Source organism: Rhodococcus sp. NPDC056960 (assembly GCF_042674125.1).
Classification (GTDB): Bacteria; Actinomycetota; Actinomycetes; order Mycobacteriales; family Mycobacteriaceae; genus Rhodococcus_F.
The window spans coordinates 170,719-215,182 of record NZ_JBHURF010000017.1 but is presented as its reverse complement, the minus strand read 5'-3'; the positions used below and the strand labels follow the sequence as shown (position 1 = coordinate 215,182).

Below are 44,464 nucleotides of genomic sequence, written 5' to 3'. Positions count from 1 at the left end.
CCGACGCCGTCCTGCGCGAACGTCGAGCTCGCGTAGATCGGCACGTTGACGGCGCCCGTCTGCGGGTCCGGGTCGAATCCTGCGTGCACGGCCTTGGTGGAGAAACCCTGCCAGCTGATGTTGTCCGCTTTGCTGCGCTGCTCACTCATGGCCCCCAGCCTAGTGGGGACCTACTTCTCCAGATACTTCGCGATGGCGAAGGCGACGTCGAGCTTGGTCGCGGTGCCGACGGAGGGGTCCAGCGCGTTGACGATGATGCTGTGTTCCGGCGTGAGCAGCGCCATGGCCACGACGTCGAGGACCACCCCGCCGAACTCGGCGGAACGGGGGTCGGCGACGACGTTCGTCCCGTTCCGCATCTCGACGATGACGGCAGGATCGGTGACCTGCGGCCTGACCGACGCGGTGATGGTGCTCATGACGTTCGTCGGCCCCTTGGACCACGAACAGGTGGGGTCGATCGACCCGGGGAGGACGGCCTCGGTAAGATGCGGGCGATCCGACACGAGCCGCCCGAGCGCCTTCGTCAGCGCAGCGCAGTCGGTGGACACGCGAGACCCCGGCGACGACACCGAGCCGGACCCCGGCGACGACACCGACCCGACATCCGCCGCTCCCGACTGCGCGACGGCGGCGCCCTCGATGCTGCTCCCGCAGCCGGCCGCGGCGAACCCGAGCACGGCGACCGGAACCACCAGGCCACGGCGTAGACGAGCACTCACTGCAGTTTCCCCCTCACGACCGACCGGACCGGCACCCTGCTGTGCACCGTACGTTCCGTGCGCAGCAGGGACCAGACCGAGGTGTCGGCTAGGAGCCCGCGCTGAGGAAACCGAGCAGGTCGTGACGGGTGATGACGCCGGCGGGCTTGCCGTCGTCGACGACCATCAGCGCGTCGGTGTCGCCGAGCGCCTTGGTGGCGGCCGACACGGGCTCACCGGAACCGATGAGCGGGAACGGCTTGCTCATGTGCTTTTCGACCGGATCGGCGAGGTGGGCGCGTCCCTCGAACACGGCACTCAGCAGGTCGCGCTCGGTGACGCTGCCGGCCACCTCACCTGCCATGACGGGCGGCTCGGCGCCGACGACCGGCATCTGGGACACCCCGTACTCGCGGAGGATCTCGATGGCGTCGCGCAGCGTCTCGGACGGGTGGGTGTGGACGAGGTCCGGGAGTTCGCCGGACTTGCCGCGGAGCACGTCGCCGACGGTCTTCTCGTCGGGCTTGCCGTCGAGCGGGGTGCGGAGGAAGCCGTAGGACGCCATCCACTTGTCGTTGAAGATCTTCGACAGGTAGCCGCGACCGCCGTCGGGCAGCAGGACGACGATGACGGCGTCGGGGCCCTCACGCTTGGCGACCTCGAGTGCGGCGACGACGGCCATGCCGCACGAGCCGCCGACCAGCAGGCCCTCCTCGCGGGCGAGGCGGCGCGTCATCTCGAAGGAGTCGGCGTCCGACACGGCGATGATCTCGTCCGGGACGGACGGATCGTATGCGGTGGGCCAGAAATCCTCGCCGACGCCCTCGACCAGGTACGGGCGCCCGGTGCCGCCCGAGTACACGGAACCCTCGGGGTCGGCGCCGATGACCTTGACCTTGCCGCCGGACATCTCCTTCAGGTACCGGCCGGTGCCGGTGATGGTGCCGCCGGTGCCGACGCCCGCGACAAAGTGCGTGATCTTGCCGTCGGTGTCGGCCCAGATCTCGGGGCCGGTGGTCTCGTAATGGCTCTGCGGGCCGCCCGGGTTGGAGTACTGGTTGGGCTTCCAGCCGCCGGGGAGTTCGCGGGCGAGCCGGTCGGAGACGCTGTAGTAGCTGTCCGGATGCTCGGGCGCGACCGCGGTGGGGCACACCACGACCTCGGCGCCGTAGGCCTTGAGGACGTTCCGCTTGTCTTCGCTGACCTTGTCGGGGCAGACGAAGACGCATTTGTATCCGCGCTTCTGCGCAACCAGGGCGAGGCCGATGCCGGTGTTGCCGGACGTGGGCTCGACGATGGTCCCGCCCGGCTTCAGCTCGCCCGACGCCTCCGCGGCGTCGATCATCTTGACCGCGATGCGGTCCTTCGAGCTTCCACCCGGGTTGAGGTATTCGATCTTGGCTGCAACGGTCCCGTGGTTCTCACCGATGACAGAGGAGAGCTTGACGAGAGGGGTGTTGCCGATCAGGTCGACGACGTGTTCCGCGATGCGCATGCCTCCATGCTCCCAGATGCCCGGATCCGATGCTCACGGACGTCCGGCACGGGGGACCCGATCCGACTAGATTGGTACGGACGCAGTCCGCTGGAACCCGTGAGATGAGCACCAGGTAGCGGAAAGGTGAGACCAGTGCCCAAGAGCACCTGGCAGACCGGTGTGAAGGCCGGCGCCACGGCTGTCGTGGCGGGTTCGAGCGCAGGCACGTTGTCGTGGGTGGCGTACTCGTATCTGATGTCCCAGGCAACGGCGGCGCGGGGTGTGATCGGGCGCAACGTCGCCAAGCCGCCGGAGGCCGACGGCGTCTACTCCCCCGGCGCATCGGTGCCCGAACGCTGGCTGCGGACCACCCCGTACGACGTGCACCTAATGATCTTCGGTGACTCGACGGCCGCGGGTGTGGGATGCGTGGCGGCGGAAGAAGTGCCCGGCGTACAGATCGCGATGCGCCTCGCCGACGAGACCGGGAAGCGGATCCGGTTGAGCACCAAGGCGATCGGCGGCGCCACCTCCCGCGGACTCAGCGGTCAGGTGGATGCGATGTTCGTGGCCGGGGCGCCGCCGGACGCCGCGGTGATCCTGGTCGGAGCCAACGATGTGACGTCCAAGAACTCGATTCGCGCGTCGGCACGCAGGCTGGGCGACGCCGTCGAACGGCTACGGAAACACGATTGCGCCGTCGTCGTCGGAACCTGCCCGGACCTCGGGGTGGTCACCGCGATCCCGCAACCGTTGCGCACCGTCGTCCGCACGTGGGGGTTGCGGCTGGCCCGGGCGCAGGCGGCCGCGACCAGTGCGGCGGGTGGCCATCCGGTGGCGCTGGCCGACCTGCTGGCGCCCGAGTTCCTGGCGGCCCCCGACCGGATGTTCTCCGCCGACCACTTCCACCCGTCGGCGGCGGGATACGAACTGGCGGCGATCCAGATCGTGCCCGTGCTCGCGACCGCGCTGGGCATGTGGCACGGTGGCCCGCTCCCCGACCTGCCCGAGGTGTCGGAGGCCGCGGAATCCCGCAAGCTGTCGACCCGAATGACCGCGTCGCTCAATCGTTTTCTGTGGCGACGCGACGATCGCCGACGCGCACCCGGCCGCCTCGACGAACTCCTCGCGATCGAGGAGGCGTCCGCGCCCGGGACGCGACGGGTCGCTGAGTGAGATAGCGATGCCCGCGCGCTCCCCCGGCGACGTAGGTTGTCGGGAAGGCCACAGAACGGGTGGTCTGAAACAAAGTCCAGGCACCCGCAGTTGACAAAGGAGTTTCCATGCCCGAGGCAGTCATCGTCTCCGCAGTACGCTCACCGATCGGCCGAGCCATGAAGGGCTCGCTCAAGACCATCCGACCGGATGATCTGACGACGCAGATGGTGGCCGCGGCGCTGGCGAAGGTCCCGGAACTCGATCCCAGGGAGATCGACGACCTGCTTCTCGGGTGCGGTCAGCCCGCCGGCCAGTCAGGCTTCAATATCGCCCGCGTCGTCGCGGTGGAACTGGGCTACGACTTCCTGCCGGGTGTCACCGTGAACCGCTACTGTTCGTCGTCGCTGCAGACCACCCGGATGGCGCTGCACGCGATCAGGGCCGGCGAGGGCGACGTCTTCATCTCCGCCGGGGTCGAGTCGGTGTCGAGCTTCGTCACCGGCAACGCCGACGGCCTGCCGAACACCAAGAACGCGCGGTTCGCCGACGCCGAGGCGCGCACCGCGAAGCTCGCCGAGGGCGGTGTCGCGTGGACCGACCCGCGTGAGAACGACCAGATCCCCGACGTTTACATCGCCATGGGACAGACCGCGGAGAACGTCGCCTCGGCCACCGGCATCACCCGTGAGGAGCAGGACCGCTGGGGCGTCCGGTCCCAGAACCGGGCGGAGGAAGCGATCAAGAACGGCTTCTTCGAGCGGGAGATCACTCCGGTCACGCTTCCCGACGGCACCGTCGTCAGCACCGACGACGGCCCCCGCGCCGGGACCACCTACGAGGGCATCAGCCAGCTGAAGCCGGTGTTCCGGCCCGACGGCACCGTGACCGCCGGCAACGCGTGCCCCCTCAACGACGGCGCCGCCGCCCTGGTCATCATGTCCGACACCAAGGCCAAGGAGCTGGGGCTGACCCCGCTGGCCCGGATCGTGTCGACCGGGGTGTCCGGTCTGTCGCCGGAGATCATGGGCCTCGGTCCGATCGAGGCCGTCAAGAAGGCCCTCGCGATCGCGGGCAAGTCCATCTCCGACATCGACCTGTTCGAGATCAACGAGGCGTTCGCGGTCCAGGTGATCGGCTCGGCCCGCGAGCTGAAGATCGACGAGGACAAGCTGAACATCTCCGGCGGCGCCATCGCCCTCGGCCACCCGTTCGGCATGACCGGCGCCCGTATCACCAACACCCTGCTCAACAACCTCCGCGAGCAGGACAAGACGTTCGGCGTCGAGACCATGTGCGTCGGCGGCGGGCAGGGCATGGCGATGGTCCTCGAGCGCCTGAGCTAGGCCCTCCGGGCTCGTGCGCCTTTCTGGTAGTGGGAGCGACCAGGAAGGCGCACGGGCGCGAAGCGCGACAAGGCCCCCGAAAGCATGCACTCGGGGGCCTTGTCGGGACTTGCTAGTCGCTGTTGAAGTAGCTCAGCAGTCGCAGGATCTCGACGTACAGCCACACGAGGGTGACGGTGAGTCCGAATGCGACGCCCCACGCTGCCTTCTCCGGCGCCTGGGCGCGGATCAGCTGGTCGGCGGCGTCGAAGTCCAGCAGGAAGCTGAACGCGGCGATGCCGATGCAGACGAGGCTGAAGATGATCGCCATCGTGCCGCCGTCGCGGAGGCCGAGGCCGCCGGGGGTGAAGAAGCTGGCGATCACGTTGCCGAGGGCGAGGACGACGACACCGATGAGGGCGCCGATGATCATCCGCGTCAGGCGGGGTGTGACCCGGATGGCGCCGGTCTTGTAGACGACGAGCATGCCGAAGAACACGCCGAACGTGCCGAGCACGGCCTGGGCGATGAGCGTCGCTCCGCCGACGCCGCCGAACGTGACGTCGGTGAACATGAACGACAGGGCACCGAGGAACAGACCCTCCGCAACGGCGTAGGCGAGGACGATGCCGGGGTTGTCCATCTTGCGGCCGAACGTGGCCACGAGGACCAGCACCAGACCGACGAGTCCGCCACCGATGACCAGCGGCCCCGCGAGGTTCGCGTTGTTGCTCACCAGGAAGTAGGAGATGATCGCCGACACCGTGAGCACGCCGAGCGTGACTCCGGTCTTGGTGACCACGTCGTCGATGGTCATCGAACGGTGGTCGGGGCCGGTCCGGTAGGGCTCGGCCTGGGTGTACTGCGGCTGACCGAACTGCTGCGTGACCTGCGCGGCGCCGGCCGTCGTAGATCCGAACGAGGCGTATCCGCCGCTGCCCTCTTGTTTGGGCAGGTTGCGGAACACCGGGTTACTGGTGGTGCGCACCGTGCACATCCCTTCTCGTGGCTCGCCGGGTGGATCCGGTTCTCTTGTACGTTGAACGTCCCGCACCCGGCGCAAGTTCCCGTTCGTCGCTTTCGGGTCGGACAATTCGGACTCTACCGGTGCCGCGGGGACCCCCGCCAGACGAGGCCGGTCCGGCGTGGCGGTCAGACCACGGACCGCGTGACGGTGAACTTGGGATTGCGCCCGACGACGTCGGTGGTGCCGACGAGTCGCTGCAACCGTCCCCGGTACCCGAGATGGGAGTTGTAGACGGTCCACAGCTCGCCGCCGGGCCGGAGCACGCGGCCGGCTTCGGCGAACATCTTCGACGCACCCCCTGTGTGGACGGCCGCGCCGACGTGGAACGGCGGGTTGCACAGGACGACGTCCGCACTGTCCGTGCCGAGCGTGGACATGGCGTCGTCGCGCAGCGTGCTCACCCGGTCGCCGAAACCGTTGGCGCGCGCGGTGGCCGCCGCCGATGCCACCGCCGCCGACGACTGGTCGGTGGCGATGACCGTCACGTCCGGCAGCAGCCGGGCGAGGCTGACCGCGAGAATGCCCGTTCCACATCCGAGGTCGACGGCGGTGCGGGCGCGGGGGTTCACGCGGGGCAGGAAGTCGAGGAGGTACCGGGTCCCGATGTCCAGTTTGGCGCCGGCGAACGCGGCCCCGTACGACACGACGTCCAGCCCGATGTCGGCGAGGTGATCGGTGACGGGGTACGTCGGCTCCGCCGGCGCCGCCGGACCGCTCGCGGTCAGCACCCGCGACTTCTGCCTGCCGAGGCTCGCGCGGACGGCGGAGAACGAGCGGCCGAGGACGTCGTTCATGGCGGTGGAGATGTGTTTGTCGCGTCCACCGGCGTAGACGACGACGGACGGATCGGCGTGGCGGGCGATGTTCTCGGCGATCTCGGTGAGCTCGCTCAGGCTGCGCGGCAGTTGCATCAGCACGACCGTCGCGCCGCCCAGCAGTTCCTCGCCGAGCGTGCACGACCGGTAGCGGTCGGACAGACCGGTCGTCTCGGCGTTGGCGGCCAGCGCCAGCTCACCGGTCAGCGGGTCCTGATGCACGCGAATTCCGGTGGCACCGTGCGCCGCCGCGGCGCCGAGGGTGAGGGCACCGTAGTGGTCGCCGATCACGGCGACCGTGCCGGGGCGGGCCGCGGACAGGTCCGCCGCGGCCTCGTCGAGGATCAGCCGGTCGGCGGCGTCGACGGCCACCAGGTTGGGGGCCTCGACGTCGGGGCGGCGACGCAGCCGGGCGAACAGCGCGTCCCGGTCGGACAGTTCGGAGCCGTGCACGCTACTCGGACACCCACTGCGCGACGTCGGCGACGGATTCGCGGCGGGTGCGGAAACCGTTGACGGGGTTCTCCGCGTCGGGGTAGCCGAAGGAGATGGCGCAGACGACGCGGCGGTCCTCCGCGAGCCCGAAGAATTCGTGGATGAACCGCGAACTGCCGGCGAGCGCGGCCTGGGGAATGGTCGCGACACCGAGGCTCTGCGCGGCGAGGAGGAACGTGTCGACGTACAGCCCGCAGTCCACGGCGCCGTACGTGCCGAGCGCTTCGTGGGTGGTGACGATCGCGACGTGCGGAGCCCCGAACAGGTCGAAGTTCTTCATCGTCTGCTCGGCCGACGCGGCGCGGTCGCCGGTGGCGATGCCCACGCTGGAGTACAGCTGCATGGCGCATTCCCGGCGGCGCAGCTTGTGCTCGCCCGTGTATTCGCGAGGGAAGTCGAAGTCGGATTCCTGAGGGTGGGTGCGCACGTACTGCGCCAGCCCGGTGCGGAACCGCTCGGTGCCCTCCGCCTCGGTGATCGCGACCTGCCACGGCTGCGTGTTGCACCACGACGGCGTCTGCTGCGAGAGCGCGAGGATCCTCTCGATCACGTCGCGGGGCACCTGCGTCGGCAGGTAGGCCCTGCAACTGATGCGCGCGTCGAGGAGCTGGGCCAGGGTCTGCTCGGCCGCGCACGTGTCCGCAGTCGCCATGCCGGTATCCGTCACCGTCGAATTCTCCTCGGGTCTACTCGTTCTCGAACACGCTCTCGGTGTCGTGCGGTCGCGATATGCTGGCGTCAGTGCACCGAGAAGGTGATTGGATTGAGTGTGCCACGACCCCCGGAGAGCAGTTCCGGGCCGACCGACTCGGATCCGCAGGCAACAAGGCGGATCGTCGTGACCGACATCGTCGCGGAGCTGTCGGAGGAAGGGTTCGACGACGCGCGCGAGATCGGCCGGGGAGGGTTCGGGGTCGTCTACCGCTGCCTCCAGTCGGCCCTCGACCGCACCGTCGCGATCAAGGTGTTGTCTTCCGATCTGGAGGGCGAGGACCGCGAACGTTTCCTGCGGGAACAGCGCGCGATGGGAAAATTGTCGGGTCATCCGCACGTGGTGGACATCCTGCAGTCCGGGGTGACGCGCAGCGGCAGGCCCTACATCGTGATGCCGTACCACCCGCGCAATTCGCTCGACGCCTGGATCCGCCGTGAGGGTCCGCTGCCGTGGACCGAGACGCTGCGCGTCGGGGTGAAGCTCTCGGGCGCCCTCGAGACCGCGCACCGGCTCGGCACCCTGCACCGGGATGTGAAGCCGGCGAACATCCTGCTCACCGGTTACGGCGAACCGCAGCTGACGGATTTCGGCATCGCCCGCGTCTCCGGTGGGTTCGAGACGACGTCCAGCATGATCACCGGTTCGCCGGCGTTCACCGCCCCGGAGGTGCTGCGCGGCGACCCACCGTCGCCGTCGTCCGACGTCTACGGCCTGGGCGCCGCCCTCTTCTGCCTGCTCACCGGTCATGCCGCGTTCGAGCGGCGCAGCGGGGAGCGGCTCGTCGCGCAGTTCCTCCGGATCGCCACCCAGCCCGTGCCGGACCTGCGCGGTGAGGACATTCCCGACGACGTGTGCGCCGCCATCGAGCGCGCCATGTCCGAGGATCCGACCGACCGACCGGTCTCGGCGGCCGAGTTCGGTCAGGAACTGCGCGACATCGAACGCAGGCACGGGCTCGACGTGGACGAGATGGCGCTGCCCGCCGCGGCCGACGAGTTTCCGCGCACCGAGCACACTTCGACTCCGACCACGCAGTCGTCGACGTCCGGGCACAGTCGCAGCTACCGGAGGCGGTCGGGCGCCACCCCGCCGAGCGCCGCCGCCCGATTCCGGCCGCCGACCCCGATGCGTTCCCTGGTGGAGCGCACCCGCCTCCTGGATCTGCTCCGGCTGGGTCAGCGCAGGCGGCTGACCCTCATCCACGCACCCGCCGGCTTCGGGAAGAGCACCGTCGCCGCCCAGTGGCGCGACGTCCTCATCGAGGACGGCGCCGCCGTCGCGTGGCTGACGGTGGACAACGACGACAACAACGTCGTGTGGTTCCTGTCCCACCTGGTCGAGGCGATCCGCCGAGCAGAACCGACCCTCGCGGACGAACTGGGTCAGGCGCTCGAGGAGAACGGGGCCGAAGCGGAACGGTACGTCCTGACGTCGCTGGTGAACCAGGTCCACGACAGCAGGCGCCACGTGGTGGTGATGATCGACGACTGGCATCGCGTCACGTCTCCGGACACGATCGCCGCGATGAACTTCATCCTGGAGAACGGCTGCCACCACCTGCAGATGGTGGTGAGCAGTCGAACCCAGTCGGGGCTCCCGCTCGCCAAGATGCGGGTGCGCGACGAACTCGTCGAAATCGACTCCGTAGCTTTGCGTTTCGACCTCACCGAGTCGCAGCGGTTTCTGGTCGACCTCGGCGGACTCCACTTGGAGGACTCCGACGTGGAAGCGCTGGAGGAGACCACCGACGGCTGGGTGGCGGCGCTGCAGCTGGCGTCGCTGTCGCTGCGGGATCGCGCCGACCCGGGCGATCTCATCCGGCACATGTCGGGGCGCCATCATGCGATCGGCGAGTATCTGGCGGAGAACGTGCTCAGCACGCTCGAGCCCGCGCTGCTCGACTTCATGCTGGCCACGTCCGTCACCGAACGAATCTGCGGCGACCTCGCCTGCGTCCTGGCGAACGTGACCCGTGGTCAGGCCCTGCTCGAACAAGTCGAATCCCGCGACCTGTTCCTGCGCAGTCTCGACGAGGACAGGGAGTGGTTCGAGTACCACCACCTGTTCGCCGAGTATCTCCGCCGGCGCCTCGAACGTGATCATCCGTCCCGCGTGGCGGACCTGCACCGGGCGGCGGCGCATTGGTTCGCCGACCGCCACTACGTCAGCGACGCAGTGGATCACGCGCTGGCGGCCGGCGACCGCGACATGGCCGTCGCGGTGGTCGAGGAGCAGGGCATGTACCTGGTAGAGCATTCGCGGATGGTCGCGCTCCTCGGTCTGGTCGACAAGTTGCCGCGGCCGTTGGTCGAGTCCAGTCCCCGCATCCAGATCGCGGTCGCGTGGGCGGACATCCTGCTGCAGCGGGTGGCGCCGGCGCTGCGGGCGCTGTCGCTCGTCGCGTCGAGCCTCGAGTCCTCGGCACTGAGCGAATCCGAGCAGGCGGACATCCGTGTCGAGGGCGACATCGTGCGCGCCGTGATCGCGGTGTCGTCCGACCGTATCGCCGGAGTACCCGACCTCATCGCGGAATGTCTGGCCCGGCCGGAAACCCTACGCGCCTGGGTGGTCTCGGCGGGGGCCAATCTCGCGTCGGCCGTCGCGATCGCCCGATTCGATTTCGTGGAGGCGCGCCGCCTGCAGGAGTGGGCCACCGGCTACCACCAGCGGACCGTCGGACCGTTCAGCACGATGTACGGCTACTGTTTCGCCGGCATCGCCGCGTTGGAGCAACTCGACATCGTCGCCGCCGAGGACAACTTCCGGCTGGCCGTGCAGACCGCGACGAAATCGATCGGTCCCCACTCGCACGCCGCACGTCTCGCGGGGGCACTCCTGGGCGAGCTGATGTACGAGCTGGGTCACCTCGACGAGGCCGAGCGGCTTCTCGACGAGAGCTACGAACTCGGACCGGAGGCAGGCATAGTCGATTTCATGATCGCCCGGTTCGTCACGGGCGCCCGGTTGAAGGCGGCACGCGGCGACGTCGTGTCCGCTGCCCGGCACCTCGACGCGGGCGCGTCCGCGGCGGCGTCCCTCGGGCTCCCCCGGCTGCGGGCCCGGGTGGAGAACGAGCGGGTCCGGCTCGGCCTCCCCGCGTCGCCGCAGCCCCCACCTACGGACGGAAAATCCACCCGGGTACCCGATTTCGGTTTTGCCGAGATCGTCGCGCAACTGGACGACGCCACCGAGATCCGGAAGCAGTCGGCCACCGAACCCGACGTCGCGTGCCGCCGCGCGCAGGAGTGGGTGCGCCGGGTGGAGCAGGAGCGCAGGCCGAGGGCGGCCATGCAGGCCAACCGCCTGCTCGTCGCGTGCCTGGTGGCAGCCGGCCGGATCGACGAGGCGAAACCGGTGCTCGCCACGATCGCCGCGACGTGCGCGCGAATAGGCTTCGTGCGCTATCTGATCGACGGCGGCCCGCGGATGGTGCCCGCGCTGACGGCACTCCTCGAGGATCTGCATGCCGGCCGCCGGCAGTCCGGGTGGCCGGACGTCCCGGCGGACTTCCTGGCCGCGGCGCTCGAGACCGCGACGCCGATCGAGAGTTAGCACGACCTTTCTGCCACGAAGAGCACCCGCCGCGACCTATCGTGGACTGATGACCGATCCATCGCCCCAGGACGAGCCGCGGTTCAGTGGTCTGCGCGCCATGTTCGTCAACTGCACCCTCAAGCGGTCCCCCGACGTGAGCAACACCCAGGGGCTGATCGACCGCAGCGTCGGCCTGATGGAGAAGGAGGGCGTAACCGTCGACCAGATCCGGGCGGTGGACCACGACATCGCGACCGGCGTGTACCCCGACATGACCGAGCACGGATGGCCGAGCGACGAATGGCCGCAGCTGTTTCAGCGAGTGCTGGACGCCGACATCCTCGTCCTCGCCGGCCCGATCTGGCTGGGCGACAACGGTTCCGTCACCAAGCAGGTGATCGAGCGGCTGTACGGGTGCTCGTCGCTGCTCAACGACCACGGCCAGTACGCCTATTACGGGCGCGCGGGCGGCTGCCTGATCACCGGGAACGAGGACGGGGTGAAGCATTGCGCGATGAACATCCTCTACAGCCTGCAGCATCTCGGCTATGTGATCCCGCCGCAGGCGGATGCCGGGTGGATCGGTGAGGCCGGCCCGGGCCCGTCGTACCTCGACGAGGGGTCGGGTGGGCCGGAGAACGATTTCACCAATCGCAACACCACATTCATGACGTACAACCTGATGCACACGGCGGCGCTGCTGAAAGCGGCCGGCGGATTCCCGGTGTACGGGAATCAGCGTTCGGAGTGGGACGCGGGATGCAGGCCCGACTTCGCCAACCCCGACTACCGCTGAGTCGTCCGGCCGGAAGGGAACGTCATGTGCCGGTTGTTCGGGTTGTCCGCCGCCCCGCATCGTGTCCGCGCCTCGTTCTGGCTACTGGACGCACCCGACAGTCTCGCGCAGCAGAGCCGCAGGGAACCCGACGGCACCGGTCTCGGAACGTTCGCGGAGGACGGAACTCCAGTGGTGGAGAAGCAGCCTCTCGCGGCGTACGAGGACGCGGAGTTCGCGCAGGAGGCGAAGCATCGGTACTCGGCCACGTTCGTCGCGCACATCCGTTTCGCGACCACCGGTGAACTGCTTCCGCAGAACACGCATCCGTTCACGCAGGCGGGCCGCGTGTTCGCCCACAACGGCGTGGTCGAGGACCTGCCGAAACTCGAGGCCGAACTGGGCACCGATCTGAGCCTCGTCCGCGGCGACACCGACTCCGAACGCGTTTTCGCCCTGGTGACCCGCGAGATCGGCCGCAACGACGGCGACGTCACCGCCGGCATCACCGCGGCCGCGCGATGGCTGGCCGACAACGTGCCGATCTACGCGCTCAACATTCTGCTGAGCACGCCCGGCGAAGTGTGGGCGCTGCGGTACCCGGACACCCACGACCTCCTCCTCCTGGAGCGGCGCGCCGGTGGTCCGAGCGGTGGCCGCCACCTCCAGCACGCGAGTACGCCCGGCAGGATCCGCGCCAGGTCCGAGCATCTCGTCGACTACCCCGCGGTGGTGGTCGCCAGCGAGCAGATGGACGAAGATCCGGGCTGGACGCCGCTGCAACCGGGCGAACTGCTGCACGTCGACCGCGACCTCGGCGTCACCCGGAAGGTGATCGTCGATCACCCGCCGCAGTACCCGATCCGACTCGAAGACCTCAACGCCCGCGCGGCGGCGGCGCAGACGGAGAAGTAGCGCAGCCGGATCAGAACTCGACCCGCACGTGTCCGCTGACGGGACGTGCCTGGCAGGCGAGGATGTACCCGCTCGCGATGTCCTCGGGATCGAGGATCGACGCGTTGTCCATGTCCACTTCGCCCTCCACCACCGTGCATGCGCAGGAGCCGCATTCGCCCTCGCGGCAGGAGTAGGGGACGTCGAGTCCTTTCGAGAGCATGACGTCGACGAGGGTCGCGGTGCGGGGCCAGCTCAGGTTGTGCGCCTCGCCGTCGAGTTCCACCTCGACCGTCGACGCGTCTCCCGTGCCCGGCAGTTCCTCGACGACGACGTCCGCGAAGGGATCGCCGGACAGCGACGTGAACACCTCGGCGTGCACCCGGTCTCGCGGCATCCCCGCGAGGGCGAGCGCCTCGTGGATCGCGTCCATGAACGGCCGCGGTCCGCACAGGTAGGCCCGGTGGTGCCGGAACCGGTCCGACAGCGTGGCCAGCTGCCGCGGCGTCGGCAGACCCTGCACGCTCTCGAGCCAGTGCACGACGGTCAGCCGATCCTCGTGGCGGGCCGCGAGGTCCCGCAACTCGTCGGCGAAGATGATCGACGTCTCGTCCCGATTGGCGTAGACGAGAACGACTTTCCCGCCGCCTTCGCTGAGCGCCGACTTGAGGATCGACATCACCGGGGTGATTCCGCTGCCCGCGGCGAACAGGATCAGGTCCTCGTCCAGACTGGCCGGTGTGAACACTCCCGCGGGCGGCAGCACCTCGATGCGGTCGCCGACACCGACGTTGTCGCACAGCCAGTGCGAGCCGTAGCCGCCGGCGGTGCGCTTGATCGTCACCTTCGGCAGGGCGTCGGTGAACGGCGAGCTGGCGAGGGAGTAGCACCGGGCGACGGAACCCGTCCGGTCACTCGGGATCCGCAGGGTCAGGAACTGCCCGGGCTTGTACGCGAATTCGTGCCGCCGGTCGTCCGGGACGTCGAAGACCAGCGACCGGGCGTCGGACGTCTCCTCCACGACAGCGGCCACGGTGACCACTACTGATCGCGAACTGCGTGGTGTTTCAACGGTCGTCATCGCGACGGTGCCCTCTCGGTACGGTAATTCGATCCTGCCGAAACTAGTGCAGATCGGCGGTGCCGGCCGCAGCCCTTCCCGCTGGGCGGGACCTCGACCGTCGCCGTCATCCCCAGCGGGACTGCCCGCCGTCCAGCGGGATGGTCGCGCCGGTGAGGTAGCCGGCGTCCTCGCCGACGAGGAAGACGACGGCGCGGCCGATGTCGGATTCGGGGTCGCCGACGCGGCCCAGCGGGATGCCCGCCACGAATTCCGCCGCCTCGTCCGGATTGGTGTCCATCCACCGCGCGAGCGCCGGGCTCTTCGCGTGCGGGGCGACGGACAGCACCCTGATGCCGTCCCGCCCCCATTCGCAGGCCGCCGACCTGGTCAGCGAGCGCATCCCCTCCTTGACCGAACCGTAGGCGCCGTAGTTGCTCGCGTCCCAGCGCACGGCCGCCGACGTGACGAGGTTGACGATCACGCCACCCCCGCGTGCCTTCATGTGCGGATGGCACGACTGCATCATGCGCAGCGTCGCGAGCGGTCCCGTCGCGAACGACCGCTCGTACTCCTCGTCGATCACCGACAGGATCGGTCCCGGCCTGCTGTCGTTGGCGTTGTTGACCAGGATGTCGACACCGCCGAACACGTCCACCGTCCTCGCGACCGCGGCCTCGATGTCCTCGCGCCTGCTGACGTCGCACGCGACCGGCTGACTGCGCGCACCGAAGTCCGCGAGCATCCGGCACGTGGTGTGCAGTTTCGACTCGGTCCGCCCCGCGACGGCGATCGCCGCGCCCTCCTTCGCGAGCGCCAGGGCGATGCCCTGCCCGATTCCCTGCCCCGCACCCGTGATCAAAGCAACCTTGCCGTCGAGCTTGCCCATGTCCGCTCCCGTTCCCTTACTATCGCACCAAGCATTTGCTTGTTTTCCGGCATTCGTGCCGCTTATCTGATCTCACTCGAGCGCCCGAAATGCTCGCGCTCCCTTATCCCGAAGGCATCTCCCGTGACACTCCCGCATCCCGATTTCAGTGGCCGTACCGTCGTCGTGACCGGCGGCACCAAAGGCATCGGCTTCGTCGTCGCCGAATCGTTTCTCGCCGCCGGCGCGAACGTGCTCGTCTGTGGCCGATCCGAGCCGGACACCCTGCCCGCGCACGGCGACCGCACCGCCGCGTTCCGCGCCACCGACGTCCGCGACCACGCCGACGCCGCCGCACTGATCGACGAGGCCGTCGCCCGCTACGGCCGCCTCGACGTCCTCGTCAACAACGCGGGTGGTTCGCCCGACGCCGACGCGGCCACCGTCTCGCCGCGATTCGTCGAGAAAATCGTCGCGCTGAATCTGCTCGCGCCGTTCACCGTCGCCCAGGCCGCCAACACGGTGATGCAGGGGCAATCCGACGGTGGCGCGATCGTGAACATCGGCAGCGTCTCCGCGCACGACCCGCAACCCGGCACCGCCGCGTACAGCGCCGCGAAGGCGGGCCTGCTGGTGCTGACGAAAGCGCTTGCGCTCGAGTGGGCTCCGAAGGTGCGGATCAACCACGTCACCACCGGCCTCATCCGCACCGAGAGCGCGGCGTCCGTCTACGGCGAGGACGGCGGCGCCGCCGTCACCCGGACCCTGCCGATGGGCCGGATGGCGGTGCCGTCCGATATCGCGGACGCCTGCCTGTTCCTCGCGAGCGCCCAGGCGTCGTACGTGAACGGTGCCGATCTCGCCGTCCACGGCGGCGGCGAATACCCGGCGCGGTACCTCGCGACCCATTCCTGACCCCGCCTCCCGCGCCGAATGTCACATCGGTTCAGTTCGACTGCACCGGTGTGACATTCGGCGACGGAAGCCGTGCGTGCGCTCAGCCGAACGAGGCGCGGGCGCCGGCGATCACTGCACGGTTCCCGGTGACGAGTTCGAACGCCGCATCGCCCCTGTCGCCCCACGCCCGCAGGGACGGCGCGTCGCCCGGGTACACCGGTGCCGCGAACCGCCCCTCCAGCCGAACGAGGTCCGCCGGGTGGACGTCCAACTCCCGCGCGAGCGCCACCGTGCTCGCGGCGAGCGTGCACAGGCCGTGCATGATCGGCCGGGGCTGCCCGATTCGCTCGGCCGCGGCCGGGTCGATGTGGATGTGGTGCCGGTCCCCGGTCAGCCGGTACAGCGCCGCCTGGTTCTCCGCGGTCCGCATCACTGTCTGCACGCCCGGTTCGCCCTCGGGCCGAGCCGGTTTCGCAGGCCCGCGGTCGCCGCCGAAACCGCCGGCGCCCGGCGCGAACAGCGACCAGGTGGCGACGAAGAACTCGGATTCGACGCGCACCTCGAACACGGCCGCCGAGCCCTTGTCCCACACGTCGCCGACCGACGCCGACAGCGCGATCTCGCCGCGCCGCGGCAGCGGTGCCAGCACCGTCAGCTCTTGCGATCCGTGCAACGCCGTCTTCGTGTCGAACGCGCCCCGCGACCCCAGTTCGTCCGGCGCCCACTGGGCGAGGGTGAGAGCGAACGTGGGCAGCACCCGCAGACGCTCCTCGAAGACGAGGTCCAATTCGGTGGCCCGCGCACCCACCGACAGTGCGTACAGGATGGCGTCGCGCTCGTCATAACCCACGGTGCGGGTTCCGAGATCCGCGCCCCGCCACGCTCCGGCCGTCGTGCGTTCCGTCGTCGTCATGATCAGTCCTCTCTGCCCAGGATCAGGCCGCTGGTGGGCACCGCCGTGCCCGCGGTCACCAGCACGTTGCCGATGCCGTCCGGTTGTGTCGTCGATGTTCCGCGGATCAGGCGAACCGCCTCCGCGATGCCGTTCACGCCGTGCAGATAGGCCTCGCCGATCTGGCCGCCGTGCGTGTTGGCCGGGAGCCGGCCGCCGACCTCGAGGTTGCCGTCCCGGATGAAGTCCTTCGCCTCACCCGGGCCGCAGAATCCGAGTTCCTCGAGCTGCGGCAGGACGAGCGGGGTGAAGTGGTCGTAGAGGATCGCCGCCGAGATGTCGTCCGGTGCGAGACCACTCTGCCCGTACAGTTGCCTGCCCACGAGACCCATCTCCGGTATCCCGGTGATGTCGGGCCGGTAATAGCTGGCCATCATGTGCTGGTCCTTCCCGGAGCCCTGCGCGGCGGCCTTGACGATCGCCGGGGTGGTGCGAAGGTCCTTGGCGCGCTCCGCGGAGACGACGACGAGGGCCTGCCCGCCGTCGGTTTCCTGGCAGCAGTCCAGCAGGTGCAGCGGTTCCGCGATCCACCTCGACTGCTGGTGGTCGTCGAGGGTGATGGGCCGCCCGTGAAACCAGGCGGCGGGGTTGACGGCGGCGTGCTTGCGCGCGACCACCGCAACCCGGCCGAAGTCCTCGCTCGTGGCGCCGTATCGATGCATGTACCGGCGGGCGAACATCGCCACCCACTGGGCGGGTGTCGACAGTCCCTGCGGGGTCAGCCAGGCGTATGCGGCACGGTCGGCGGTGCTGTCCATCGGGCGGTCGTGCTGCCCGAGTCCGTACCGCACCCCGGACCGTTCGTTGAACGCGCGGTAGCAGACGACGACGTCCGCGACACCCGTGGCGACGGCCATGGCCGCCTGCTGGACGGTTGCGCACGCGGCGCCGCCGCCGTAGCCGATGCGGGAGAAGAACTTCAGCTCCCCGATGCCCGTGTTGCGGGCGACGAGCACCTCCCCGTTCGTCTCCGCGGTGTACGTGGACAGTCCGTCGACCTCCGACGGGTCGATCCCGGCGTCGGCGAGCGCGGCGACGATCGCCTCGCACGCCAGTTGCAGTTCGCTTCGCCCGGAGTTCTTGGAGAATTCGGTGGCGCCGATGCCGACGATGGCGGCGGCGCCGGACAGGGGGCTGGTCACCGGTTCCCTCCCGCGGTCCACGTGACGACGACGGTGCCGGTGACGTGATCACCGAGGCTGTTCGCGCCCCGGATCTGCACGGTCACCAGGCCGTCGTCCTTCGCGATCACCTCACCGGTCAGAGACATCTCGTCGCCGGGGTAGTTGGGGGCACCCAGCCGCACCGCGATGCGGCGCAGCGACGCCCGCGGACCGGCCCAGTCGGTGACGAACCGCCCCACCAGCCCGTTGGTGGTGAGGATGTTCATGAACACGTCCTTCGATCCCCTCGCCTTCGCGAGCTCCGGGTCGTGGTGGACGTCCTGGAAGTCGCGGCTGGCGAAGGCGGTCGCGACGATCAGCGTGCGGGTCAGCGGAATCTGCAGCTCCGGCAGCCGGTCGCCGATCTGCACGGCCTCGTAGGCCGGGGCGCCGACGGTCGCGGTCATGCGACCACCTCGACACCGGACGCGAGCTGCGCACCCAGCCGTGCCAGGTCGGCACTCGCGCCGCCGAGGGTGGCCGCGAGTTGTTTGCCCCACAGCAGGTGCCGGTGCACGGGGTAGTCGGTGTCGACTCCGATTCCGCCGTGCACGTGCTGCGTGCGGTGCACCACTCGCTGACCGCCGTCGGTCGCCCACCACTTGGCCACCAGCACAGCGGTTCCCGGATCTTCCCCGTTGGCGAGGAGCCAGACGGCCTGCCACAGGGTCACGCGCATGGCCTCGAGGTCGATGTAGCAGTCCGCGAGCTGATGCGTCACGGCCTGGAAGGTCGCGAGCGGGCGGCCGAACTGGGTGCGTCCGTTGAGATAGGTGACGGCCTGGCGCACCGCGCCTTCGCCGACGCCCAGTTGCAGGGCGGCGACCGCAAGTTCCGCCCGGTCGAGCAGCCACCGCACGGCGGTGCCGTCCGCCGGACCGACCGGGACCGCGGGAGCGGCGTCGAACGTGACATTCGCGCAGATCTCGTGGGTGGTCGACTCCGCCTGCTGCGCAGTCACTCCCGCGGCGCCGCGGTCCACCAGGAACAGCGCCGGACCGGTGTCGGTGGTCGCGGTGACGAGGAGGTGTTCGGCGACGTGCGCCGCCGGGACCGCGGCCTTGGCGCCGTGCACCTGCCAGCCGCCGTCCACCGGACGTGCCGTCGTCGACGGCTCGCCCGGGTCGACCGGTCCGAACTCCTCGAGTCCGACGGTGAGGATCCGGTTGCCGTCGGCCGCCGACGGCACGAAAGCGTCCCGCTGCTGCCGTGTCCCGAACTCGCTGATCGCGAGCGCGCCGAGGACGTGCGGCCACACCGGAACCGGCGCGACGCGCCTGCCCTGCTCCTCGAGCAACACGTACAGTTCCGCGAGTCCGGTGCCGCCGCCCCCGAGGTTCTCGGGAAGGGCGATGCCGAGCAGCCCGGTGGTGGCCAGTTCACGCCACAGTTCCCGGTCGATCCGGTCGGCGCTCGCCTCGACGTCCTTGATCCGCTCGGGTCGCGACCTGGCAGCGAACACGTCGGCGGCCAGTCCGCGCACCGCCTCCTGCTCCTCGCTGAATGTGAAGTCCATCAGTTCTCCTCCCGTGCTGCGGGCCGGAACGCCGGAAGTGTGAGTTCCGGGTCGGCGTCGATCCAGTCCAGTTCCACCGGCATCCCGATGTGCACGTGCTCGGGTTCGACGCCGGTCATGTTGGCGATCAGCCGGGTGCCCTCCTCGAGTTCGATCACGGCGACGATCAGTGGGTAGTCGAAGGCGTCGATCTTCGGGTGATGATTGACGACGAACGTGTAGACGGTGCCGCGCCCCGACGCGTCGACGGTGTCCCAGTCGGTGGACCGGCACTCCCCGCACATCGGTCCGGTCGGATGCCGCAGCACACCGCAGTTCGCGCACCGCTGGATGACGAGGCGGTGCTCGCGCGCCGCCGCGAACCAGAAGGCGTTGTCGTCGTTGAGGGCTGGCCTCGGGCGCAGGGCGCGCGGTGCCTCGTGCTGGGCGGGCCGGAAGCGGAGTGTCCGCCACCGCTGGGTGCCGACGATCTCACCGTCGCCGTTGCGGTACGTCTTCAGCGTGGTGACGAAATGCCCGGCGCCGAGCCCGGTCTGCTTCTCCGCCGACACGGACTCGACGACCTCGGTCATGCACACCCGGTCGCCGGGACGGAGTTCGGCGAAGAATTCCTGGTCGGAATCGGTGGCGACGACAGACGTGAATCCGGCCTCGTCGAGCGTGTCGATCAGCTCCGTCCACACGGCCGACGGGTCGGCGCCCGACATCTTGTCGGCGAACGTGCGCATCGTCCACACCTGCAGCATCGGGGCCGGTGCCACCGCACCGTCGCGGCCGGTGGCGCGCGCGGCGACGTCGTCGAGGTAGACGGGGCTGGTGTCGCCCATCGCCTCGGCCCAGTGTCGGATCATGGGGGTGTTCACGGGGTCGGGGCCCCAGGTGGCCGGGACGATCGTCCGCCCCTCGAAGGCGCGCAGCCGGGTGAGGAGGTCGCTCATTTCATTCTCTTCTCGCGGACGAGTCCGAGGCCGAGGGTGCCGACCATGTCGCGGAGCACCTCGTTGACTCCGCCGCCGAACGTGTTGACCACGCTCTGCCGGGAGATCTGTTCGATCTGGCCGGCGAGGATCGCGCCCGGCGACCCGGGACGCAGCCGTCCGGCGGCACCGAGGATCCCGAGCAGCGTGCGGTAGACGTCGACGTGGGTTTCGGTGCCGCACGTCTTGGTGGCGCCGGCATCGGCGCCCGACAACGCATCCCGCGCGACCGCCGCCGTCATCTTCCAGTTCAGCAGTCGCATCGCCTCGAGCTTGGCGTGGGTGCGCGCGAAATCCGTCTGCACCCACGGGATGTCGAGGGCGCCGTTCTGCCGGGCCCAGTCGAGGACCTGATGCCACAGTCCGAGTGCGCGTCCGCCGAGCGCCGCGAGCCCGATCCGTTCGTGATTGAGTTGCGCGGTGATCAGCTGCCAGCCGCCGTGCACGTCCCCGACGACGTCCTCGTCGCCGACCCGGATCCCGCTGTAATACGTCGACGTGACCGTCAGCCCTCCCACCGTGGAAATCGGCGACCAGCTGAAGCCGGGGTCGTCCGTGGGAACGATGAGGATCGAGATGCCCCTGTGCTTCGGGGCGTCCGCGTCGGTGCGGCACGCGAGCCACACGTAGTCGGCGGTGTTGGCGCCGCTGGTGAAGATCTTGTTGCCGTCCACCACCCACGAGTCGCCGTCACGGACGGCCCGGGTCTGCAGGGACGCCAGGTCGGTGCCGGCCTCCGGTTCGGTGTAGCCGATGGCGAAGACGATGTCGCCGGCGAGGATGCCGGGAAGGAACCGCGCCTTCTGCTCCGCGGTGCCGTACTTCATCAGCGTCGGACCGACCGTGTTGACGGTGACGAACGGGAACGGCAGCCCGGCCCGCTGCACCTCGTCGAAGAACACGAACTGGTCCTCGATCGACCGTCCCTGGCCGCCGTACTCCACCGGCCAGCCGACGCCCAGCCAGCCGTCCTTGCCCAGCAACCGCACGATGTCGCGGAAATGCTCGCCGCCCACGCCTTCCTCACCGGCGATGCGCCTCGTCTCCTCCGGCAGCAGCGCCGCGAAGTAGGCGCGCAACTCCCGCCGGAGTTCCCGCTGCGCGGGCGATTCCCTCAGATTCATCGGCGTCCTCCTCGAGCCTGTGCGTGGCTGTCGCCACCTGTGTTCTGGACGCTAACCAGCGCTCCCCCGCCTCACCGCCGATGTCTCGGTGAGCGGGAGGTGGTTGTCGCCGGTGCCGAACGTCCGCTGGAATGGTCCGATGGCCACCGGATTCGCTCTCACCGAACTCACCGCCCGTTACGCGCGAGCCGTCGACCGGCGCGAGGCGGCAACGCTCGCGGCGCTGTTCGACACCGACGCGACGTTCGTCCTCCCCCCGGCGCTGACGGGCACCGGCGCGTCGAGCGAACTCCGCGGCAACGCGGTGCTCGCGGGCGCCGTCGTGGACGCGGTCTCGCATCTGCACTCCACCCGGCACGTCGTCCACCAGCAGGTGATCGACGTGGACGAGTCGACGGCGTCCGGCGAGACGTACTGCACGGCGCACCACGTCTATTCGGGCCGGAACGGTTACCGCGACAACCGGATCGCATTGCGCTACCGCGACCGCTACGTACTCGGCGACGCCGGCTGGCGCTTCGTCCGGCGCGAACTGATCGTCGACTTCAGCGAGGACGTGCCGGTCACCGTGCCGGACTGAGCCCCAACCGCGCCGAGCAGGCGGCCATCTCGTCGACCACCTGGCCCAGGGACTGCGCGTGCCGGGACGCCGAGAGCACGAGCCGGCCTGCGCCCAGTTCCCGGGACCGGTCGAGCCTGGCCTCGTCCAGTCGCGGCAGGGTGGCACCCAGCACGAGGTCGACGTCGGCGGGGTCGCGTCCGGCGTCCGCTGCCGCCGCCCGCATCCGGGTGATCGCCCCGTCCAGGTCGTCGCCGGCGAGACCGAGCGGCTGGAACCCGTCCCCGAGGCGTCCCGCCCGCCGCGCGGCCGCCGGGCTGTGTCCGCCGATGTACAGCGGCACACCCGCATCCCGATGCGGTTTGGGCCAGCTGTGGGCGCCGCGGAAGGAGAAGTGCTCGCCCGAGAAGTCGACGGCGCCCGTGCCCGACCACAGCGCCCGCATCACCGCGATCGCTTCGTCGGCCACGGCACCGCGCCGGTCGAAGTCGCCGCCGCACGCCTCGATCTCCTCGCGCATCCAGCCGAGCCCGAGGCAGATGCGCAGACGTCCCCCGGACAGCCGGTCCAGGGTGGCGAGGCGTTTCGCCAGCACCACCGGGTGGTGATTGGGCAGGACCAGCACTCCCGTCGCCAGACCCAGGGTCGTCGTGGCACCGGCGACGAACGACAGCAGTTCCAGGGGGTCCGGGAGACTGCAGTCGTCGGGTAGGTGCGACTTCCCGGTTGGCGAGTACGGGTAGTCGCTCGTCGTGTCGGCGATGACGACCGAGTGCTCGACGGCCGAGATCTCGTCGAATCCGAGTGATTCGGCCGCCCGGGCGAATTCGAGTATCCACTCGGGCTCGCCCGCCCGTCCCAGTTCGACGGGAATCACCACACCCAGTTTCATGCCACCCTCACCGTCACACGTGCAGGAATCGTTGCCGGCCGTGCGTGTGGAACTCCTGCTCCAGCGCGGCCTTCTCACTGTCGGTCATCTCGTGGTACTCGGGAACACCGCGTCCCGCCCACCGGAAGACCGGATCGCCGCACCGCCAGCCCTGCTCCTGCAGCGTTCGTTTCAGCACCTTGTTCGAGCCGGTCACCGGCAGGTCCGTCGACACCCGGACGAACCGCGGGGCGGCCTTCGTGCCCAGGTCGTCCTGATCGGCGAGGAACGCAGCGAACTCCGCCGGATCGAAATCCGTGAGGTCCGACATCTCCACTGCCGCCATCACCTGATCGCCCGACCGCGGGTCGGGGACGCCGTACACGCCGGTGGCGATCACCTTCGGGTGGCGACGCAGAATCCGCTCCACCATCAACGCCGACGTATTCTCCCCGTCCACGCGGATCCAGTCGCCCTTGCGGCCGGCGAAGTAGAGGAATCCGGCCTCGTCCACGTACCCGAGGTCGCCGGTCCAGTACCAGCCGTGCCGGATGCGGTCCGCGACCGCGTCCTCGTTCTTGTAGTAGCCCTCGAACCGCGCCGCGCCGGCCTTGTCGACCATCTCGCCGATCGCCTCGTCCGGGTTGAGCACGCGCCCGTGCTCGTCGAGCCGCGCCCGGGACTTCTCTTCCCGGGTGTCCGGGTCCACGATGACGATGTTCTCGCTCGCGGGCCTGCCGAGTGCACCCTCGGGGGCGTTCGGGTCGAGCGTCACCGAACCGGCGCCTTCGCTCGATCCGTACCCCTCGTACAGTTCGGCGCCGAACCGTCGGACGAATTCGGTCTTGTCCTCGGGGGAGGCCTCGGTCCCGAAACCGCGGACGAGCGTGTTGTCCCGGTCGTCGGGCTGCTCGGGGGTGGCCATCAGATACGCCAGCGCCTTGCCGACGTACGTGAAGAACGTGGCGCCGAAGAACCGGACGTCGGGCAGGAATCCGGACGCGGTGAACTTGCGGGGCAGGCAGACGGTGGCGCCGTTGGCGAGAGCGGGCGCCCACAGGGCCATCAGCGCGTTGCCGTGGAACAGCGGCATGCAGCAGTAGTCGACGTCCTCGCGCACGTGCCCGTATTTGGCGGTGTTCGCGTAGGCCAGCCGGGCGAGGCGGCCCTGGCTGCACCGCACCGCCTTCGACGTGCCGGTGGTACCGGACGTGAACAGCAGCAGGAACAGGGTCGACGCGTCGATAGCGGGATCCTCGACCGGATCCGCGACCGCATGCGCCGCGACGAGCGCGGTGTACGCCGGGTCGTCGACGAGCAGGAACCGGTCCTCCGGCAGTCCGAGGTCGAGACCGGCGAGCTGCGCCTTCCCTGCGGTGTCCGTCACGATCAGCTGGCAGTCGACGTACCGGATCTCGGCCTCGAGTTCTGCCCCGCGGCGGGTCGGGTTGATCCCGACGACGGTGGCTCCGGCGAGGGCCGCGCCGCCGAGCCAGAACAGGAACTCGGGGGTGTTCTCGAGCAGGACACCGATGTGGAACGGACCGTCGCGCCGCAGCGTGGACGCGACGGCCCCGCGGGCCGCACTCTCGTGCACGACCTCGTTCCACGTCCAATCCTGTTCGCGGGTGCGGACTCCCAGCCGGTCGTCGCCCAGCCGGTCGAGCAGCATCCGGGCGATCGTGGTGCGTTCCAACGCCATCTCTCCTGTCGACACGGTGCCCGCGCTCACGGCACGCGGAGCACGCAGTGGGTGCCACCGTAGATCGCCGTCATGCATTTGTTGCAGTGAATGCACAGACCGGGGTTGTGCGTCTCCTCCGTGATCCGGTTGACGAGGTCGGGTTCCCGCAGCAGTGCCCGTGCGACGGCCACGAACTGGAAGCCTTCCGCCATCGCCAGGTCCATGGTCGCCTTCCCGGTGATGCCGCCGAGCAGGACCAGTGGCATTCTCACGGCGGCCCTGATCTGGCGGGCGTCCTCGAGAAGGTAGGCGTCGCGGTAGGGGTATTCCTTCAGGAAGTGCTTACCCACCAGCCGGATTCCCAGTTTCGTCGGCTGCGGCATCACGGCGGCGAACTCACGGAGCGGCGCGTCGCCCTTGAACAGATACATCGGATTCAGAAGGGAACTGCCCGCGGTGAGCTCGAGCGCGTCCAGCGATCCGTCCCGTTCGAGCCACTGCGCCACCTGGATGGCCTCGTCCACCCAGAAGCCGCCGGGCACACCGTCGTCCATGCTCAGCTTCGCGAGGATCGCGATCCGGTCTCCCACCGCATCGCGGACGGCGCGGGCGGTCTCGAGTGCGAACCGGGCCCGGTTCGCCAGGGATCCGCCGTACTCGTCCGTGCGCTTGTTGACCTTCGGGCTGAGAAACGAGCTGATCAGGTAATTGTGGCCGAAATGGATCTCGACGGCGTCGAACCCGGCCTCCACCGCGCGGCGGGCCGCGTTCGCGTGTGCCTCGACGATCCTCGTGATATCCGCCGCGGTGGCCGGCGTGGAGAAGTTCTGCGTGGTCATCCGGAACGCGCGGGACGGCCCCAGCGCCGGGTACCCGATGTACTTCGAGGCCGCGACCGGTCCCGCGTGGCCGATCTGCGCCGACACCGCTGCGCCCTCGGCGTGGATGGCGTCGGTCAGCTTCCGCAGGCCCGGCATCGTCTCGTCGGTCCATTGAATCTGGCCGGGCGCCGTCCGTCCGTCGGGAGCAACCGCGCAGTACGCGACGGTCGTCATGCCCACGCCTCCGGCGGCGGGCTGCCGATGGAAGTCGATGAGCTCGTCGGTGACCAGACCCTTCGGGGTCAGACCCTCGAACGTCGCGGCCTTGATCACGCGGTTGCGTAGAGTGATCGGCCCCAGCCTGGCCGGGGCGAGCGGATCGACCTTCACTGTGGGCGGGTCGAGATCTATCGTCATATGTGTTCCTCCAGCTGCGATTCGCTGTCGAACGTAACGGCGCCGGGACGTCGCGGATCGCGGCAGTCTCGCTGAGTGGTAACCACGTCCGGGCGCCCGTCACGGCGTGCCATCTTGTGTCGGTACGAGTGCCCGAGGACGAAAGGTCGCCCCGATGACTGCCCCCACAGATCCACAGTTGCACCTGGATCAGGTGATGTCCCGTCTCACCGGCCCCGGTGGCCGGTTCGAACTCGTCGAGGAGCCGGTGCTCGGCACCCGGATGCCGGTGATGAAGCACCGCGGACGCTCGGTCGGCGAACTCCTCACCACCTCGCTCCGGTGGGGCGACCGCGACTACCTCGTCACCGCCGACCGCCGGCTGTCGTACACCGAGCATGCCGCCGCGGTCGCTGCCCTGGCGACGGCGCTGCGCGAGGACCACGGCGTCGGCAAGGGTGATCGCGTCGCGATCCTGGCTGCGAACACCCCCGAGTGGGTGATCGCGTTCTGGGCCACGCAGGTGCTCGGCGCCATCAGCGTCGGATTGAACGGCTGGTGGGTTCCGCGGGAGGTCGAGTACGGGCTCGCCCACAGCCGTCCGACCGTGGTGATCGCCGACGCGAAACGCGCCGAGACGCTCGCCGCCGTCGGCACCGATCTCCCCGTCCTCACGATGGAACAGGATCTGCCCGCGATCTTCGCGCGGTACGCCGGTTCCCCGATGCCGCACACCGACGTCGACGAGGACGATCCGGCCGCCATCCTCTACACCAGCGGCACGAGCGGCAGGCCCAAGGGCGCGTTGCACTCGCAGCGCAACATTCTGGCCGTCGTCGACTACCACCGGTTCAGCGACGCGGTGGTCGGCGAATTCAGTGGGCGGCCCGTCGATCCGGCGGTGCCGAGTCCGCAGCGCTACCTCCTGACCTCTCCCCTGTTCCACATCGCGAGCCTGCACAATCTGGTGATTCCGCGGCTGGCGACCGGCGGTGCCGTCGTCATGCACCAGGGTGGATTCGACGTCGACGCCGTGCTCCGTCTCGTCGAGCGCGAACGCGTCACCAACTGGGGTGCGGTGCCCACCATGGCGTCCCGCCTGGTCGAGCACGACAACCTCGACCGGTACGACCTGTCGTCGCTCACGTCGTTCTCGCTGGCGTCCGCACCGTCGTCGGTCGCATTCAAGGAACGGCTGCGCGAGAAGGTGCCGTTCGCCCGCAACGCGCTCGTGGACAGTTACGGACTCACCGAGTGCAGTACCGCGATCGCCGTCGCCACCGCCCCCGAACTCGAGCAGTTCCCGGGCACTCTGGGGCGGCCGATCATCACGGTGAGCATGGAGATCCGCGACCCGTACGGGGAGTGGCTGCCCGACGGCGTCGAGGGTGAGGTGTGCGTCCGCAGTCCGTTCGTGATGCTCGGCTACTGGGAGGACGAGGCCGCCACCGCCGCCGCGATCGCCCCCGGCCGCTGGCTCCGGACCGGCGACTACGGACTCGTCGAGAACGGTCGCCTGCGTCTCACCGGGCGGCGCTCGGATCTGATCCTGCGGGGCGGCGAGAACGTGTACCCCACCGAGATCGAGCAGTGCCTCGACGAACACCCCGACGTGCTCGAATGCGCGGTGATCGGGACGCCGCACCAGGACCTGGGGCAGGAGGTGTCGGCCGTCGTGGTCCTGCGACCGGGCGCCGCGACCACTGAGGCGGAACTGCGCGCGTACGCGTCCGAGAGACTGTCGTATTTCAAGGTCCCGACGCGGTGGAAGATCACCTCGGACCTGTTGCCCCGCAACGCGACCGGCAAGATGATCCGCCGCGGCATCGCCGTCTGACCATCAGACCCTGACGCCGAATGTCACCGTGGTGCAGTCGAACTGCACCACGGTGACATTCGGCGAGCGAGAGGTATCCGATCAACGCGGGCGGGGCACGGTCCTGTCGACGAACAGTCCTTCCACCGAGACGCACACCTGCCCGTCCGCGGTGCGGATGTCGCCGGCGGTGGTGATCTTGCGGCCGTCCACCGACATCAGCTTCCCGCTGAGGGTGAGCGGTTCGAACAGCGGGGTCGGACGGTGGTAGCGGGTGCTCAATTGTGCTGTCATACCCGCCTTTCCGGCCCACGCGTTGGCGACGCCGAGGACGTGGTCGAGCAGCAGTGCGGACACACCGCCGTGCACGTGTCCGGGCGGGCCCTGGTACGGAATGGTCAGTGTGACGGTGCCCCGGACCGATCCGTCGGACAGTCCCTCGAGGACGAGCGGCGGCGCGATCGCGTTCTCGGGCCCGGTCACGGGATCGTGCCGGGTGACGCCCTCGCCGTTCCACATGTCGATGAGCCGCTCGGCGACCGCGGGGGCGTGCTCCTCGAGGTGCCCGGCGATGCTGTTCAATTCCTCGGCGACGCGGTCGAGGTTGGCGTTGTCCCGGTCGGTGCGCAGCAGCGCGTCGACCACCCGCCGGGCCGCCTCGGTCGCCCGGTCCACGGCGGATCCGTCGGGCGGCGACGTCAGCACCGTCCCCGACGGGCTGGTCTCGCAGGTGGGGTGCGTGCCGACGCTCACTCGCTCACCTCCATCGTCGCGTGGGTCAGTACCGACTGTCCGTCGCGGTCGGGGCAGGTGGCACGCAACGTGAGTCGGTCGCCGTTCCGCCAGACCGCGGTCTCCACCGTCTCACCCGGGTACACCGACCCGGCGAACCGCACCGCATAGTGGCGCAGGCGGGTGGGATCGCCGTCCAGCACCCCGTCGACGACGGACTTGCACACCACACCGTACGACGCGAGCCCGTGCAGGATCGGCCGGTCGAACCCGGCGGCGGCCGCGAAATCGGGGTCGGCATGCAACGGGTTGAGGTCGCCGCTGAGCCGGTAGAGCAGCGCCTGCGCCGGCCCGGTGCGCGACACGAGCACCTTGTCCGGTTCCCGGTCCGGCACCGTGGCCACCGACTCGGGCCCCGGGGAGCCGCCGAACCCGCCCTCATCGCGGGCCCAGATCTGCATCCCCGAGGTCCACAACGGGTTCCCGTCCGAGTCGGTGGCCGTCTGTTCGAGCACGACGACGGCGGCCCTGCCCTTGTCCCACACGTCGGCGACCCGCGAGGACAGCCGGGCCGTGCCCGACGCCGGAATCGGCGCATGCACGGTGAGCGACTGCCCGCCGTGCAGGATCTTGCGCAGGTCGATGTCGATGCCGGGCAGCGCCATGCCGGCCGGGGGTATCGCGCGCGCCGAGATTCCCTGCCCCGCCACCACCGCGAAGGTCGGCAGAACCTGCAGGTTCTTCTCGTACACCCAGCGCAGTTCGGCGGGGTCCAGCGCATTCTCGCCGGCGCCGAGCCCGAGGTGGTAGAGGATCACGTCGCGTTCGGTCCACGACACCTCCCGCACCGTCGGGTCGCTGTTCAGAGCCACGTCCCTGTCGATCGCCATGTCGGTCCTCACTCACTTTCCGGGTTCGGGGTCGCGGGGCAGACCCAGCAGGCGTTCGCCGATGATGTTGAGCTGGACGTTGGTGGTGCCGCCCGCGATCGACATGCACTGCGCGTTCAGGAACATCTGCGTGTCCGACGTGCGGGGCTGATCACCGAGCAGGGCTCGCGGTCCCGCCCAGTCCATCGCCACCTCCCACACCTGCTGGATGTGTTCGACACCGAGGAGTTTCGCGACCGACGACTCGGCGCCCGGTTGGCCCCCCGCGAGGGACCGCAGTGTGGTGCGCAGACCCATCAGCCCACCGGCCTGCGCGTCGCAGAGGACCTTGCCGAGCACGGTCAGCTGCTCGTCGTCGATGCCGCCGGGCAGCTCCCCGGCCAGGGTCAGCAGCGCCTCACCGCCGGAACCCAGCGAGGAGTCGTGCGACAGCGACACCCGTTCGTTGGCGAGGGTGGTACGGGCCAGCTTCCAGCCGTCACCCGCTTCGCCCACCACGAGGTCGTCGGGCACGAACACGTCGTCGAAGAACACCTCGTTGAAGAGTGCCTCGCCGGTGATCTCCCGCAGCGGCCGGATGTCGAGGCCGTTGCTGCCTCTCATGTCGATCAGGAAGTACGACAGGCCCTTGTGTTTGGGCGCCGACGCGTCGGTGCGGGCGAGGCAGATGCCCCAGTCCGCGTCGCGGGCCATCGACGTCCACACCTTCTGCCCCTGCAGCACCCAGCCGCCGTCCACCTTCGTGGCCCGGGTACTCAGGCCCGCGAGGTCCGATCCGGCCCCGGGTTCGGAGAACAGCTGGCACCACACGAGGTCGCCGCGCAGCGACGGGGGCACGAAGCGATGCACCTGTTCTTCGCTGCCGTGCGCGATGAGTGTGGGCACCACCCAGTTCCCGATGATCATGTCGTGGGGCCTCAGCGTGGCCGCGCGCAGTTCCTCCGCGATCACGAGTTGTTCCACGGCGCCCGCTCCCCTACCCCACGGCGCGGGCAGATGCGGTGCGGTGTAGCCCTTCTCGGCCAGGTACGTCACTCGCTCGCTCTCGCTCAGCGCGGCAGCGGGCACCAGGTCCGTGCGCACGTCGGCGCGGATACCTTCCGCTTCCGGGGGCAGGTCGACGCCGAGCACCCGGCGTGTGCCACCGAGGGTCGCCCGGGCCACCCGCCGCCGCCACGACGCGGTGGACCCGAGCAGGATCCGCAGCGACTGCGCCCGGCGCAGGTACAGGTGGGCGTCGTGTTCCCACGTGTAGCCGATGCCGCCGAGTACCTGGATGCAGTCCCTGGTGACGGTGAACGCCGCGTCGAGGGCGGTGGCCCCCGCGACCGCGACCGCGAGCGACGCCTCGGCCGCGCCCGTGCCGGGCGACGTCGCGCGGGCCGCGTCCCAGGCGCACACCCTGGCCTGCTCGGCACGGCACAGCATCCGGGCCACCGTGTGTTTCACACCCTGGAACTGGCCGATGGGGCGACCGAACTGCTGACGCACCTTCGCGTAGTCGGCGGCGGTGGTCACGGCCCAATCGGCGACACCCGACGCCTCGGCGGCGAACAGGGTAGCGGCCAGATCGAGAACACGCTGCGAATCGATTTGCAGGACTTCGGATTCGACGAGTTCGACTGCGTTCACCGCGGCGATCGCGTTGCGGCGCACCAGGTCGTGGCTGGGCAGGTCGGTGACGTCGAGCCGGTCGCGGGTGAGCGCCACGAACACGGTGTCGTCACCGTCCCGGGCCGCGAGCAGGAACAGGTCGCCGACCTGCCCACCGAGTACGTACCCGGACTCGCCGTCCAACGTCAGTGCTCCGCCGTTCCGGACGAGACGCAGTGTGCCCGGCTGCAGGGCGACCGCCCCGAGGGTCGAACCGTCGGCGAGGCCGGAGAGCGCAGCGGTGTCGCCTGCCTCGTGCAGGACGGCGCCGAGCAGCACGGTCGGGAGATAGGGACCGGGCAGCAGCACCCGGCCGAGTTCCTCGGTGGCCACCGCCAGTTCCACGAGCCCGCATCCCGCGCCGCCGACCTCCTCCGGCAGGTGCAGTCCGAGTACGCCCAGGTCCGCCAGCGACGCCCAGAACTGCGGTCGCTGCTCGGTCTTGGCCTCGACGGCCTCGCGGAGGACGGCGGGTGTCACGGTGCGTGCGGCCCACCCTCGCACCGAGTCGCGCATATCGCGCTCTTCTTCGGTCAATCCCATTGTCATGTCGGCCTCGTCGGTGCTCGTCGATTGGTCGGGGGTCAGATGCGTTCGATGACGGTCGCGGTGGACAGTGCACCGCCCGCACACATCGTGATCAGCGCGGTGGAGGTGTCGGACCGCTCCAATTCGTGCAGGGCGGTGGTGATCAGCCGGGCGCCCGTGGAGCCCACCGGGTGGCCGAGCGCGATGGCACCGCCGTTGACGTTCACCTTCGACATGTCGGCGCCGTGGACCTGCGCCCAGGACAGCACGACGGACGCGAACGCCTCGTTGATCTCGACGAGATCGATGTCGCCCAGCGACATTCCGGCGCGGGCGAGGACCATCCGCGTCGACTCGATCGGCCCGTCGAGGTGGTAGTAGGGGTCGGAGCCGACCATGCCGGACGCGACGATCCTCGCGCGCGGCCGCAATCCGAGTGCGCGGGCACGGTCCTCGTCCATGAGCAGGACGGCGGCGGCGCCGTCGCTGATCTGGGAGGAGTTGCCCGCGGTGTGGATGTGGCCGTCGATCACCGGTTTCAGGGCCGACAGGGCCTCCGCCGTCGTCTCCCGCAGTCCCCCGTCCCGGGTGACCACCGCGACGTCACCGGTCGGTGCGCCGGCCTTGTCCACGACGGGCGCGGTGACGGGGACGATCTCGCGGTCGAACCGCCCTTCCGCCCACGCTTGGGCGGCGCGTCGTTGCGACTCGAGGCCGAGAGCGTCGACGTCACCACGCTTGATCCCGCGCACATCGGCGATCCGCTGCGCTGAGGTGAATTGATCGCCCATGTCGATCGACCAGCCGTCGGGGTACGGATTGCCCGTCTCCGGTGTGGCGGCCTGACCGAGGAACACCCGGCTCATCGCCTCGACACCGCACCCGATTCCGGCGGAGATCTGGCCGGACGCGATGAGACCCGCCACGACGTGGACGGCCTGCTGGGACGACCCGCAGGCGCAGTCGAGCGACGTGGCCGCCGTCGTGTACGGCAGTCCGGCGTGCAGCCACGCCTGCCGGGTCACGTTGTTGGACTGTTCGCCCGCCTGCGTCACACATCCGCCGACGACCTGACCGATGTCCTCCGGGGCGACGCCCGCCCGCTCGAGGACGCCTCGCTGGGCGGCGCCGAGCAGTTCGGCCGGGTGCAGCCCGGACAGAGCGCCGCGGCGGCGGCCGATCGGTGTCCGTGCCGCGTCGACGATGACGGCGTTACCCATGTTCTGCTCCTCGGGTTCTTCTGGCTCGCGGACTCGTCCGCGGCTCATTATTGGAATTTATTCTATTTCTGAGAACGCAGCAATACCCTTTTCCATACGAAGAAAGCTCTACCGCAGGTCAGGGCAAGAGAATGAATTTCAGCTCGGAGGCGCCGGCGCCACAGCCTCCGGCGTACGAGCGGTCAGCGGTGCGACAAGTTGACCAGCAGGAGGTCGCAGGCCTTGCGAATGTCGGACTCGGCGTCGGGAATCGAGACGCGGCCGTTGAGGCACGACTGGATCACGCCGAACCACAACTGCACCAGCAGGCGCAGTGCCGTCAGATCTTCCTCGGTCGGGTGTTCGATCCCCGCGGCATCCAGCATGATCTGCCGGAATGCCCGGTCGACCTTCCCGGCGTCCGGCACGGACGCGACGTTGGCGGTGCTCGTCGACTGGATCATCGCCGTGGACAGGGCGGGGCGCCGCAGCAGACCCCGGGTGGCCCGGACCAGCACGTTGTACACCGCGTCCTGCGGTGACTCCCCCGGAGGCGCGGTCTTCCTGAACCCGACGCCCATCCGATCGATCTGATCGACCATCACCGCGACGAACAGGTGCGTCTTGGACGGGAAGTACCGGTAGAGCGTGCCGATGGCGACACCCGCGCGTTTGGCCACCTCATGCATCTGGACGCGAGCGAGTTCCTTCTCCGTGGCCAGTTCGACGGCGGCCTCGAGCATGCGGACGTGACGGGCCCGCTGTTCTTCCGAACTCGGTTCGGCAGCATCCCGCGCTTCGGCGATTCTCGGCACCCTCGATCCCCCTTCACTCCGCGCACAGCCCCGGATCCGGTGTCGATTCTCGCATTGGATCGGGAAAGCATCGAATTACGTCCGGTGAGTGGGACCGCCCGTGCCGCGCAACGCCCGGATGCGATTGCGTGATACCCCACGACTGGGCCTCCAGTCTCCACTGACCATCAACGGAGGAAACGACGATGCAGGACTGGACAACCGAGTGCGACGTGCTGGTGGTCGGTTCGGGCGGCGGCGCCCTGACCGGCGCTTACACGGCCGCTTCGCAGGGTTTGCGCACCCTCGTCCTCGAGAAGACCCCACTGTTCGGCGGGACGTCCGCGTATTCCGGCGCCGCGGTGTGGCTGCCGGGCACCGCGGTACAGGAACGCGCCGGGATCGGTGACTCCACGGACAAGGCCCGCACCTACCTGCGCGCGGTGGTCGGCGACGTGGAGATCGACCGTCAAGAGGCGTACGTGTCGACCGCACCCGACGTCGTGGCACTTCTCGAATCCGATCCCCACATCGAATTCGAGTGGCGCCCGTTCCCCGACTACTACAAGGCGCCCGGTCGCATGGACTACGGCCGCGCGATCAATCCGCTCGACCTGCCGGGCGACGAGATCGGGGATCTGCGCGAGGTCATCCGCCCCGAAGCCGACGTCGACCGTGCCGGCGACCCGCACCCCGAGGGAACGCTGAACGGCGGCCGCGCCCTGATCGGCCGTCTCCTCATGGCCCTGTACGGCACCGGGCACGCGGAACTGCGCACCGAGACCGCAGCCCGTTCGCTGATCGTCGAGAACGGCCGGGTCGTCGGCGCCGTGGCGACAGATGCGGCCGGTGAGACGATCCGTATCCGGGCGACGCGCGGCGTGCTCCTCGCGGCCGGCGGCATCGAGGGCAGCTCCACCCTCCGCACCGACAACGGCACCCCGGGCAAGGCGGAATGGAGCATGGGCCCGCGCGGCGCGAACACCGGCGACCTCCTGCAGGCGGCGGTGGAGGTCGGCGCGGACACCGCTCTCCTCGAGGAGGCGTGGTGGTGCCCCGGCGTCGAACTTCCGGACGGCTCGGGCGCTTTCATGGTGGGGGTGCGGGGCGGAATTCTGGTCGACACGTCCGGCGAGCGGTACCTCAACGAATCACTGCCGTACGACCAGTTCGGTCGCGCGATGATCGAGCACGACAGCAGCAGTTCGTATCTCGTGTTCGACTCGAAGGAGGGCGGGCCCGTGTTGCCGGCCATCTCCATTCCGAACATCTCCGCCGAGAAGCATCTCGCGGCGGGCACCTGGGACTCGGCGGACACGATCGAGGAACTCGCGGAGAAGATCGACGTCCCCGCGGACGCGTTGCGCCGCACCGTCGAACAGTTCAACGATTTCGCCAAGCATGGCGTCGACGAGGCGTTCCACCGGGGTGAGGATCCGTACGACAACTTCTTCTGCCCTCCGGGCGCGGGCGCGGACGCCCCGCCGAACCCGGCACTGAGCCCGGTGTCGCAGGGCCCGTTCCACGCGGCCCGCATCGTCCTCAGCGACCTCGGCACCAAGGGCGGTGTCCGGACCGACGCCGACGCCCGGGTCCTGCGCGCCGACGGCACGGCCATCGACGGACTGTATGCGGCCGGGAACACGAGCGCCTCCCTCAGCGGCCGGTTCTATCCGGGCCCGGGCGTGCCGCTCGGCACCGCAATGGTGTTCTCCTACCGGGCAGTTCAGCACATGCGGAGCTGACTAGACGAGGTTGTCCTCCACCGGGAGCCCGAACGCGCCCCTGCCGAACAGGGCGAGGGCGCGTTCGGGCTCGTTCGCCACGTGCACGCTGCCCGCGTGGGCGTCGCGCCACGACCGTTCGATGGCGTTGCCGCGCGACAGCGAACTCCCACCGGCCGTCTTGAACAGCAGGTCGATCGCGTCGAGGGCACGCTCGGTGGCCCGCACCTGGTCGCGGCGCACCCGCAGCCGCAGACTCACGGGGAGTTCCGCGCCGTCCTCCGCCAGTTCCCACAGGTCCCGCACGTTGCGATCCATCTGCAGTATGGCGGCGTCGATCTCCGACGACGCCCGGGCCACCGCCACCTGCGCGAACTGGTCGTCGACGAATCTGCCACCACCGAGGCTGAGCCGCACCCGTTCCCGCATGAACGTCAGATAGCGTTCGTAGCACCCCGCGACCACGCCGACCCCGGGCGCCGCGACGGCAGTGGTGAACAGGGTGGCGAACGGCATCCGGTACAGCGGCCCGCGATTCACCTTCTGCCCGGGTCCGCGCAGTTGCGCCGTCTCGTAATTCCGCTTGATCCGGTGTTCGGGAACGAACACGCCCTCGGCGCTGATCTCGTTGCTGGCGGTGCCGCGCATCCCCACCACGTCCCACACGTCGTGGATCCGGTAGTCCGAGCGCGGCACCAGCGCCGTCAGGAAATCGACCGGGCGACCCTCGGCCCCGACCAGCATCGCGCCGAGCAGCGCCCACGACGCGTGTTCGCAGCCGGAGGAGAAGTGCCAGTCCCCGGTCAGGAGATATCCGCCGTCCACCGGGACGAGCCGCCCGACGGGCGCGTAGGCGGACGACACGAGAACCGAATCGTCGTGGCCCCACACGTCGTGCTGTGCGCGGTCGTCGAACAGGGCCAGGTGCCACGGGTGCACACCGAGCACGGACGCCAGCCACCCCGTCGAACCGCACACACCGGACACGGCGCGCACCACCTCGTAGAAGTGCACCGGATTGCTCTCCGTGCCGCCGTACCGCCGGGGCTGCAGCATCTTGAACACTCCGGCGTCGCCGAGCTCGCGGATCACCTGTTCGGACACCCGCCGGGACTCGTCGACCTTGTCCGCGCACTCCGCGATCATCGGCAGCAGACCACGGACCGATCGGAGGACCTCGTTCGTCATCTGTCGGAGGGTAGGGCCATCGCTCCCGCACATGGATATGCGTCTCGCTCAACGGGAAACGCGCCCCGCCGGACGGTCCCGTCCAGTGGGACCACAGGATTCGGGCCGTCTCCGCTCACTTAGCGTGCAGGGCACCGCACAAGCCCAGGAGAGGACGGGACGCATCGTGACCACCCAACAGTCCGACACAGTCGAGGTACGCGAAATCGACACCGGCGCAGCGCCCACCCGATTCGCCCGTGGATGGCACTGCCTCGGGTTGTCCGAGGATTTCAAGGACGGCAAGCCCCACTCCGTCGACGCATTCGGCACCAAGCTCGTCGTCTTCGCCGACAGCGCCGGCGATCTCGCCGTCCTCGACGGGTACTGCCGGCACATGGGCGGCGACCTCAGCCAGGGCACGGTCAAGGGCGACGAGGTGGCGTGCCCGTTCCACGACTGGCGCTGGGGAAGCAACGGCCGCTGCAAGAAGATTCCGTACGCGCGCCGGGTGCCACCGCTCGCCCGGACCCGGTCGTGGCACGCGCTCGACCAGGACGGGATGCTGTTCGTATGGAACGACCCGGAGGGCAACCCTCCGCCCGCGGACGTCACGATTCCCCGCATCGACGGGGCGCTCGACGACGAGTGGACGGACTGGGTGTGGTACCGGACCACGGTCGACACCAACTGCCGGGAGGTGGTCGACAACATCGTCGACATGGCGCACTTCTTCTACGTGCACTTCTCGTTTCCCACCTACTTCAAGAACGTCTTCGAGGGCCACGTGGCCAGCCAGTTCATGCGCGGGCAGGCCCGTGAGGACATGCGCCCGCAGGCGTCGGGCCAGCCCAAGATGGTCGGGAGCCGCTCGGATGCCACCTATTTCGGTCCGTCGTTCATGGTCGACGACCTGACGTACGAGTACGAGACCCACGACGTCGACTCCGTGCTGATCAACTGCCACTACCCCGTCAGCGCCGACAAGTTCGTGCTGCAGTACGGCATCATCGTCAAGAAATCGACGGAACTGGGTGGCGACGCGGCGGCCGAGATGGCGAAGAACTTCGGCACGTTCATCGCGAAGGGCTTCGAACAGGACATCGAGATCTGGAAGAACAAGACCCGCATCGAGAACCCGCTGCTGTGCGAGGAGGACGGCCCGGTCTACCAGCTGCGACGCTGGTACGAGCAGTTCTACGTCGACGCCGCCGCGGTGACCCCGCAGATGACCGAGCGGTTCGAGTTCGAACTCGACACCACCCGCCCCGTGGAGTCGTGGAAGCGCGAAGTCGACGAGAATCTCGCGCGAAAGGTGCGCGAAGCCGATGCAGCCGCTGCAGTGCACTGAGTGCGGCGCGCGCGTCCTGGTCCAGAAGAACAGCTGGGAACACACGTCCATTCAGTGGGACGACGCCGCCCGCGCGACCTGCCGCGAGATCGACAGCGCCGGGCCGGGGCGCCCCGGCGCTCCCCGCACGGGGTGCGCGGCGCTGACCGCGACGATCACCCAGGCCGCGGAAGCAGGGGCCGTCCCGGTGCGCGACCACGACCCGGTGCCGACTCCTGTCGTCGTCCCCTGAACGAATTCGAAGGAGAACACATCATGATCGACTTCGATCACTACGGCCCGTGGGCCGTCATCGCAGGCGGCTCCGAGGGCGTCGGCGCGAGTTTCGCCGAAGAACTGGGTAGGGCGGGGATCAATCTCGTCCTCGTCGCGCGCAAGCCTCGACCGCTCGAGGAGACCGCGGACAAGGTCCGCGCTCACGGGATCGAGGTCCGCACCCTCGCCCTCGATCTCCTCGACCCGGACGCACTCGACCGGATCCGCGCCGCGACCGACGACGTCGAGGTGGGCCTGCTGATCTTCAACGCCGGTGCCAACAGTTACGGGCACGAGTTCGTCAGCGGAGACCTCACCGGCTTCCAGCGTGTCATCGACCTGAACATCACCTCTCAGCTGCACGTTTCGCAGCACTTCGGCGCGAGGATGAAGGACCGCGGCCGGGGCGGCATCATGCTGGTCGGCTCGCTGGCCGGGTATCTGGGTTCGGAGGACCAGAGCATCTACGCCGCATCCAAGGCGTTCGGCCGGATCTTCGCGGAGAGCCTCTGGCTGGAACTCGCACCGTTCGGCGTGCACGTGGTCGAACTGGTCCTCGGTGTCACCCGCACGCCGGCGATGGTCCGGGCGGGCCTGAATTTCGATCTTCCCGGGATGAATGTCGCCGAGCCCGAAGACGTTGCCCGGGAGGGGCTCGCGCACCTCGCCGACGGCCCGGTGTGGGTGGCGGGCGGCAACTACGATGCGGCCCGGAAGCGCAGCGGCTTCCCCCGCGACGCACTCGTGCGCGGGGCGGCCGAGGGCATGCGAAAGCTCCTGGGCCGCCGCTAGCGCGCGTCAGAGAGTGGTGACCAGTCCGCCGTCGATCACGAAATCGGACCCCGTCACGTTGCCCGCCCGGCCGCTCGCGAGGAACACGACGAGGTCCGCCACCTCGTCGGGGCGGGTGAACCGGCCCGTGACGGCCTGTTTCGCGACACCCTCCGCCACGGCCGACGGATCGCCGCCCGCGGCCCGCGCCACCGTGGCGGCCACCCCGTCGTCCCCGAGCCACAATGCGGTCGACACCGGTCCGGGACTGACGGTGTTCACCCGAATGCCGAGCGGTCCCACCTCTTTCGACAGCGCCTTCGAGAAGTTGGTGAGCGCTGCCTTGGACGCGCAGTAGTCGATGACGGTGGGATCGGGCAGGAAACTGTTGACCGAACTGGTGGTCACGATGCTGCCCCGGCCCGCGGCGATCATCGGGGGCAGAGCGGCCCGGATCGTCCGCACCGCCGACATCAGGTTGAGATTCATCGTCGTGATCCAGTCCTCGTCGGTCACGTCGAGGAAGCCGGAGAGTCTCGGATGGGCGGCTCCGACGTTGTTGACGACGACGCCGAGACTGCCGCGTGCGGTGGCGGCGGCGACGAGTTCGCCCGGACCGGCGGGCGTCGACAGGTCGACGCTCACCGCCTCCACGGTTCCGCCGCGGACGAGTTCGTCCAGTTCGGGGCTGGGCGACCGTGCGCCCGCCACCACGAAGGCGCCTTCCGCGGCCAGCGCGCGGGTGATGGCGAGCCCGATACCCTTGCTGGCTCCGGTGACCACGGCGACGGTGTCGTGCAGCGCGAGATCCACGGGTTCCTCCTGACGTCGGCGGAGCACCCCCTCCGGTCACGCTAGCCGAAATGGTGCCGACCGCGCTGCGGGCGAGTAATCTCAGCCCCGAAGGGCCAGGCCACGGCGTCGCTCGTCGTACGACAGTGCCTGTCGTCGTGCGAGTGTTCTTAGCGCGCAGGTCCCTTCACCCCTGACCGCTGGGTTCCGTCCTGACTCGGGAGACGAGCGATGCGACTTCTTCGACTTCGAACCGCCCTGGCCGCGTGCGCGATCGCCGTCGCAGGCACGGTGACCGTGGGGGCCGGACCGGCTCTCGCCCAGGATCGGCCGACGGTGGTGCTGGTGCACGGCGCGTTCGCCGACACGACAAGTTGGGATGCGGTGGCGGCGAACCTCCGCGGTCGAGGGTATGAAGTCGTGGTCCCGGACAACCCGTTGCGCGGACCGGCGTACGACTCCGCCGCCATCGAGAAGGTGCTCGCGGACATCCCGGGGCCGGTGGTGCTCGTCGGCCACTCGTACGGCGGCGCCGTCATCACCAACGTGCATTCCCCGAACGTCGAGGCTCTCGTGTATGTGGCGGCGTTCGCCCCGGCGCAGGGCGAGCCGGTCATGCTGAACCTCGACCCGATCCGGTTCCCCGGCAGCCAATTGCTTCCGCCGGTGCTGCAGGTGAAGGTCGTCGAGAACGATCCCACCGGAATCGCGGGCAGAAACCTCGACGGCTACATCAACCCGGCCGACTTCCATCGAGTGTTCGCCCCCGACGTGTCGGACGCGACGGCCGCCGATATGCTGGCGCACCAGCGGTCGGCAGCGCTGGTGGCGAACCTCGAACCGAGCGGGCCGCCCTCGTGGGCGTCGACTCCCAGCTGGGCCATGGTCGCTCAGAACGATCAGGTGATTCCGGCGGCGTCCGAGCGGTTCATGGCTACCCGGGCGGGGGCGCAGATCACGGAGATTCCCGCGTCGCACGCCGTCCTCGTGTCTCAGCCTGCCGCCGTCGCCGACCTCGTGGTGCAGGCAGACCAGGCGACCCCGTAACTCCCCCGCCGTGAACGCGCCCGAACGATCGGCACCGGACGACGGGAGCCTCGCCCACCGCGTCCAGAAGATGGTCGGACGTGATCCGCACGAGGAGCACCGTGCGGCAACACCGTTGGAGTTGCTGTTCGATCTGACGTTCGTCGTCGCGTTCGGTGTCGCGGGCAATCAGTTCGCGCACCTCCTCGCCGAAGGACACGTCGCCGCCGGGCTGGCGGGATTCTCGTTCGCGATGTTCTCGATCATCTGGGCGTGGATCAACTTCTCCTGGTTCGCCTCCGCCTACGACACCGACGACTGGATCTACCGGGTCACCACCATGATCCAGATGATCGGCGTCGTCATCCTGGCGCTCGGCATGCCGCCGATGTTCGCGTCCATCGACCGCGGAGTCGAACTCGACAATTCGGTGATGGTGTCCGGGTACATCGTCATGCGCGTGGCGATGGTGTTCCAGTGGTTGCGCGCCGCCCGGCACGACCCCGACCACCGCTCCGCGTCGCTGACCTATGTCACGACACTCGTTCTCGCGCAGATCGGCTGGGTCGCCTTGGTGGTCGCACCGCTCACCGTCGAGTACGCGTTCGGCCTCGGCGTGATACTCATCCTCTTCGAGATGAGCGGCCCCGTCATCGCCGAACGGTACAAGGGCGGAACACCCTGGCACGCACACCACATCGTCGAGCGTCACGGCCTGCTCGTGATCATCACGCTCGGCGAGGGGGTGATCGGCACCGTGACCTCGCTGTCCGCCGTCGTCGATCACCAGGGCTGGACGCTGGACGCGATACTCGTCGCGGTCGCGGGCATCGGACTCACGTTCGGACTGTGGTGGGTCTACTACACGCTGCCCTCGGCGGAGATACTCGAGGTGTACCGCAACCGATCGTTCGTGTGGGGATACAGCCACATCGCGCTCTTCGCGTCCCTGGCCGCGGTGGGCGCCGGGCTGCACGTGGCCGCCTACTACATCGAACACGCCTCCCACCTCGGCGCGACGGCAACGGTGCTCGCCGTCGCCGGGCCCGTCGCGATCTTCCTCGCGGGCGTGTACCTGCTGTACACGTACCTGCTCCGGGTTCCCGACCCGTTCCACATCCTGCTCCTCGTCCTGACCGCGGCGACGATCGCGCTCGCCCTGGTGCTGGCGGCGCAGGGCGTGTCGATGGCGTGGTGCCTGATCGTGGTGATGCTGGCACCGGTCGTCACCGTCGTCGGATACGAATTGCTCGGGCACGCTCACGAGGCACGGGCGTTGGAGGTCGCGCTCGGGAGCGCGGACGCCGGTGCCGGCGAGGAGCGCGAGGGCCAGCGCTAAGACCAGGGCGTCACCGGCCGCGGCCGGGCCACACCGTCGACGACCATATCGAGTCGCTCGTCGAAGAACGCCATGAGCCCCCGCACTTCCGACGCGTCGACGAGCGGCTCGTCGTAACGCCATGCGATGTCGTCGAGCACGCCGTCGGCGATGACGACGGACGAGTACGCGGCCTCACCCTTGTAGGCACAGTAGGTTGTCGTCGTACTCGGTCGCAGTTCCGCGACGACGTCTTCGGGCGGCAGGTAGTAGCGGACCGGCAGCATCGTCTCGAACAGCAGTCGAGCCCGCCGGGTGTCGGCGAGGAGTGTGTCGCCCAGCATCACCCGGACGTGCCGGGACGTGCGGCGGACGTCGATGCGCTGGAACGGGTCGTGCGGATGCCCGACGATCTCGTCGTCCTCCTCCAGCCAGCGGTCGAAGCCGCCGAAGTCGAGCACCACATAGCCGCTCAGATCCGGGTCGGCGGGCAGGAAACCCGCCGCCGACCGGGCGCCGGTGCGGATCTCCACGGGCTCGCCCTCCGTGCTGCGCACCGAGAACGGCACCCGCGGATCGAGTACCCGCATCGTCGTCACGTCCGGCAGGGCGAACCCGACGTCGCCGGCCTCGTCCGCCCGCGCCGCGCCGGGCGGCTGAGGTGACAACTCCGCGGCGACGTCCTCCGCGGGCACCGCATACGTGGGAACGACACGCCTCGGTTCCCAGACCAGAACCGCACGGTCGCTGTCGACCACCGTGACCCCGTTCAGCACGGCGCGGATCCGTTTCGCCGTCGGCTCGTAGCGAAGCTCGCGCAACTGGCGTCCGATGGTGTCTCGCAGTCGCAGGCCCATGAGTTCGAGACTAGGCCGCGTCAGCGGGTCAGGCCGAGGGAAGCGATGAGGTCCTCGTGGAATTCGAACCATACGCGGTGGCAGGAGTCGAGGTCGGTCGCGGCGATCCAGGCGGGGTCGGTGCCTGCCCGGTCGACGGCGTCGGCGAACCGCCGGTGATAGCCGGCGAACCGGTCCAGGTCCGCGACCAGTCGGGTCTCGAGTTCGGCCAGCGCATGCGCAGCGGATTCCAGCCGGTCGATCGTCTCGTCGAGCGTCACGGTCGTCTCGCCGATGCCCATCTCGGTCAGCTGCCAGGCGGTGCACGCGTCCGCCACGGAGACGTTGTGTGGCAGGAAGTCCCGGTGGACCTGCACCACCACGGCGCGGGCGCCGCACTCGTCGAGGTCGGCGGCGAGCAGGCGCTCGCCGTGAACCTTTCCCGTGTCGGTGAGGGACCAGCCGCCGTCCCCGGCGAAGTCGGTGTGGGTGACCCAGCCCCGGGCCTCCGCATCGAGGAGGTGCTCGGCGACCGGCCCCGGAGGCAGGGCGAACCGGGCGGCGATCCGCGCGGTCTCCGCGTAGCCCAGGATCCGCACGGCGTGCAGCACCAGGATGTCGGCCGGGGTGCGGTGCGTCATCGGGGCCTCCCGGTTCGGACCTGCCCGTGGGTGCCGTCCACGCGGACCGGCTCGTCCTCGGTCAGGGTGGTCATCGCCCCCGCCGCAGCCACGACCGCGGGGATGCCCAACTCGCGGGCCAGGATCGCGGCGTGCGCGGCCATCCCGCCGCTCTCGGTGACCACCGCGCAGGCGAGGGCGAACAGCGGGGTCCACGCCGGCGACGTCGTGCGGCAGACCAGCACGTCGCCCGGACGAAAGCATCCGAAGTCGTCCGGACCCGCGATGATCCGCGCAGGCCCGACCGCGGTGCCGGGGCCGGCCGCGATTCCGGTCAGGAGTACCTCGCCGGCGCCACTCCGGGATTCGCCCGGCGGTGGCATCGCTCAGGCCTCCGCGTCGCGGTCGCCGGCCCGGGAGGCGACCCGGTTCAGGCGTTGCTGGGCGGCCTGCGCCGAACCCAGGCCGAGCGCCTCCGCGATGTGCGGCCAGGTCATTCCACTGCCCCGGGCAGCGAACAGCAGACCGGCCTCGATCTGGTCGAGCTCCACCCGGGCCGACGCCAGCAGCCGCAGCCCGGCCTCGAGCACGGCCGGGCCCGTGTCCTCGGCATCCCCGGCCCACACCGCGAACCGGACGAGGTCGGTGTCCGAACGGGGCTGCCGGGGATGCTCCCACGGACGCCGCTCGAGTCGCGCAGCACCGGCCTCGTTCAGCGTCGCGCGTGCCCGGTCGAGTTCGGCCGCGTGGGTCTGGTCGTCGGTGGTCACCCCACCACCCCACACCCTCAACAGTCTGTTGTCAACATTCTGTTGAGGGCGTGCCGTCACGGCGTGTCAGCGAGCGAGGATCCCGGCGACGAACTCCTGCGCGTCCTGCTGCGCCGCCCCGATCGTCCCGCGGTGGTCGACACCCTCGTACGTCCGGTACGTCAGTTCGTTCCCGTTGTCCTGCAACGTCTTCACCATCAGATCCGTCGACGGCTTGCTCACCACCCGGTCGCCGGAACTCTGCGCGACCAGCGTCGGGACCTGCACGTGGACCCTCGACGGCTCCTGGCGCCCCAGGTAGTCGGTCAGCGGTCCCAGATCGGCGTCGGGGCGGAAGACCTGATCGGCGGGCACGGGCGGCACCTTGCGGATGTCGTCGATGCACCCGGTCCGCGCGGCCGTCAGGAGCGGTTGCGCCTGC

The 44,464-nt window shown here is 69.4% G+C and carries 42 protein-coding genes and 1 pseudogene (1 of these 43 cut by a window edge); 14 read left to right on the top strand and 29 right to left on the bottom strand.

The window, feature by feature from the left end:
- The 3 genes and pseudogenes from ACFTWF_RS26945 to ACFTWF_RS26935 all read right to left on the bottom strand — a co-directional run.
- A pseudogene (locus ACFTWF_RS26945) lies at positions 1-149 on the bottom strand (cystathionine gamma-synthase); the annotation flags it as partial.
- 21 nt (positions 150-170) lie between these two features.
- A complete protein-coding gene (locus ACFTWF_RS26940; protein ID WP_378464202.1) occupies positions 171-722 on the bottom strand; it encodes a hypothetical protein in 552 nt (183 codons plus the stop codon).
- 88 nt (positions 723-810) lie between these two features.
- Entirely contained in the window at positions 811-2,196 is a 1,386-nt protein-coding gene (locus tag ACFTWF_RS26935; protein ID WP_378464201.1) for a cystathionine beta-synthase, read from the bottom strand.
- A 135-nt stretch (positions 2,197-2,331) separates the two neighbouring features.
- Between ACFTWF_RS26935 and ACFTWF_RS26930 the strand changes: the two genes are divergently transcribed.
- Together ACFTWF_RS26930 and ACFTWF_RS26925 are read left to right on the top strand one after the other, a co-directional pair.
- Positions 2,332-3,354: an SGNH/GDSL hydrolase family protein gene (locus ACFTWF_RS26930; protein WP_378464200.1), complete on the top strand. Its 1,023-nt coding sequence runs from the start codon at positions 2,332-2,334 to the stop codon at positions 3,352-3,354.
- A 107-nt stretch (positions 3,355-3,461) separates the two neighbouring features.
- Entirely contained in the window at positions 3,462-4,679 is a 1,218-nt protein-coding gene (locus ACFTWF_RS26925; RefSeq protein ID WP_378464199.1) for an acetyl-CoA C-acetyltransferase, read from the top strand.
- Between the two features lie 112 nt (positions 4,680-4,791).
- Here ACFTWF_RS26925 and ACFTWF_RS26920 read toward each other — a convergent pair whose 3' ends face one another.
- From ACFTWF_RS26920 to ACFTWF_RS26910, 3 genes are all read right to left on the bottom strand, one after another.
- Entirely contained in the window at positions 4,792-5,646 is an 855-nt protein-coding gene (locus ACFTWF_RS26920) for a Bax inhibitor-1/YccA family protein (RefSeq protein WP_378464198.1), read from the bottom strand.
- 164 nt (positions 5,647-5,810) lie between these two features.
- The gene (locus ACFTWF_RS26915; RefSeq protein WP_378464197.1) at positions 5,811-6,953 is read right to left on the bottom strand and encodes a methyltransferase; all 1,143 of its coding nucleotides are present in this window, start codon (positions 6,951-6,953) and stop codon (positions 5,811-5,813) included.
- A gap of 1 nt (position 6,954) precedes the next feature.
- Entirely contained in the window at positions 6,955-7,662 is a 708-nt protein-coding gene (locus ACFTWF_RS26910) for a nitroreductase (RefSeq protein WP_378464196.1), read from the bottom strand.
- Positions 7,663-7,764: 102 nt separating this feature from the next.
- Between ACFTWF_RS26910 and ACFTWF_RS26905 the strand changes: the two genes are divergently transcribed.
- Genes ACFTWF_RS26905 through ACFTWF_RS26895 form a run of 3 tightly spaced genes read left to right on the top strand, consistent with a single transcriptional unit; the run spans position 7,765 to position 12,934 of the window.
- Positions 7,765-11,262: a protein kinase gene (locus tag ACFTWF_RS26905; protein WP_378464210.1), complete on the top strand. Its 3,498-nt coding sequence runs from the start codon at positions 7,765-7,767 to the stop codon at positions 11,260-11,262.
- A gap of 49 nt (positions 11,263-11,311) precedes the next feature.
- Complete coding sequence (locus tag ACFTWF_RS26900) at positions 11,312-12,040, top strand: flavodoxin family protein (RefSeq protein ID WP_378464195.1); 729 nt, start codon at positions 11,312-11,314, stop codon at positions 12,038-12,040.
- 24 nt (positions 12,041-12,064) lie between these two features.
- Entirely contained in the window at positions 12,065-12,934 is an 870-nt protein-coding gene (locus ACFTWF_RS26895) for a class II glutamine amidotransferase (RefSeq protein ID WP_378464194.1), read from the top strand.
- A 10-nt stretch (positions 12,935-12,944) separates the two neighbouring features.
- On the opposite strand, the gene ACFTWF_RS26890 is transcribed toward ACFTWF_RS26895, so the two are convergent.
- Both ACFTWF_RS26890 and ACFTWF_RS26885 read right to left on the bottom strand, forming a co-directional pair.
- Complete coding sequence (locus ACFTWF_RS26890) at positions 12,945-13,994, bottom strand: 2Fe-2S iron-sulfur cluster-binding protein (protein ID WP_378464193.1); 1,050 nt, start codon at positions 13,992-13,994, stop codon at positions 12,945-12,947.
- A gap of 106 nt (positions 13,995-14,100) precedes the next feature.
- On the bottom strand, positions 14,101-14,862 hold the full coding sequence (locus ACFTWF_RS26885; protein WP_378464192.1) for an SDR family NAD(P)-dependent oxidoreductase: 762 nt from the start codon (positions 14,860-14,862) through the stop codon (positions 14,101-14,103).
- Positions 14,863-14,985: 123 nt separating this feature from the next.
- Here ACFTWF_RS26885 and ACFTWF_RS26880 point away from each other — a divergent pair, with 123 nt between their 5' ends.
- Positions 14,986-15,756 carry an SDR family oxidoreductase gene (locus ACFTWF_RS26880; protein ID WP_378464191.1) on the top strand — a complete coding sequence of 257 codons (771 nt, stop codon included), beginning with the start codon at positions 14,986-14,988 and terminating at the stop codon, positions 15,754-15,756.
- An 82-nt stretch (positions 15,757-15,838) separates the two neighbouring features.
- On the opposite strand, the gene ACFTWF_RS26875 is transcribed toward ACFTWF_RS26880, so the two are convergent.
- The 6 genes from ACFTWF_RS26875 to ACFTWF_RS26850 are packed head-to-tail and all read right to left on the bottom strand — an operon-like array spanning position 15,839 to position 21,470.
- The gene (locus tag ACFTWF_RS26875) at positions 15,839-16,651 is read right to left on the bottom strand and encodes a MaoC/PaaZ C-terminal domain-containing protein (RefSeq protein WP_378464190.1); all 813 of its coding nucleotides are present in this window, start codon (positions 16,649-16,651) and stop codon (positions 15,839-15,841) included.
- Between the two features lie 2 nt (positions 16,652-16,653).
- The gene (locus ACFTWF_RS26870) at positions 16,654-17,832 is read right to left on the bottom strand and encodes a lipid-transfer protein (protein WP_378464189.1); all 1,179 of its coding nucleotides are present in this window, start codon (positions 17,830-17,832) and stop codon (positions 16,654-16,656) included.
- Positions 17,829-18,260, bottom strand: a complete 432-nt coding sequence (locus tag ACFTWF_RS26865) for a MaoC family dehydratase (protein ID WP_378464188.1) — start codon at positions 18,258-18,260, stop codon at positions 17,829-17,831. The genes ACFTWF_RS26870 and ACFTWF_RS26865 overlap by 4 nt, the downstream gene beginning before the upstream one ends.
- The gene (locus ACFTWF_RS26860) at positions 18,257-19,369 is read right to left on the bottom strand and encodes an acyl-CoA dehydrogenase family protein (RefSeq protein WP_378464187.1); all 1,113 of its coding nucleotides are present in this window, start codon (positions 19,367-19,369) and stop codon (positions 18,257-18,259) included. Before ACFTWF_RS26860 ends, ACFTWF_RS26865 begins: the two co-directional genes overlap by 4 nt.
- Entirely contained in the window at positions 19,369-20,307 is a 939-nt protein-coding gene (locus ACFTWF_RS26855; protein ID WP_378464186.1) for a bifunctional MaoC family dehydratase N-terminal/OB-fold nucleic acid binding domain-containing protein, read from the bottom strand. The genes ACFTWF_RS26860 and ACFTWF_RS26855 overlap by 1 nt, the downstream gene beginning before the upstream one ends.
- Positions 20,304-21,470, bottom strand: a complete 1,167-nt coding sequence (locus tag ACFTWF_RS26850; RefSeq protein ID WP_378464185.1) for an acyl-CoA dehydrogenase family protein — start codon at positions 21,468-21,470, stop codon at positions 20,304-20,306. Before ACFTWF_RS26850 ends, ACFTWF_RS26855 begins: the two co-directional genes overlap by 4 nt.
- Before the next feature lie 139 nt (positions 21,471-21,609).
- Between ACFTWF_RS26850 and ACFTWF_RS26845 the strand changes: the two genes are divergently transcribed.
- Complete coding sequence (locus tag ACFTWF_RS26845; RefSeq protein WP_378464184.1) at positions 21,610-22,050, top strand: nuclear transport factor 2 family protein; 441 nt, start codon at positions 21,610-21,612, stop codon at positions 22,048-22,050.
- Here ACFTWF_RS26845 and ACFTWF_RS26840 read toward each other — a convergent pair.
- Genes ACFTWF_RS26840 through ACFTWF_RS26830 form a run of 3 tightly spaced genes read right to left on the bottom strand, consistent with a single transcriptional unit; the run spans position 22,034 to position 25,822 of the window.
- A complete protein-coding gene (locus ACFTWF_RS26840; RefSeq protein WP_378464183.1) occupies positions 22,034-22,921 on the bottom strand; it encodes an LLM class F420-dependent oxidoreductase in 888 nt (295 codons plus the stop codon). The two genes, ACFTWF_RS26845 and ACFTWF_RS26840, sit on opposite strands and share 17 nt — an antisense overlap.
- Positions 22,922-22,934: 13 nt before the next feature.
- A complete protein-coding gene (locus ACFTWF_RS26835) occupies positions 22,935-24,602 on the bottom strand; it encodes an AMP-binding protein (protein WP_378464182.1) in 1,668 nt (555 codons plus the stop codon).
- 26 nt (positions 24,603-24,628) lie between these two features.
- Positions 24,629-25,822 (bottom strand): NADH:flavin oxidoreductase, encoded by a 1,194-nt coding sequence (locus tag ACFTWF_RS26830; protein ID WP_378464181.1) that lies wholly within the window; start codon positions 25,820-25,822, stop codon positions 24,629-24,631.
- 154 nt (positions 25,823-25,976) lie between these two features.
- Here ACFTWF_RS26830 and ACFTWF_RS26825 point away from each other — a divergent pair, with 154 nt between their 5' ends.
- Positions 25,977-27,638 (top strand): class I adenylate-forming enzyme family protein, encoded by a 1,662-nt coding sequence (locus tag ACFTWF_RS26825; RefSeq protein WP_378464180.1) that lies wholly within the window; start codon positions 25,977-25,979, stop codon positions 27,636-27,638.
- 81 nt (positions 27,639-27,719) lie between these two features.
- Here the strand turns inward: ACFTWF_RS26825 and ACFTWF_RS26820 are convergent, their stop codons facing one another.
- The 5 genes from ACFTWF_RS26820 to ACFTWF_RS26800 all read right to left on the bottom strand — a co-directional run bounded on the left by ACFTWF_RS26820 (position 27,720) and on the right by ACFTWF_RS26800 (position 33,434).
- Positions 27,720-28,370 carry a PaaI family thioesterase gene (locus ACFTWF_RS26820; protein ID WP_378464179.1) on the bottom strand — a complete coding sequence of 217 codons (651 nt, stop codon included), beginning with the start codon at positions 28,368-28,370 and terminating at the stop codon, positions 27,720-27,722.
- On the bottom strand, positions 28,367-29,239 hold the full coding sequence (locus ACFTWF_RS26815) for a MaoC/PaaZ C-terminal domain-containing protein (RefSeq protein WP_378464178.1): 873 nt from the start codon (positions 29,237-29,239) through the stop codon (positions 28,367-28,369). The genes ACFTWF_RS26820 and ACFTWF_RS26815 overlap by 4 nt, the downstream gene beginning before the upstream one ends.
- 12 nt (positions 29,240-29,251) lie before the next feature.
- On the bottom strand, positions 29,252-31,441 hold the full coding sequence (locus ACFTWF_RS26810) for an acyl-CoA dehydrogenase (protein ID WP_378464177.1): 2,190 nt from the start codon (positions 31,439-31,441) through the stop codon (positions 29,252-29,254).
- A 35-nt stretch (positions 31,442-31,476) separates the two neighbouring features.
- Complete coding sequence (locus tag ACFTWF_RS26805; protein ID WP_378464176.1) at positions 31,477-32,640, bottom strand: steroid 3-ketoacyl-CoA thiolase; 1,164 nt, start codon at positions 32,638-32,640, stop codon at positions 31,477-31,479.
- Between the two features lie 182 nt (positions 32,641-32,822).
- Entirely contained in the window at positions 32,823-33,434 is a 612-nt protein-coding gene (locus ACFTWF_RS26800; RefSeq protein ID WP_185728483.1) for a TetR family transcriptional regulator, read from the bottom strand.
- A 185-nt stretch (positions 33,435-33,619) separates the two neighbouring features.
- Between ACFTWF_RS26800 and ACFTWF_RS26795 the strand changes: the two genes are divergently transcribed.
- The gene (locus ACFTWF_RS26795) at positions 33,620-35,158 is read left to right on the top strand and encodes an FAD-dependent oxidoreductase (RefSeq protein ID WP_378464175.1); all 1,539 of its coding nucleotides are present in this window, start codon (positions 33,620-33,622) and stop codon (positions 35,156-35,158) included.
- Here ACFTWF_RS26795 and hsaA read toward each other — a convergent pair whose 3' ends face one another.
- Positions 35,159-36,325 carry a 3-hydroxy-9,10-secoandrosta-1,3,5(10)-triene-9,17-dione monooxygenase oxygenase subunit gene (hsaA, locus tag ACFTWF_RS26790; RefSeq protein WP_378464174.1) on the bottom strand — a complete coding sequence of 389 codons (1,167 nt, stop codon included), beginning with the start codon at positions 36,323-36,325 and terminating at the stop codon, positions 35,159-35,161.
- Positions 36,326-36,491: 166 nt separating this feature from the next.
- On the opposite strand from hsaA, the gene ACFTWF_RS26785 reads away from it, so the two are divergent.
- From ACFTWF_RS26785 to ACFTWF_RS26775, 3 genes are read left to right on the top strand one after another with little or no spacing between them, the layout of a single operon-like run.
- Positions 36,492-37,655: a Rieske 2Fe-2S domain-containing protein gene (locus tag ACFTWF_RS26785; RefSeq protein ID WP_378464173.1), complete on the top strand. Its 1,164-nt coding sequence runs from the start codon at positions 36,492-36,494 to the stop codon at positions 37,653-37,655.
- Positions 37,633-37,887, top strand: coding sequence for a hypothetical protein (locus ACFTWF_RS26780; protein WP_378464172.1), 255 nt, complete (start codon positions 37,633-37,635; stop codon positions 37,885-37,887). Before ACFTWF_RS26785 ends, ACFTWF_RS26780 begins: the two co-directional genes overlap by 23 nt.
- Before the next feature lie 23 nt (positions 37,888-37,910).
- On the top strand, positions 37,911-38,702 hold the full coding sequence (locus ACFTWF_RS26775) for an SDR family NAD(P)-dependent oxidoreductase (RefSeq protein ID WP_378464171.1): 792 nt from the start codon (positions 37,911-37,913) through the stop codon (positions 38,700-38,702).
- Between the two features lie 6 nt (positions 38,703-38,708).
- On the opposite strand, the gene ACFTWF_RS26770 is transcribed toward ACFTWF_RS26775, so the two are convergent.
- On the bottom strand, positions 38,709-39,494 hold the full coding sequence (locus ACFTWF_RS26770) for an SDR family NAD(P)-dependent oxidoreductase (protein ID WP_378464170.1): 786 nt from the start codon (positions 39,492-39,494) through the stop codon (positions 38,709-38,711).
- Between the two features lie 210 nt (positions 39,495-39,704).
- Between ACFTWF_RS26770 and ACFTWF_RS26765 the strand changes: the two genes are divergently transcribed.
- Positions 39,705-40,520 (top strand): alpha/beta fold hydrolase, encoded by an 816-nt coding sequence (locus ACFTWF_RS26765; RefSeq protein WP_378464169.1) that lies wholly within the window; start codon positions 39,705-39,707, stop codon positions 40,518-40,520.
- A gap of 70 nt (positions 40,521-40,590) precedes the next feature.
- Positions 40,591-41,838 carry a low temperature requirement protein A gene (locus ACFTWF_RS26760; RefSeq protein WP_378464209.1) on the top strand — a complete coding sequence of 416 codons (1,248 nt, stop codon included), beginning with the start codon at positions 40,591-40,593 and terminating at the stop codon, positions 41,836-41,838.
- Here the strand turns inward: ACFTWF_RS26760 and ACFTWF_RS26755 are convergent.
- The 5 genes from ACFTWF_RS26755 to ACFTWF_RS26735 form a co-directional block, all read right to left on the bottom strand.
- Complete coding sequence (locus tag ACFTWF_RS26755) at positions 41,835-42,674, bottom strand: DUF427 domain-containing protein (protein WP_378464168.1); 840 nt, start codon at positions 42,672-42,674, stop codon at positions 41,835-41,837. The two genes, ACFTWF_RS26760 and ACFTWF_RS26755, sit on opposite strands and share 4 nt — an antisense overlap.
- 20 nt (positions 42,675-42,694) lie before the next feature.
- The gene (locus ACFTWF_RS26750) at positions 42,695-43,294 is read right to left on the bottom strand and encodes a hypothetical protein (RefSeq protein ID WP_378464167.1); all 600 of its coding nucleotides are present in this window, start codon (positions 43,292-43,294) and stop codon (positions 42,695-42,697) included.
- Positions 43,291-43,656: a PEP-utilizing enzyme gene (locus tag ACFTWF_RS26745; RefSeq protein WP_378464166.1), complete on the bottom strand. Its 366-nt coding sequence runs from the start codon at positions 43,654-43,656 to the stop codon at positions 43,291-43,293. The genes ACFTWF_RS26750 and ACFTWF_RS26745 overlap by 4 nt, the downstream gene beginning before the upstream one ends.
- Positions 43,657-43,659: 3 nt before the next feature.
- Positions 43,660-44,043 (bottom strand): hypothetical protein, encoded by a 384-nt coding sequence (locus ACFTWF_RS26740; protein ID WP_378464165.1) that lies wholly within the window; start codon positions 44,041-44,043, stop codon positions 43,660-43,662.
- A 66-nt stretch (positions 44,044-44,109) separates the two neighbouring features.
- Positions 44,110-44,464: the 3' portion of an alpha/beta hydrolase family protein gene (locus ACFTWF_RS26735; protein ID WP_378464164.1), read on the bottom strand. It continues 800 nt past the right edge of the window; the window shows 355 of its 1,155 coding nt (coding positions 801-1,155); its start codon lies off the right edge, out of view; it ends in the stop codon at positions 44,110-44,112.

Excerpts from the sequence above, each read along its gene's own strand:
- ACFTWF_RS26935 (WP_378464201.1), bottom strand. The coding sequence starts at position 2,196 with ATGCGCATCGCGGAACACGTCGTCGACCTGATCGGCAACACCCCTCTC.
- ACFTWF_RS26925 (WP_378464199.1), top strand. The coding sequence starts at position 3,462 with ATGCCCGAGGCAGTCATCGTCTCCGCAGTACGCTCACCGATCGGCCGA.
- ACFTWF_RS26900 (WP_378464195.1), top strand. The coding sequence starts at position 11,312 with ATGACCGATCCATCGCCCCAGGACGAGCCGCGGTTCAGTGGTCTGCGC.
- ACFTWF_RS26895 (WP_378464194.1), top strand. The coding sequence starts at position 12,065 with ATGTGCCGGTTGTTCGGGTTGTCCGCCGCCCCGCATCGTGTCCGCGCC.
- ACFTWF_RS26890 (WP_378464193.1), bottom strand. The coding sequence starts at position 13,994 with ATGACGACCGTTGAAACACCACGCAGTTCGCGATCAGTAGTGGTCACC.
- ACFTWF_RS26885 (WP_378464192.1), bottom strand. The coding sequence starts at position 14,862 with ATGGGCAAGCTCGACGGCAAGGTTGCTTTGATCACGGGTGCGGGGCAG.
- ACFTWF_RS26875 (WP_378464190.1), bottom strand. The coding sequence starts at position 16,651 with ATGACGACGACGGAACGCACGACGGCCGGAGCGTGGCGGGGCGCGGAT.
- ACFTWF_RS26865 (WP_378464188.1), bottom strand. The coding sequence starts at position 18,260 with ATGACCGCGACCGTCGGCGCCCCGGCCTACGAGGCCGTGCAGATCGGC.
- ACFTWF_RS26860 (WP_378464187.1), bottom strand. The coding sequence starts at position 19,369 with ATGGACTTCACATTCAGCGAGGAGCAGGAGGCGGTGCGCGGACTGGCC.
- ACFTWF_RS26855 (WP_378464186.1), bottom strand. The coding sequence starts at position 20,307 with ATGAGCGACCTCCTCACCCGGCTGCGCGCCTTCGAGGGGCGGACGATC.
- ACFTWF_RS26850 (WP_378464185.1), bottom strand. The coding sequence starts at position 21,470 with ATGAATCTGAGGGAATCGCCCGCGCAGCGGGAACTCCGGCGGGAGTTG.
- ACFTWF_RS26845 (WP_378464184.1), top strand. The coding sequence starts at position 21,610 with ATGGCCACCGGATTCGCTCTCACCGAACTCACCGCCCGTTACGCGCGA.
- ACFTWF_RS26840 (WP_378464183.1), bottom strand. The coding sequence starts at position 22,921 with ATGAAACTGGGTGTGGTGATTCCCGTCGAACTGGGACGGGCGGGCGAG.
- ACFTWF_RS26835 (WP_378464182.1), bottom strand. The coding sequence starts at position 24,602 with ATGGCGTTGGAACGCACCACGATCGCCCGGATGCTGCTCGACCGGCTG.
- ACFTWF_RS26830 (WP_378464181.1), bottom strand. The coding sequence starts at position 25,822 with ATGACGATAGATCTCGACCCGCCCACAGTGAAGGTCGATCCGCTCGCC.
- ACFTWF_RS26825 (WP_378464180.1), top strand. The coding sequence starts at position 25,977 with ATGACTGCCCCCACAGATCCACAGTTGCACCTGGATCAGGTGATGTCC.
- ACFTWF_RS26815 (WP_378464178.1), bottom strand. The coding sequence starts at position 29,239 with ATGGCGATCGACAGGGACGTGGCTCTGAACAGCGACCCGACGGTGCGG.
- ACFTWF_RS26810 (WP_378464177.1), bottom strand. The coding sequence starts at position 31,441 with ATGACAATGGGATTGACCGAAGAAGAGCGCGATATGCGCGACTCGGTG.
- ACFTWF_RS26805 (WP_378464176.1), bottom strand. The coding sequence starts at position 32,640 with ATGGGTAACGCCGTCATCGTCGACGCGGCACGGACACCGATCGGCCGC.
- ACFTWF_RS26795 (WP_378464175.1), top strand. The coding sequence starts at position 33,620 with ATGCAGGACTGGACAACCGAGTGCGACGTGCTGGTGGTCGGTTCGGGC.
- hsaA (WP_378464174.1), bottom strand. The coding sequence starts at position 36,325 with ATGACGAACGAGGTCCTCCGATCGGTCCGTGGTCTGCTGCCGATGATC.
- ACFTWF_RS26780 (WP_378464172.1), top strand. The coding sequence starts at position 37,633 with ATGCAGCCGCTGCAGTGCACTGAGTGCGGCGCGCGCGTCCTGGTCCAG.
- ACFTWF_RS26775 (WP_378464171.1), top strand. The coding sequence starts at position 37,911 with ATGATCGACTTCGATCACTACGGCCCGTGGGCCGTCATCGCAGGCGGC.
- ACFTWF_RS26765 (WP_378464169.1), top strand. The coding sequence starts at position 39,705 with ATGCGACTTCTTCGACTTCGAACCGCCCTGGCCGCGTGCGCGATCGCC.
- ACFTWF_RS26760 (WP_378464209.1), top strand. The coding sequence starts at position 40,591 with ATGGTCGGACGTGATCCGCACGAGGAGCACCGTGCGGCAACACCGTTG.
- ACFTWF_RS26755 (WP_378464168.1), bottom strand. The coding sequence starts at position 42,674 with ATGGGCCTGCGACTGCGAGACACCATCGGACGCCAGTTGCGCGAGCTT.
- ACFTWF_RS26750 (WP_378464167.1), bottom strand. The coding sequence starts at position 43,294 with ATGACGCACCGCACCCCGGCCGACATCCTGGTGCTGCACGCCGTGCGG.
- ACFTWF_RS26745 (WP_378464166.1), bottom strand. The coding sequence starts at position 43,656 with ATGCCACCGCCGGGCGAATCCCGGAGTGGCGCCGGCGAGGTACTCCTG.